The 57,671-nt window shown below is 71.4% G+C and carries 46 protein-coding genes (2 of these 46 cut by a window edge); 25 read left to right on the top strand and 21 right to left on the bottom strand.

Going from position 1 to position 57,671, the window contains the following annotated elements; translation table 11 throughout:
• Together ACFYWX_RS08240 and ACFYWX_RS08235 are read right to left on the bottom strand one after the other, a co-directional pair.
• Window positions 1-697 carry the 5' portion of an Fpg/Nei family DNA glycosylase gene (locus ACFYWX_RS08240; RefSeq protein ID WP_389423164.1) on the bottom strand. The gene continues 107 nt to the left of window position 1, outside the view, so 697 of the gene's 804 nt are visible here — the first part of the coding sequence; the start codon lies at window positions 695-697; its stop codon lies beyond the left edge, outside the window.
• A gap of 67 nt (window positions 698-764) precedes the next feature.
• The gene (locus tag ACFYWX_RS08235; RefSeq protein WP_389423163.1) at window positions 765-1,250 is read right to left on the bottom strand and encodes a ribose-5-phosphate isomerase; all 486 of its coding nucleotides are present in this window, start codon (window positions 1,248-1,250) and stop codon (window positions 765-767) included.
• A 207-nt stretch (window positions 1,251-1,457) separates the two neighbouring features.
• Here ACFYWX_RS08235 and ACFYWX_RS08230 point away from each other — a divergent pair, with 207 nt between their 5' ends.
• Window positions 1,458-2,954, top strand: a complete 1,497-nt coding sequence (locus ACFYWX_RS08230; RefSeq protein WP_389423162.1) for an amino acid permease — start codon at window positions 1,458-1,460, stop codon at window positions 2,952-2,954.
• 103 nt (window positions 2,955-3,057) lie between these two features.
• Here ACFYWX_RS08230 and ACFYWX_RS08225 read toward each other — a convergent pair whose 3' ends face one another.
• Window positions 3,058-6,171, bottom strand: a complete 3,114-nt coding sequence (locus ACFYWX_RS08225; protein ID WP_389423408.1) for a protein kinase — start codon at window positions 6,169-6,171, stop codon at window positions 3,058-3,060.
• A gap of 252 nt (window positions 6,172-6,423) precedes the next feature.
• On the opposite strand from ACFYWX_RS08225, the gene ACFYWX_RS08220 reads away from it, so the two are divergent.
• Window positions 6,424-7,149, top strand: coding sequence for a hypothetical protein (locus tag ACFYWX_RS08220; protein WP_389423407.1), 726 nt, complete (start codon window positions 6,424-6,426; stop codon window positions 7,147-7,149).
• A 71-nt stretch (window positions 7,150-7,220) separates the two neighbouring features.
• Window positions 7,221-8,549, top strand: a complete 1,329-nt coding sequence (locus tag ACFYWX_RS08215) for an FAD-binding oxidoreductase (protein WP_389423161.1) — start codon at window positions 7,221-7,223, stop codon at window positions 8,547-8,549.
• On the opposite strand, the gene ACFYWX_RS08210 is transcribed toward ACFYWX_RS08215, so the two are convergent.
• The gene (locus ACFYWX_RS08210; RefSeq protein WP_389423160.1) at window positions 8,536-9,117 is read right to left on the bottom strand and encodes a biotin transporter BioY; all 582 of its coding nucleotides are present in this window, start codon (window positions 9,115-9,117) and stop codon (window positions 8,536-8,538) included. The genes ACFYWX_RS08215 and ACFYWX_RS08210 overlap by 14 nt on opposite strands.
• Window positions 9,118-9,586: 469 nt before the next feature.
• Between ACFYWX_RS08210 and ACFYWX_RS08205 the strand changes: the two genes are divergently transcribed.
• From ACFYWX_RS08205 to ACFYWX_RS08170, 8 genes are all read left to right on the top strand, one after another.
• Window positions 9,587-10,789, top strand: a complete 1,203-nt coding sequence (locus ACFYWX_RS08205; RefSeq protein WP_389423159.1) for an ROK family protein — start codon at window positions 9,587-9,589, stop codon at window positions 10,787-10,789.
• A gap of 196 nt (window positions 10,790-10,985) precedes the next feature.
• Window positions 10,986-12,053, top strand: a complete 1,068-nt coding sequence (locus ACFYWX_RS08200) for an ABC transporter substrate-binding protein (protein ID WP_389423158.1) — start codon at window positions 10,986-10,988, stop codon at window positions 12,051-12,053.
• Window positions 12,050-12,895 carry an ABC transporter permease gene (locus ACFYWX_RS08195; protein WP_389423157.1) on the top strand — a complete coding sequence of 282 codons (846 nt, stop codon included), beginning with the start codon at window positions 12,050-12,052 and terminating at the stop codon, window positions 12,893-12,895. Before ACFYWX_RS08200 ends, ACFYWX_RS08195 begins: the two co-directional genes overlap by 4 nt.
• A complete protein-coding gene (locus ACFYWX_RS08190; RefSeq protein ID WP_389423156.1) occupies window positions 12,871-13,596 on the top strand; it encodes an ABC transporter ATP-binding protein in 726 nt (241 codons plus the stop codon). Before ACFYWX_RS08195 ends, ACFYWX_RS08190 begins: the two co-directional genes overlap by 25 nt.
• Complete coding sequence (locus ACFYWX_RS08185) at window positions 13,593-14,936, top strand: LLM class flavin-dependent oxidoreductase (protein ID WP_389423155.1); 1,344 nt, start codon at window positions 13,593-13,595, stop codon at window positions 14,934-14,936. Before ACFYWX_RS08190 ends, ACFYWX_RS08185 begins: the two co-directional genes overlap by 4 nt.
• A 12-nt stretch (window positions 14,937-14,948) precedes the next feature.
• A complete protein-coding gene (locus tag ACFYWX_RS08180; RefSeq protein WP_389423154.1) occupies window positions 14,949-15,839 on the top strand; it encodes a TauD/TfdA dioxygenase family protein in 891 nt (296 codons plus the stop codon).
• 140 nt (window positions 15,840-15,979) lie between these two features.
• Window positions 15,980-17,356, top strand: coding sequence for an amino acid permease (locus ACFYWX_RS08175; protein ID WP_389423153.1), 1,377 nt, complete (start codon window positions 15,980-15,982; stop codon window positions 17,354-17,356).
• A 173-nt stretch (window positions 17,357-17,529) separates the two neighbouring features.
• Complete coding sequence (locus ACFYWX_RS08170) at window positions 17,530-17,715, top strand: hypothetical protein (RefSeq protein WP_389423152.1); 186 nt, start codon at window positions 17,530-17,532, stop codon at window positions 17,713-17,715.
• A 26-nt stretch (window positions 17,716-17,741) separates the two neighbouring features.
• Here ACFYWX_RS08170 and ACFYWX_RS08165 read toward each other — a convergent pair whose 3' ends face one another.
• Window positions 17,742-18,404: a DsbA family protein gene (locus ACFYWX_RS08165; RefSeq protein WP_389423151.1), complete on the bottom strand. Its 663-nt coding sequence runs from the start codon at window positions 18,402-18,404 to the stop codon at window positions 17,742-17,744.
• Between the two features lie 138 nt (window positions 18,405-18,542).
• On the opposite strand from ACFYWX_RS08165, the gene pepN (ACFYWX_RS08160) reads away from it, so the two are divergent.
• A complete protein-coding gene (gene pepN, locus ACFYWX_RS08160; protein ID WP_389423150.1) occupies window positions 18,543-21,137 on the top strand; it encodes an aminopeptidase N in 2,595 nt (864 codons plus the stop codon).
• 244 nt (window positions 21,138-21,381) lie between these two features.
• Window positions 21,382-22,455, top strand: a complete 1,074-nt coding sequence (locus ACFYWX_RS08155; RefSeq protein WP_389423149.1) for a hypothetical protein — start codon at window positions 21,382-21,384, stop codon at window positions 22,453-22,455.
• Between the two features lie 117 nt (window positions 22,456-22,572).
• Here ACFYWX_RS08155 and ACFYWX_RS08150 read toward each other — a convergent pair whose 3' ends face one another.
• The gene (locus ACFYWX_RS08150; protein ID WP_389423148.1) at window positions 22,573-24,330 is read right to left on the bottom strand and encodes a TIGR03767 family metallophosphoesterase; all 1,758 of its coding nucleotides are present in this window, start codon (window positions 24,328-24,330) and stop codon (window positions 22,573-22,575) included.
• Between the two features lie 235 nt (window positions 24,331-24,565).
• The gene (locus ACFYWX_RS08145; RefSeq protein WP_389423147.1) at window positions 24,566-25,018 is read right to left on the bottom strand and encodes an NUDIX hydrolase; all 453 of its coding nucleotides are present in this window, start codon (window positions 25,016-25,018) and stop codon (window positions 24,566-24,568) included.
• A 192-nt stretch (window positions 25,019-25,210) separates the two neighbouring features.
• On the opposite strand from ACFYWX_RS08145, the gene ACFYWX_RS08140 reads away from it, so the two are divergent.
• A complete protein-coding gene (locus tag ACFYWX_RS08140) occupies window positions 25,211-28,510 on the top strand; it encodes a S8 family serine peptidase (protein ID WP_389423146.1) in 3,300 nt (1,099 codons plus the stop codon).
• A gap of 202 nt (window positions 28,511-28,712) precedes the next feature.
• Here the strand turns inward: ACFYWX_RS08140 and ACFYWX_RS08135 are convergent, their stop codons facing one another.
• The gene (locus ACFYWX_RS08135) at window positions 28,713-29,225 is read right to left on the bottom strand and encodes a hypothetical protein (RefSeq protein WP_389423145.1); all 513 of its coding nucleotides are present in this window, start codon (window positions 29,223-29,225) and stop codon (window positions 28,713-28,715) included.
• The gene (locus ACFYWX_RS08130) at window positions 29,213-29,926 is read right to left on the bottom strand and encodes a hypothetical protein (RefSeq protein WP_389423144.1); all 714 of its coding nucleotides are present in this window, start codon (window positions 29,924-29,926) and stop codon (window positions 29,213-29,215) included. Before ACFYWX_RS08130 ends, ACFYWX_RS08135 begins: the two co-directional genes overlap by 13 nt.
• A 262-nt stretch (window positions 29,927-30,188) precedes the next feature.
• On the opposite strand from ACFYWX_RS08130, the gene ACFYWX_RS08125 reads away from it, so the two are divergent.
• The 3 genes from ACFYWX_RS08125 to ACFYWX_RS08115 all read left to right on the top strand — a co-directional run bounded on the left by ACFYWX_RS08125 (window position 30,189) and on the right by ACFYWX_RS08115 (window position 32,066).
• Window positions 30,189-31,169: a LuxR C-terminal-related transcriptional regulator gene (locus tag ACFYWX_RS08125; RefSeq protein WP_389423143.1), complete on the top strand. Its 981-nt coding sequence runs from the start codon at window positions 30,189-30,191 to the stop codon at window positions 31,167-31,169.
• A 105-nt stretch (window positions 31,170-31,274) separates the two neighbouring features.
• On the top strand, window positions 31,275-31,634 hold the full coding sequence (locus tag ACFYWX_RS08120) for a hypothetical protein (RefSeq protein WP_389423142.1): 360 nt from the start codon (window positions 31,275-31,277) through the stop codon (window positions 31,632-31,634).
• A gap of 177 nt (window positions 31,635-31,811) precedes the next feature.
• Complete coding sequence (locus tag ACFYWX_RS08115; RefSeq protein WP_389423141.1) at window positions 31,812-32,066, top strand: hypothetical protein; 255 nt, start codon at window positions 31,812-31,814, stop codon at window positions 32,064-32,066.
• Between the two features lie 70 nt (window positions 32,067-32,136).
• Here ACFYWX_RS08115 and ACFYWX_RS08110 read toward each other — a convergent pair whose 3' ends face one another.
• Window positions 32,137-33,120 carry a hypothetical protein gene (locus ACFYWX_RS08110; RefSeq protein WP_389423140.1) on the bottom strand — a complete coding sequence of 328 codons (984 nt, stop codon included), beginning with the start codon at window positions 33,118-33,120 and terminating at the stop codon, window positions 32,137-32,139.
• Window position 33,121: 1 nt separating this feature from the next.
• Window positions 33,122-33,658, bottom strand: coding sequence for a sigma-70 family RNA polymerase sigma factor (locus ACFYWX_RS08105; protein WP_389423139.1), 537 nt, complete (start codon window positions 33,656-33,658; stop codon window positions 33,122-33,124).
• 329 nt (window positions 33,659-33,987) lie between these two features.
• On the opposite strand from ACFYWX_RS08105, the gene ACFYWX_RS08100 reads away from it, so the two are divergent.
• Together ACFYWX_RS08100 and ACFYWX_RS08095 are read left to right on the top strand one after the other, a co-directional pair.
• On the top strand, window positions 33,988-35,004 hold the full coding sequence (locus ACFYWX_RS08100; protein ID WP_389423138.1) for an aspartate-semialdehyde dehydrogenase: 1,017 nt from the start codon (window positions 33,988-33,990) through the stop codon (window positions 35,002-35,004).
• A gap of 111 nt (window positions 35,005-35,115) precedes the next feature.
• Window positions 35,116-36,318, top strand: coding sequence for a TerD family protein (locus tag ACFYWX_RS08095; RefSeq protein WP_389423137.1), 1,203 nt, complete (start codon window positions 35,116-35,118; stop codon window positions 36,316-36,318).
• 188 nt (window positions 36,319-36,506) lie between these two features.
• On the opposite strand, the gene ACFYWX_RS08090 is transcribed toward ACFYWX_RS08095, so the two are convergent.
• Window positions 36,507-37,031: a DUF1203 domain-containing protein gene (locus ACFYWX_RS08090; protein WP_389423136.1), complete on the bottom strand. Its 525-nt coding sequence runs from the start codon at window positions 37,029-37,031 to the stop codon at window positions 36,507-36,509.
• 169 nt (window positions 37,032-37,200) lie between these two features.
• Here ACFYWX_RS08090 and pepN (ACFYWX_RS08085) point away from each other — a divergent pair, with 169 nt between their 5' ends.
• Entirely contained in the window at window positions 37,201-39,768 is a 2,568-nt protein-coding gene (gene pepN / locus ACFYWX_RS08085; RefSeq protein WP_389423135.1) for an aminopeptidase N, read from the top strand.
• A 51-nt stretch (window positions 39,769-39,819) separates the two neighbouring features.
• Here pepN (ACFYWX_RS08085) and ACFYWX_RS08080 read toward each other — a convergent pair whose 3' ends face one another.
• Both ACFYWX_RS08080 and ACFYWX_RS08075 read right to left on the bottom strand, forming a co-directional pair.
• A complete protein-coding gene (locus ACFYWX_RS08080) occupies window positions 39,820-40,743 on the bottom strand; it encodes an EamA family transporter (protein ID WP_389423134.1) in 924 nt (307 codons plus the stop codon).
• Window positions 40,744-40,777: 34 nt separating this feature from the next.
• Window positions 40,778-42,073: an MFS transporter gene (locus tag ACFYWX_RS08075; RefSeq protein WP_389423133.1), complete on the bottom strand. Its 1,296-nt coding sequence runs from the start codon at window positions 42,071-42,073 to the stop codon at window positions 40,778-40,780.
• A 103-nt stretch (window positions 42,074-42,176) separates the two neighbouring features.
• On the opposite strand from ACFYWX_RS08075, the gene ACFYWX_RS08070 reads away from it, so the two are divergent.
• Complete coding sequence (locus ACFYWX_RS08070; RefSeq protein WP_389423132.1) at window positions 42,177-42,725, top strand: MarR family winged helix-turn-helix transcriptional regulator; 549 nt, start codon at window positions 42,177-42,179, stop codon at window positions 42,723-42,725.
• Window positions 42,726-42,728: 3 nt separating this feature from the next.
• Here the strand turns inward: ACFYWX_RS08070 and ACFYWX_RS08065 are convergent, their stop codons facing one another.
• The 4 genes from ACFYWX_RS08065 to ACFYWX_RS08050 all read right to left on the bottom strand — a co-directional run bounded on the left by ACFYWX_RS08065 (window position 42,729) and on the right by ACFYWX_RS08050 (window position 47,275).
• Window positions 42,729-44,156, bottom strand: a complete 1,428-nt coding sequence (locus ACFYWX_RS08065) for an FAD-dependent monooxygenase (protein WP_389423131.1) — start codon at window positions 44,154-44,156, stop codon at window positions 42,729-42,731.
• 33 nt (window positions 44,157-44,189) lie between these two features.
• Window positions 44,190-44,459, bottom strand: a complete 270-nt coding sequence (locus tag ACFYWX_RS08060; protein ID WP_389423130.1) for a hypothetical protein — start codon at window positions 44,457-44,459, stop codon at window positions 44,190-44,192.
• 431 nt (window positions 44,460-44,890) lie between these two features.
• Window positions 44,891-47,017 carry a 4-alpha-glucanotransferase gene (malQ, locus tag ACFYWX_RS08055; RefSeq protein WP_389423129.1) on the bottom strand — a complete coding sequence of 709 codons (2,127 nt, stop codon included), beginning with the start codon at window positions 47,015-47,017 and terminating at the stop codon, window positions 44,891-44,893.
• Window positions 47,018-47,275 carry a hypothetical protein gene (locus tag ACFYWX_RS08050; protein WP_389423128.1) on the bottom strand — a complete coding sequence of 86 codons (258 nt, stop codon included), beginning with the start codon at window positions 47,273-47,275 and terminating at the stop codon, window positions 47,018-47,020. It lies immediately after the preceding gene.
• A 188-nt stretch (window positions 47,276-47,463) separates the two neighbouring features.
• Here ACFYWX_RS08050 and ACFYWX_RS08045 point away from each other — a divergent pair, with 188 nt between their 5' ends.
• Genes ACFYWX_RS08045 through ACFYWX_RS08035 form a run of 3 tightly spaced genes read left to right on the top strand, consistent with a single transcriptional unit; the run spans window position 47,464 to window position 50,089 of the window.
• Window positions 47,464-47,997 carry a PadR family transcriptional regulator gene (locus ACFYWX_RS08045; protein ID WP_389423127.1) on the top strand — a complete coding sequence of 178 codons (534 nt, stop codon included), beginning with the start codon at window positions 47,464-47,466 and terminating at the stop codon, window positions 47,995-47,997.
• Complete coding sequence (locus ACFYWX_RS08040) at window positions 47,994-48,692, top strand: ABC transporter ATP-binding protein (protein ID WP_389423126.1); 699 nt, start codon at window positions 47,994-47,996, stop codon at window positions 48,690-48,692. The genes ACFYWX_RS08045 and ACFYWX_RS08040 overlap by 4 nt, the downstream gene beginning before the upstream one ends.
• Window positions 48,689-50,089, top strand: a complete 1,401-nt coding sequence (locus ACFYWX_RS08035; RefSeq protein ID WP_389423125.1) for an FtsX-like permease family protein — start codon at window positions 48,689-48,691, stop codon at window positions 50,087-50,089. The genes ACFYWX_RS08040 and ACFYWX_RS08035 overlap by 4 nt, the downstream gene beginning before the upstream one ends.
• Window positions 50,090-50,230: 141 nt before the next feature.
• Here ACFYWX_RS08035 and ACFYWX_RS08030 read toward each other — a convergent pair whose 3' ends face one another.
• Window positions 50,231-50,767, bottom strand: coding sequence for an HNH endonuclease (locus tag ACFYWX_RS08030; protein WP_133926226.1), 537 nt, complete (start codon window positions 50,765-50,767; stop codon window positions 50,231-50,233).
• A gap of 315 nt (window positions 50,768-51,082) precedes the next feature.
• Between ACFYWX_RS08030 and ACFYWX_RS08025 the strand changes: the two genes are divergently transcribed.
• Window positions 51,083-52,186: a mechanosensitive ion channel family protein gene (locus ACFYWX_RS08025; protein WP_389423124.1), complete on the top strand. Its 1,104-nt coding sequence runs from the start codon at window positions 51,083-51,085 to the stop codon at window positions 52,184-52,186.
• A 189-nt stretch (window positions 52,187-52,375) separates the two neighbouring features.
• Here the strand turns inward: ACFYWX_RS08025 and ACFYWX_RS08020 are convergent, their stop codons facing one another.
• Both ACFYWX_RS08020 and ACFYWX_RS08015 read right to left on the bottom strand, forming a co-directional pair.
• Window positions 52,376-53,047 carry a DUF6193 family natural product biosynthesis protein gene (locus ACFYWX_RS08020; RefSeq protein ID WP_389423123.1) on the bottom strand — a complete coding sequence of 224 codons (672 nt, stop codon included), beginning with the start codon at window positions 53,045-53,047 and terminating at the stop codon, window positions 52,376-52,378.
• 28 nt (window positions 53,048-53,075) lie between these two features.
• A protein-coding gene (locus ACFYWX_RS08015) for an RHS repeat-associated core domain-containing protein (RefSeq protein ID WP_389423122.1) crosses the window boundary here: on the bottom strand, window positions 53,076-57,671 show its 3' portion. It continues 2,439 nt past the right edge of the window; only the last 4,596 of its 7,035 coding nucleotides appear in the window; its start codon lies off the right edge, out of view; it ends in the stop codon at window positions 53,076-53,078.

Genomic DNA, 57,671 nt, shown 5'->3' with positions numbered 1-57,671 from the left:
CGTAGACCTCGCCGCCGTGGTCGTCGACGCGCGGCGGGCGGCCCATCGCCTCCGGGGTGTGTTCCGGGCGAACGGTGTCGATGCGGTTGTTGCGCACGCCCTCGCGCATGAGCGCGACGAGGTCGGCCCACAGGGCGTCCCACTCGGCCGGGGTGATGTCCTTGCCTGCCCGGTAGGGGTCGATGCGGTGCCGGAAGAGGACCTCGGCGCGGTAGACGTTGCCGACGCCGGCGACGACCTTCTGGTCCATCAGCAGGGCGGCGATCGTCGTACGGCTGCGGGAGATCCTGCGGTACGCGGCACGCGGGTCGGAGTCCGGGCGGAGGGGGTCGGGGCCGAGGCGGTCGTGTATCGCCTGCTTCTCGCCGGTCGTGATCAGGGCGCAGGTGGTGGGGCCGCGCAGGTCGACGTACGCGGTGTCGTCGGCGAGGCGGAGGCGGACGGTGTCCGTGGGCGGGGGCGCCGGGGCGTCGCCGAAGGTGACCTTGCCGAAGAGGCCGAGGTGGATGTGGATCCAGGACTCGGCGAAGCCCAGGAAGAGGTGTTTGCCGTGGGCGTCGGCGGTGTGCAGGCGACTGCCGTCGAGGAGGGCGGCGGAGTCGGAGAACTTGCCCTGTGGGCTGCTCACTCCGACCACGCCTGTGAAGCGGGTCGCGTAGTCCTGCGCGAGTCGGTGGATCGTGTGCCCCTCTGGCACGTGGCGTTGTCCTTTCCCACCCACCCGCCCGTCTCGTTCCGTCGACGGGCGGGCCTCGACATGACGGCTACGGCTGCGGGTGGTGCGCCGGGATCGGCGGGAGGTCGCCCTTCGTCTCGTACTCCGCCAGCATGTCGATGCGGCGGATGTGACGCTCGTCACCGGAGAACGGGGTGTTGAGGAAGGTCTCGACGAACTTCGTCGCCTCGTCCTGCGTGTGCATGCGCGCGCCGACGGCGACGACGTTGGCGTTGTTGTGCTGCCGGCCGAGGGAGGCGGTCTCCTCGCTCCAGGCGAGGGCCGCCCGGACGCCCTTCACCTTGTTCGCGGCGATCTGCTCGCCGTTGCCGGAGCCGCCGATCACGATGCCGAGGGCGTCGGGGTCCGCGGCCGTCCGCTCCGCGGCGCGGAGGCAGAAGGGCGGGTAGTCGTCCTGGGCGTCGTAGATGTGGGGCCCGCAGTCGACGGGCTCATGGCCCGCTTCTTTGAGCCACTCCACGAGGTGGTTCTTGAGTTCGAAGCCGGCATGGTCGGAACCGAGATACACGCGCATGGTCCGAGTGTGACATGCGTGTCACGGGGCAGCAGCCCAGGGTTGTGTATCTCGAAATTGTGGGCCACGACAAGAAACCTCAGGAAAACCTCAAATAACGATCCGGAATCAAAGGTTCAAGAATTCGTTGACCTCCGTTTCACTGGACCGACTCGTACACCGCTCGTACGGGGAGACAGATCACCCGGCGCAAAGGAAATCCGCCCCATGACTTCGCAGCCGACCCTGACGAAGGCCGGAAACGGCCCTGAAGGACCCGGAGGATCCGGCGACCCCGGATCCGGACTCCAGGCAGGGCTCAAGAACCGACATCTGTCGATGATCGCCATCGGTGGCGTCATCGGCGCCGGCCTCTTCGTCGGCTCCAGCTCCGGCATCGCGACGGCGGGCCCCGGCATCCTCCTGTCGTACGCCCTGGTCGGCACCCTCGTGGTGCTGGTCATGCGCATGCTGGGCGAGATGTCGGCCGCGAACCCGACGTCCGGTTCCTTCTCGGCGCACGCCGACCGCGCACTCGGGCGCTGGGCCGGCTTCTCCATCGGCTGGCTGTACTGGTTCTTCTGGGTCGTCGTGCTCGCGGTCGAGGCGACCGCCGGCGCCAAGATCCTCGAGGGGTGGATCCCCGCCGTACCGCAGTGGGGCTGGGCGCTCATCGTGATGGTGGTCCTGACCGCCACGAACCTGGTCTCCGTCGGTTCCTACGGCGAGTTCGAGTTCTGGTTCGCCGGGATCAAGGTCGTGGCGATCGGCGCGTTCATCGTGATCGGTGGGCTCGCGGTGTTCGGCGTGCTGCCCGGTGTCGACAGCGACAAGGCAGGGCTGGGCAACCTCACCGACCACGGCGGCTTCCTGCCCCACGGGCCCGGCGCCATCCTCACCGGTGTCCTGCTCGTGGTCTTCTCCTTCATGGGCAGCGAGATCGCGACCCTGGCGGCCGGTGAGTCCGAGGACCCGCAGCGGGCCGTGACCAAGTCGACCAACAGCATCATCTGGCGTATCGGCGTCTTCTACCTCGGGTCGATCTTCATCGTCGTCACCCTGCTGCCGTGGGACGACAAGTCGATCGCCGACCAGGGCTCGTACGTCGCCGCGCTGGACTCCCTGGGGATCGCGCACGCCGGTCAGATCATGAACTTCATCGTGCTGACGTCGGTGCTGTCCTGTCTGAACTCCGGCCTCTACACGGCCTCGCGCATGGCCTTCTCGCTCGGTGCGCGGGGTGACGCGCCGAAGGCGTTCGCGCGGACCACGTCCCGCGGTGTGCCGCTGGCGGCGATCGTGTCGTCGGTCGTGTTCGGGTTCGTGGCCGTGTTCTTCAACTACAAGTTCCCGGACTCGGTCTTCCTGTTCCTGGTGAACTCCAGTGGAGCGGTCGCCTTGTTCGTCTGGCTGGTGATCTGCTTCTCGCAGCTGCGGATGCGGAAGATCATTCAGGCCGAGGCGCCGGAGAAGCTGGTCGTGAAGATGTGGCTGTACCCGTACCTGACCTGGGCGACGGCCGCGCTGATCGTCTTCGTCCTCGGCTACATGCTCACGGACACGGAGCACGACGGGCGGGAGACCGTGCTGTTGTCGCTGCTCGTCGCGGGGATCGTGCTCGCCATCGCCTTCGCCAAGGAGAAGCTCACGAAGGGCGAGGCCGTCGCGGGCGGCCCGGAACAGACGGGGGCCGCGGCGGCTGCCCCGGTCGAGGCGCGCGACTAGAAGGAACGGTTCGGCGGGGCCCTGCGGTGTGCGACACCGTGGGGCCCTTCGTCGTTGGGGGCTTCAGAGGGTTGTCGGGGGTTTCAGAGGGTGGTTGGGGGTTTCAGATGAGGGTGAAGCTGTCCTTGACCCGGTCGTAGGTCCTGAGGGCCTCGGGTTCGACGGTCGGCTGGTACCAGGTGTTGATCTGGTACGACTTCCCGTTCGCGTTGAAGCCGAGCAGTCGGGCGTGCCAGGGGGTGCCCTGGAGGGTGAACGTGTACTCCCAGACGACCGCCGGGTGGCCTTGGAACGTCGTTTCCTCCAGGCGGATCTTGCGGTACGCCTGGCCCTGGTGGGCGTTCTCCTCCGAGGTCTTCCAGGTCTCCATCAGGTCGCCGCGGGCGAGGGAGGACTTGGCGACGAGCTCCTGTTTGCCGTCGGGTGAGGTGTAGTGCACCTCCGCTCCCGTCTTCACGTCCCGTCGCCACCCCTTCGGCGTGACCCACGCGTACCCACCGGCCTCCGGATGCGCACCCGGCGGCAGGATCGGGGGCCTGGAGGTGCCTTCGACGGTGGACGAGGGGGTGGTGGTGCTCGGGGTGGAGCTCAGGGGGCTGTCGGGGCCTGAGGAGACGACGGACGGTGCGGTGCTCTGCGTAGGGCCCGCCCTGGTCCCGTCCGGCGTCCCCGACGCCGACGCGAGCACCACGGCGACGACCGCACCGGCGGTGAGGACGCCGGCGGCGGCGAACAGGGCGGTACGGCGGCGGTTGCGGGCGGGGGTGGGGGTGAGGGCGGTGGGGCCGACGGGCACGGCGGGGCCGGGAAGCTCCTCGACTGGCACGGCGGGACCGGGAAGCTCCCCGACGGGCACCCCCGCCGTCGCCGCGGCGCCGTGGGGACGAGGAGTCGGCCGTGGCGTTGAAGTGCGGCGGATCTCAAGAGTGGGGCGCGGACCGGGAGTCGGCCGCTCCTCGGTCACCGCCTGAGCCCGCGAGAGCGACACACCGGGCGAGCGGCGGGGCGGCGGTGGCGGTTGGGCGGAGGCGGTCGGCGCATCTGCCCGGACAGCGCTGCGGGGGTCGGGGGCGCCCGGTGAGTCACCGGCCCGGGGCTCCGAACGGGGCTCGGACACGCCTCCGGCAGAGCTATCGGCGAGGGGCTCCGAACGAACCTCCGACGCTCCCCCGGCAGAGCTACCAGAGAGGGGCTCCGAGCGAACCTCGGGCAAGACTGCGGCAGAGCTGCCGACCGGGGCATCCGAACGGGGCGCGGGCGCGGGCGCGGCGAAGGTGCCGGGAAGGGTTTCCGAGCGGGCCTCGGGCGCGGCTTTGGCGAAGCCATCGGCCGGGGTGCCCGAACGGGGCTCGGGCACGACTGTGGCACCACCGGCCGAAGCATCCGGACAGGCCTCGGGCACGGCTGTGGCGCCACCGGCTGCAGCATCCGAACAGGCCTCGGGCGCGGCTGTGGTGAAGCCACCGGCCGGGGGCTCCGAGGCGAACTCCGACCGGGCCTCGGAAGCAGCTTCGGTGGAGGCGCTTGCGACTGCTTCGGTCGAGACACTGGCGGCGAGGCCGTTGGAGGAGCCGGAGGCGGGCTCCGGGTCGGCCGCCTGGGCGACAGCCGCTGTGTGCTCCCCGACTGCGGAGTAGTGGGTGGGCGCCGCCCGTTCGGCGGCCTGGGCGCCACGCTCCTGGACGGCCGCTTGGCCCACGGCCTCCCCGACCGTGCCTTGGCCCACGGGCTCTTGGTGGATGGCGCGGGCCGCGGGATTCCAGTCGACGATCTGGCCAGCGCGCTCTCCGTCGGCATCGTGGGCCACGGACCCGGCATCGGCAGCGCGGGCCGAGGGACTCCAGTCGCCGACCTGGCCAGCGCGCTCTCCGCCAACGCCCTGGTCCGTCGGCCTCTCGCCGGCAGCGCGGGCCACGGGCTCCCGGCCGGCAGCGCGGCCCGTGGGCGTCTTCGCTTCGTCGGGCGTGGAACGTGGCGGTGGGACCGCGTCCTGTAGCGGCTCGGGCGACTGAGCGGGCTCGGACGCGTCCGCCGCTCCTGGCTCCCCGGCCGAGCTTGGCTGCACTGCCGCCGCCGCTTCCGGCACCGCGTCCTGCGGGGGCTCAGGCTCTGCTACCGACTCGGCCGGCTCCGCAGCAACCGTGCCCGACTCCCCAGCCACCGCCCCCGGCTCCGCAGCCGCAACGCCCAGCTCCCCAGCCACCGCCCCCGGCTCCCCACCAGCCCCTCCCACCCCCGCAGCCGCAACGCCCAGCTCCCCAACCGCCGCTCCTGACCCGGCAGCAGCCACGCCCGACTCTCCCGGCCCCCCGGTCACCGGCCCCGGCCCCGGCCCCGGCCCCTCGACAGCTGCCGCCCCCGGCCCCCCAGCCTCGCCCTCGTTCCCCCGGACGCCGCCCGAACCCGCACCCCCACCCCCTCCCGTGACCTCGGCCCCGTCCACCACCAACGTGGGAGTGGGCGTGGGAAACGCCACGGAGCGCAGGGCTGACTCCAGGTCGGCCAAGGCTGGTCGGGACGAGGGTGTCTTCTTCAGGAGGGTGGTGAGGAGGGGGCGTAAAGGGCCTGCCGTTTCCGGCAGTTCGGGCTCTTCGTAGAGGACCGCGTGGAGTGTGGCCAGGGTGGTGTCGCGGGAGAACGGGGAGTGGCCGGCCAGGGCCGCGCAGAGGGTCGCGCCGAGGGACCAGAGGTCGGACGGGGGGCCCTGGGGGCGGCCGGAGACGCGTTCGGGGGCCATGTAGTCGGGGGAGCCGACGAGCATGCCGACCATGGTGAGCGCCGTCGTGTCCTCGATCGCGGCGATGCCGAAGTCGGTGAGGACGACCCGCCGGCGGCCGGCGCTCTCGACGAGGACGTTGCCCGGTTTGATGTCCCGGTGCAGTACGCCTCCGGCGTGCACCTCGCGCAGCGCCGCGACCAGTTCCAGACCGATCCGCGCCGTCTCCGGCGGGCCCAGCGGGCCCTCCTCGGCCATGATGCGCTCCAGGGAGCGTCCGTGGACCAGCTCCATGACGATCCACAGGCGTTCGCCCTCGTCCACGACGTCGTAGACCCGTACGACGTTGGGGTGGTCGATGCGCGCCGTGGCCCGCGCCTCGCGCAGGGCGCGTTCGCGGCGGGTGCGGGTGTCCTCCGCGTCCAGGCCGTCGATACGCATTTCCTTGACGGCGACCAGACGATCGAGTATTTCGTCGACCGCTCGCCACACCCGCCCCATTCCCCCCTGGCCGATGCTTTCGACCAGCCGGTAGCGGCCGGTCACCAGTAGCCCCGGAACCCCGCCGCCCCTCGTATTCCCCGTTTCTCCCGGCAATGCGCTGCACCCCCTCTACGACACTTTGAACAGACCTCATCGGCACACAATGGTCACACTTCTCGGCGTATCAGCATAGTGCCGGGAAATCTTGTGGTAGCTCTTCAAGTACTGCGAATTCAGGCGCAGTCAGGGGGAAGCAAGGGGGAAGTGAACATGAGTTCTCGTCGCACCACGGCCATCGCGGGTTCGCTGGTCGCAGCATCCTTTTCGGCGGTGCTGATCCTTTCCGGCACCGCCGGGGCCGACGACCCGGAGCCCGGAAGCAGCCAGGGGGGAAAGCCCGTTGACGCGGCTCCCGGGGGCGTGAAGCTGACCACGCTGCTGCCCAGGAAGATCTCGGTCGACAACAAGTCCCAGGAGACGGCGATTACCGCCACGGTGAAGAATGAAGGGACCAAGGACAGCGGCAAGATCAGGCTTTTGGTCGTTGGTTTCGACGGCCTGACGGTCAAAAACGTTCAGGGATGCTCGCCGATCGAAGAAAAGAATCTCCCCGAGGGCTCGAACAGCGCTTTCGTCTGCTCCATCGACAATCTGGCGGCCGGTCGGTCGAAGGCGTACACCGTCGACGCCACCTTCGATCTGGGCAAGACCGGAAAGATCTGTCTGCCCGTGCAGACGGCCGACGGGAAGAAGACGTTCTGGCAGCAGGGTCCGGTGCCGTTCGGTACGACGAACCCGTCGCCCAACGCCCCGGCCACCCCGCTGCTCCTCGGCACCGACAACAAGCCCGTGGCCCCCGGTGGTGACGAACTCGCCGAGACCGGTGCCAGGCAGGACGTCCTGCCGCTCGGCGCGGCCGGCGCCGCCCTCGTCGCGGCCGGGGCCGCCGGACTGTGGTGGTCCCAGCGGCGGCGGCCGCACGGACAGGAGGGCTGAGCCGGCAGATCAAGGACACCCGCCGCATAACCTGACCGTTCCTGTCAGGTTATGCGGCCACCATGGCCCGTATGAACTCCCTGACCGACACCGCAGACCTGCTCGTCCTCCGCCCCGGGGAGCCCGGGTACGACGAGGAACTCGCCGGGTTCCAGACCGGGTTCACCCAGCGGCCCGCCCTCGTGGTCGCCGCCGCCTCCCCCGCCGACGTGGCCGCCGCCGTGCGGTACGCGGCCGAGCGGAACCTTCCGGTCGGCGTCCACGCCACCGGGCACGGCCTGCCCGGCGCATCGGAGGGCGGCGTCCTCGTCAGCACGCGGCGCATGGACCGGGTGACCGTCGATCCCGACGCCCGCACCGTCCGCGTCCAGGCGGGCGTGCGCTGGGGTCAGGTCGTGGCGGCCGCCGAGCCGTACGGGCTGGCGCCGCTCAACGGCTCGGCCCCGTCGGTCGGCGCCGTGTCGTACACCCTGGGCGGCGGACTCGGCATCCTCGCCCGCGAGTTCGGCTACGCCGCCGACCATGTGCGCTCGCTCGACGTCGTCACCGCGGACGGCACACCACGCCACGTCAGCCGCGCGTCCGACCCCGACCTCTACTGGGCCCTCCTCGGCGGCGGCCACACCCTGGGCATCGTCACGGAGCTGGAGATCGGCCTCGTACCCGTGCGGCGGCTCTACGGCGGCTCACTCGCGTTCGACGGACGGCAGGTCGATCCGGCGGCCGTACTGCGGGCGTACGAGGCGTGGACGCGGACCCTGCCCGACGAGCTGACCTCGTCCTTCGCCGCCGTACCGTACCCGGACATCCCGGCGCTGCCGCCGCACCTGCGCGGGCGTCACGTCGTCTCCGTGCGGGTCGCGTACACCGGTGCCGACGGCGAGCGGCTGGTCGCGCCCCTGCGGGAGATCGGGCCGGTGCTCTCCGACTCCCTGCGCGAGATGCCGTACGCAGACAGCCACACCATCCACAGCGACCCCGACTTCCCGCACGCCTACTACGGGGACAGCGCGGTGCTGCGCGAGTTGAACGTCGACAGGGCCGCCGAGCTGCTCGCGAGGACCGGGCCGGACGCCGACGCCATGTGTGTCGTCCAGGTCAATCACCTGGGCGGGGCGCTGGCGCGGAGCGCGCCGAACGCGGTGCCGTACCGCGACGGGCGGTTCCTGGTGCGGGTGCTGGCCGTCGGGGACCGGGACACGGCCCGGGCGATCCTCGATCCGGCCTTCGCACCGCTCGCGCCGGACACGCTCGGGCGGGCGCTCAACTTCGCCTTCGGGGCCGGTGACCGGGGTGAGGGGCTGTACGACGCGGAGACGGCGAAGAGGCTCGCCGCAGTGAAGTCGCAGTACGACCCGGCGAACCTCTTCCGCAGGAACTACAAGATCACCGCTCTATGAGCTTCCAGGCGGTGGGCAGCAGGCCCATCGCCAGGGCGGCCTTCAGGGCGTCGCCGATCAGGAACGGGGTGAGTCCGGCCGCGATGGCCGCGGAGGCGGAGATGTCGGCGGCGTAGGCCAGGTACGGGACACCGACGGCGTAGATGATCGCCTCGCCCACGAGCATCGCGCCCGCCGTGCGCCACACGTTGCGGTCGGCGCCGCGGCGGGCCAGGGCGCCCACGACCGTGGACGCGAGGATCATGCCCAGGACGTAGCCGAAGGAGACGCCGCTCGCGCCGGAGGTGCCGCTCGCGAACCACGGCACGCCCGCCACACCCGCCAGCGCGTACAGGGCGAGCGCCAGGAAACCACGGCCGGCGCCGAGCGTCGTGCCCACGAGCAGCGCGGCGAAGGTCTGGCCGGTCACCGGCACCGGGGAGCCGGGCACGGGGACCGAGATCTGGGCCGCGAGGCCAGTGAGCGCGGCGCCGCCGACGACCAGGGCGACATCCCGGACCCGGGAGGCCGGGAGCAGGTCGGCGAGGACCTGTCCGGGGCGAATCGACGGGGCGGCGGCGGTGCTCATGGGGACTCCGCGAGGGTGAGGGCAGTTGGGGACACGATGACGCTATCCCGGCGCCCTCGAGCCGATCACCGTCAGCGCTCGACAAAGGGTGGAACGGCCGGTTGGTTGGCTCCATACAAAGAGTGCCGGTTACACGCGGTACGGCGTGATGCCGGTCACTGAGGTGGCGACGCCCACGTCACAAGGGAGTTGGCGGCCCGGACTGTGGGGTTTCGCCAATCACGCCTCGGCCCCCGTCTCGCCCGTCGGACGCCGTCTGGGCAGCGGCGGGCCCCTTTCGCTACCTTCGTGTGCATGGTTGCCCAGGCCCGGAATTTCTCGTCGCGTCGACACGTCGACCTGCGACGCGTGAGCGCGGCCGCCTGTTGCCCTCCGCGAGCCCTCAAGGACGTGTGAGGCGGGCGGAGTCGATCCGGTGCGCCCACCTCTCACGGCGCAGTGATCGGACCGGCTCCCGAGGAAGATTCCCATGCCCCGTACCGCGGCACCCACCACTCTGATGTCCCCCGTCCCCCGCGTCGCCGACCCCGACCGGCGTCGCACCAGCGCCAGTGTCGTCCTGCGCTCCGTTCTTGAGCACGGGCCGGTCGCGCGCAGCACCATCGCCCGGGTGACCGGGTTGTCCCCGGCCTCGGTGACCGACCACTGTGCCCGGCTCACCCAGCTCGGCCTCGTCCGGGAGTCCGCCGTGCCCCGCCGCTCGGGCGGGGTGGGCCGGCCGCACGTGCCGGTCGAGTTGGACGACTCGCGGTTCGTGGTGGGCGGGGTGCACGTGGCGGTGCCGTACACCACGGTCGCGCTGCTCGACGTGCGGGGCCGGGTGCTCGCCGAGCGGCGGCTGAAGCACGGGCGCACCGATCCCTTCGAGGTGCTGGCGCGGGCCGCCGACGGGCTGGGCGCGCTGCTCGCCGAGGCGCCCGGCAGCCGGCCGCTGGGCGTGGGCGTGGCCGCGGGCGGCTGGGTGGACCGGGACTCCGGGACCGTCGTGGAGCATCCGCTGCTGGGCTGGCGGGACGTGGCGGTGCGGGAGGTGCTCGGCGCCCGCACCGGCCTGCCGGTCCATGTGGACGGGCACGCACGGGCCCTGGTCAACGCCGAGCGGCTGTTCGGGCGGGCGCGGGGCAGCCGCAGTGTGCTGCACCTGTTCGTCGGCAACATGGTCGACGCGGCGTTCGCCACCCACGACGAGGTGCATCACGGGCCCCGCTCGCAGGCGGGCTCCATCGCCCATCTGCCGCTCGGCGGCGGCACGGAGCCGTGCGTGTGCGGGCGGGTCGGCTGCCTGCAGGTCGAGCTCAGCGAGCGGACGCTGTGCCGGCGGGCCCGGGAGGCGGGCGTCGTCGACGGGGTGAACCCGATGCACGTGGTCGCCGCGGCGGCGGCCGGCGACCCGGTGGCCACCGGGCTGCTCGTGGAGCGGGCGCGCATGGTGGGGCGGGCGGTGGGGCTGTTGCTCGACGTGCTCAACCCGGAGACCGTCGTCGTCAGCGAGGTCGGGGTCCTGCACCGGGAGGACTGCCTGGCCGCGCTGCGGGAGGCGGTCGGGCCGGAGCGGGCGGCATCGGTCGCGCCGACGAGTTTCCCGGAATCCGTACTGGCCGTGGCCGGCGGATCGGTGGTCCTGGACGTGCTCTACCGGGACCCCCTGGCCTCCTCGCCCAAGCTGAATTAATTCAGAAACTCCGAATGTTGACAGGCGTTACCCGAAGGCAGGAGCATCATTCTCATGAGCTGTCGCACCCTTTGTTGCTGACGCGTTGACGCGCCCCTGAGCGCTCACCTCTTCCCTGCGCGAATTCCCCTTCTCGGCCCTCCCCTGCCCGGAATTCGGCATGCTTTCCTGCCCCATGAACTCACGGAGTCCTCCCATGCCTTCTTCGCCCATGTCCGGTCTCGACCGGCGCCTCTTCCTCACCTCGCTGCTCGGCGCCGGTGCCGCCGCCGTCGGCCTGAGCGGCTGCGCGGAGAGCAGCGCCGCCACCGGCGGCGAGGGGGCCTCGGCCGCTCCGCTGGCCGACAAGGTCCCCGCGGGCACGAAGCTGAAGATCAGCTCGTACCAAGGGGTCCAGCAACTCCAGTTCAAGCTCGCGAAACTTCCCAAGCTGCCGTTCACGGTGTCGAATTGGCTGAACATCGGTGCCGGTCCCGATGTCATCAACGCATTCCGCGCCGAGTCCCTGGACCTCGCCAACAACGCGGGAATTCCGCCGATCCAGGCGCACTACCAGGGATTCGACGCGAAGATCGTGGCGATCAACATCACCCGCAAACCGAACTACCTCTTCGCCACCAAGCCCGGCAGCGACATCGGCTCGGTCGAGGAGTTCAAGGGCAAGAAGCTCGCCTTCTCGCAGGGCCAGGCGCAGGGCGTCGTCCTGCTGCGGGCACTGAAGAAGGCCGGGCTGAAGTACGACGATGTGGAGCTCGTCCCGCTGACCAGCAACCAGTTCCTCACCGCCCTGCAGTCGGGCCAGGTCGACATCGCCCCGCTCGGCAACACCCAGGCCCCGGCGTACCTGAAGCAGTACGGGTCCAAGGGCGCCCACACCATCACCACCGACGTCGTCGACCTGCTCAACCTGCTGTGGGCGCCGACGTCCGTGCTGAACGACTCCGCGAAGGCCGCCGCGGTCGCCGCCTACATCCCGCAGTGGGCCAAGGGCGCGGTGTGGCAGTACGAGCACCCCGACGCCTGGAACGAGGAGTTCTACGTCAAGACGCAGAACCTGACCCTCGACCAGGCCAAGGGCATCACTGCGCTCGCCAACAAACCGCTGTTCCCGCCGAGTTGGGACGAGGCCATCAAGTGGGAGCAGGAGACCGCGGACCTGCTCGCGGAGGGCGGCTTCGTGAAGGAGTTCAAGGTCGACTCGCTCTTCGACCACCGCTTCGAGTCCATCGCCGCCAAGGCCGTACCCGAGGAGTACCAGAGGTGACCGCCGTGACCACGACCGCAGCCGTACCCGAGACCGTCGCCGAGGAGCGCCCCCAGGTCCGACGGCGCCGCCGGCTCTCCCCCGGCAGGCGCCTGCCCGCCACCCGGCTCGCGGGACCGCTCCTCGTTCTCGCCCTGTGGGCCGCCGCCTCCGCTGCCGGACAGCTCGACACCGGCGCGATCCCGGCGCCCTGGACGGTCCTCGAGACCGGCGGCCGTCTGTGGAGCGCGGGCACGCTCCCCAACGACATCCTGACCTCGCTCCAGCGGGCCGGCACCGGCTTCGCGATCGGCCTGACCGCCGGCATCGTGCTGGCGCTCGCCGCCGGCCTGAGCCGGGTCGGGGAGGCGCTGATCGACGGGACGGTGCAGCTGAACCGGGCGATTCCGACCCTGGGTCTGATCCCGCTGTTCATCCTCTGGCTGGGCATCGGCGAGACCTTCAAGATCGCGATCATCGCCATCGTCGTCTACATCCCGATCTACCTCAACACGCATTCCGCGCTGTCCGGCATCGACCACCGCTTCGTCGAACTCGCCGAGGTGCAGGGCCTGTCGAGGTTCCAGTTCGTCCGGCAGGTCGTCATCCCCGGCGCCCTGCCCGGCTTCTTCGTCGGGCTGCGGCTCGGCGTGACCGGATCCTGGCTCGGCCTGGTCGTCCTGGAGCAGATCAACGCCACCAGCGGCCTCGGCTACATGATGTTCCAGGCCCAGAACTACGGCCAGTCGGACGTCATCCTCGTCGGCCTCCTCATCTACGGCGTCTTCGGTCTGATCTCCGACAGCGCGGTCCGTCTCATCGAACGGAGGGTGCTGTCATGGCGCCGCACACTCAGCAGCTGACCCGTCCCGCCGTCCAGCTCCGGGGACTGACCCGCTCGTTCGACGAACGCACGGTCCTCGACGGCATCGACCTCGACATCCCGTCCGGCCAGTTCGTGGCCCTCCTCGGGCACAGCGGCTCCGGCAAGAGCACCCTGCTGCGTGCCGTCGCGGGCCTCGACCACGAGGTCGCCGGAAGCGGGCAGCTCACCGCACCTGAGCGGGTGTCCGTGGTGTTCCAGGACTCCCGGCTGCTGCCCTGGCGGCGCGTGCTGGACAACGTGCTGCTGGGAACCGACGGGGTCGAGAAGGGACGGGCCGCCCTCGCCGAGGTCGGGCTGGCCGGCCGCGAACGCGCCTGGCCGAGCGAGCTGTCCGGCGGCGAGGCACAGCGCGCCGCGCTGGCCCGCTCCCTGGTCCGCGAGCCCGAACTCCTCCTCGCCGACGAGCCGTTCGGCGCCCTGGACGCCCTCACCCGCATCAAGATGCACACCCTGCTGCGCGAGCTGTGGGAGCGCCACCGGCCGTCCGTGCTGCTGGTCACCCACGACGTGGACGAGGCGATCGTGCTCGCCGACCGCGTCCTCGTCCTCGAGCGGGGCCGCATCGGCCTCGACCTGACCATCGACCGCCCGCACCCGCGCTCGTACCGCGACCCGCTGCTGGGCGAGTACCGAGAGCGGCTGCTCGCCGCCCTGGGCGTGACGGAGGACCACCAGTGACATCCAGACAGCTCCACCTCAACGCGTTCCTGATGAACACCGGCCACCACGAGGCGTCCTGGCGGCTTCCCGAGAGCGACCCGTACGCCCACGTCGAGCTCGACCACTACGTGCGGCTGGCGAGGACCGCCGAGCGCGGTACCTTCGACTCCCTCTTCCTCGCCGACGGCCCGCAGCTGTGGGGCACCATCGCCCAGCGCCCGGCCGGCGCCCTGGAACCCCTCACCCTGCTCACCGCCCTGGCCACGGCCACCGAGCACATCGGCCTGATCGCCACGGCCTCCACCTCCTACAACTCCCCCTACAACCTGGCCCGCAAGTTCGCCTCCCTGGACATCATCAGCGGCGGCCGGGCGGGCTGGAACATCGTCACCACGGCGGGGGCGGAGGCGGCCCGCAACTTCGGTCTCCTGGAAGAACCCGCGCACGCCGACCGCTACGCCCGCGCCGCCGAGTTCCTGGACGTCGCCCTGAAGCTGTGGGACAGCTGGGAGGACGACGCGATCGTCGCCGACAAGGCGGCCGGCGTCTGGGGCGACGACACGAAGATCCACCCGCCCCGGCACCAGGGGACGTACTTCAGTGTCGAGGGCGCCCTCAACGTCCCCCGCACACCGCAGGGGTACCCGCTGCTGGTGCAGGCCGGCTCCTCGGAGGACGGCAAGGCGTTCGCGGCCCGGTACGCGGAGGCGGTGTTCACCGCCCAGCAGACGCTGAAGGACGCGCAGGACTTCTACGCCGACCTGAAGTCCCGTACGGCCGCGGCCGGCCGCGACCCCGACCACATCAAGGTACTGCCGGGCATCGTCCCCGTCATCGGCTCCACGGAGGCCGAGGCGCGGGCGGGCGAGCAGGTCCTCGAGGACCACATCGTGCACACGCACGGCCTGGACCGCCTGGAGAGGCTGCTGCAGCTGGAGCCCGGCACGCTGGAGCTGGACGCCCTGCTGCCCTCCGACCTGCCCCCGGAGAGCGCCATCGAGGGCGCCAAGAGCCGTTACACGCTCATCGTCGAACTGGCCCGGCGCGAGCGGCTCACCGTGCGGCAGCTGATCGGCCGGCTGGGCGGCGGGCGCGGTCACCTCACCTTCGCCGGGACGCCCGAGCAGGTCGCCGACGCGATCGAGGAGTGGTTCACGCTCGGCGCCGCCGACGGCTTCAACATCATGCCCGCCGTGCTGCCGTCCGGCCTCGACGCGTTCGTCGACCACGTCGTCCCGATCCTGCGCGCCCGTGGCCTGCTCCGCACGGAGTACGGCCCCCGCGGCACCCTCCGGGAGCGCTACGGCCTTCCGCGCCCCGCCAACCAGCACGTCAGCCCCGAGCTCGCCACCGTCTGAGAGGACCTCCCCATGTCCATCGAGATCCGCAAGGTCACCGCGAACATCGGCGCCCAGGTGTCCGGCGTCGACATCTCCAAGCCCCTCGACGAGGAGACCGCCGCCGCGGTCCGCGAGGCCCTCAACGTCCACAAGGCTCTCGTCTTCGACGACGTGAACCTCGACGACGAGGGCCAGCAGGCCTTCGTCCGCCACCTCGGCGAGATCACCACCGCGCACCCGACGGTGTCCTCCGTCGACGGCGTCCCGAACGTCCTCCCCGTCGACAGCGAACGCGGCCGGGCCGCCAACCACTGGCACACCGACGTCACGTTCGTCCTCAACCCACCACAGGCCAGCACCCTGCGCAGCATCACGATCCCGCCGTACGGCGGCGAGACCCTGATCGCCAGCTCGGCGGCCGCCTACCGCCAGCTGCCGGAGCCGCTCAGGAAGCTCGCCGACACGCTGTGGGCCGAGCACACCAACGACTACGACTACGCGGTGCCGACGGAGGCGATCGACGAGGAGCAGGCCGCCGCGCGCGCCCAGTTCACGTCGATCAAGTACCGCACGGTCCACCCGGTGGTCCGCGTCCACCCGCTCACCGGTGAGCGCGGCCTGTTCATCGGCGGGTTCGCGCAGCGCATCGTGGGCCTGTCACCGGCCGAGTCCCGCAAGATCCTCGACCTGCTCCAGGCGTACGTGACCCGGCCGGAGAACATCCTGCGCCACCGCTGGTCGGAGAACCAGCTGGTCCTCTTCGACAACCGCATCACCCAGCACTACGCCATCGACAACTACGACGGCCGGCCGCGCCGCCTGCACCGGGTGACCGTCGCCGGTGACATCCCGGCCGGCATCGAGGGCAAGGAGTCCTACTCGATCGAGGGGGACGCCTCGCACTACACGCCGGTCGCGTAACACGCCGGTCACCGGGTAAACGGAAGATCACCGACCGTGTCGCCGGTGTCCGCATACTGGGCGGCCTCACCCTGTGAGGGGGGAGGCTGCCCAGACTGTGGGCGTTTTTGCCCATCTCACGCATTGGACGAGCCGCGCCCATGCAGCACAGCACCACTACGGAGACGCCCCCGCAAGGCGCCCCCCTCTCCCACGGCCTGAAGCAGCGCCACCTGTCGATGATCGCCCTCGGCGGGGTGATCGGCGCCGGTCTGTTCGTCGGCTCCGGCGCGGGCATCGCCGCCGCCGGTCCCTCGATCGTCCTCGCCTACACCCTCTCCGGCCTCCTCGTGATGCTGGTGATGCGGATGCTGGGCGAGATGTCGGCCGCGTATCCGTCGTCGGGCTCGTTCTCGGCGCACGCCGAGCGGGCGATCGGGCCGTGGGCGGGCTTCACCGCGGGCTGGTCGTTCTGGGTGCTGCTGTGCACGGCAGTCGGCCTGGAGGGCATCGGCGCGGCGAAGATCGTCACCGGGTGGCTGCCGGGCACGCCGGAGTGGGCCTGGGTGGCGCTGTTCATGCTGGTCTTCTGCGGCGCGAACCTCGCCGCGGTGAAGAACTTCGGCGAGTTCGAGTTCTGGTTCGCGGCCCTGAAGGTCGCCGCGATCACCCTGTTCCTGGTCCTCGGCGTGCTGGCGATCGCCGGCGTCCTGCCGGGCACGGACTCCCCCGGCACCTCGAACCTCACGGACTTCCTGCCCAACGGCGGCGAGGGCCTGGTCATCGGCCTGCTCGCCTCGGTCTTCGCGTACGGCGGCCTGGAGACGGTCACCATCGCGGCGGCCGAGTCGGAGGACCCGGTCAGGGGCGTCGCGAGCGCGGTCCGTACGGCGATGTGGCGCATCGCGCTGTTCTACGTCGGCTCGATGGCGGTCATCGTCACCCTCGTCCCCTGGGACGCGAAGGAGGTCGTCGAGAAGGGCCCGTACGTCGCCGCCCTCGACCACCTGGGCATCCCGGGCGCGGGTCAGCTGATGAACGTGGTCGTGCTGGTGGCGCTGCTGAGTGCGATGAACGCCAACATCTACGGCTCCTCCCGCATCGCCTACTCGCTGGTGGAGCGGGGCCAGGGCCCGAAGGCGCTGGGCAGGGTCTTCGGCGGGGTCCCGCGGATCGCCGTGCTCGCCTCCTCGGTCTTCGGCTTCGTCTGCGTGGTGCTGAGCTACTGGCGGCCCGACGACGTCTTCCCCTGGCTGCTGAACATGATCGGCGCGGTGATCCTGGTCGTCTGGATCTTCATCGCCGTCTCGCAACTGCGGCTGCGCGGACGGCTGGAGCGGGAGGCGCCGGAGCGGCTGACCGTGCGGATGTGGGCGTTCCCGGTGCTGACGTGGGTCGCGCTGGCCGGCATGGCGACGATCTTCGTCCTCATGGCCCGGGAGCCGGACACGCGCGTGCAGTTGTACTCGACGGGCGGGATGACCCTGGTCCTGGCGGCCGTCGGGTACGCGTGGCAGCGGGCACGCGCCCGGAACTGACGCCCGGTCCGTTCAAGGGTGATTTCGGGCGGATCAGTCTGTTTTGTACTGCGGTGGCCGGGATGGGGTGTCTAGACTCGGCGCACCGCGTCAGTCGGCCCGGGTGCGGCCGCCGCGGGCAGGAGGCGGCCATGGCGTTCGTGCGGTGCCCGAGTCCGACCTGTCATGACAGGTTGACCGAGTTCCGGGATCTGCGGGGCGACGAGGAGATCACGGCGGCCGGGGTGGTGCTGCTCCCGCTGCTCGATGGCGACCACTTCGTCGCCAAGGCCTTCCACCGTTGCGGGGCCGACGGCTGCCGCAGGATCCAGCGGAAGGACAACTGGCGCGTGGGCGCCTTCCTGCCGACGGGCTTCTGACACCCGCCGGCAGGCCGCCCCGACAGTTACAGGTTGCTGAAGTCCGGGCCCTTGGTCCGGGTCCGCTTGATCTCGTAGAAGCCCGGCACCGAGGCGACCGCGAGGGTGCCGTCCCAGAGGCGGGCGGCCTCCTCGCCCTTCGGGGCGGGGGTGACGACCGGGCCGAAGAAGGCGATCTGCTCACCGTCGGAGCCGGGGACGGCGATGACCGGGGTGCCCACCTCCTGGCCGACCTTCTCGATGCCCTCCTTGTGGGAGGCGCGCAGCTCGGCGTCGAACTCGAAGTCCTTCTGCTCGGCGTACTCGATCAGGTCGGCGGGCAGACCGACGTCGGCGAGCGCGCCCGCGATGGCCTCCAGGGTCGGGCCCTCGCCGTTGTTGTGGATACGGGTGCCGAGCGCGGTGTAGAGCGGGCCGAGGACGTCGGCACCGTGCTTCTGCCAGGCGGCCGTCACCACCCGCACCGGCTTCCACGCCTTGCTCTCCAGCAGCTCGCGATACTGCTCGGGCAGCTCGTCCAGCTTGTCCTCGTTCAGCACTCCCAGGCTCATGATGTGCCAGCGGACCTCGATGTCGCGGACCTTCTCCACCTCCAGCACCCACCGGGACGTCATCCACGCCCACGGGCACAGCGGATCGAACCAGAAGTCTACGGGGGTCTTGCCGGAAGCGGTCACGGACTCGGACATGGCTCTCCCTCGGAACACGGTCGTTTGAACGGGGAACATCGACCGTGCCCCGTGGCATTCCCGGCTGCCCCGAGTCAGGAGCACATGGCAGGATCGGCCCTGTTCACATGCCGAACACCAGCCGAGGGAGTACCGCCCGTGCCCGGTGAGAACCTGACCCGCGACGAGGCCCGGGAGCGGGCCGCCCTGCTGTCCGTCGACGGGTACGACGTGTCCCTCGACGTGCGCTCCGCCGTCTTCGGCGAGGGGGACGTCGAAGACGGGGCGCCGCGCACCTTCCGCTCGGTCACCACGATCCGCTTCCGCTGCGCCGAGCCCGGCGCGACCAGCTTCGCGGACCTGGTCGCGCCGAGCGTCACCGCCGTCTCCCTCAACGGCCACGACCTCGACCCCGGCGAGGTCTTCGACGGCACCCGGATCGTCCTGGAGGACCTGGCCGCCGACAACGAGCTGGTCGTCGACGCCCAGTGCGCCTACTCCCGCACCGGCGAGGGCCTGCACCGCTTCGTCGACCCCGAGGACGGCGAGGTGTACCTCTACACGCAGTACGAGCCGGCCGACTCCCGCCGCGTCTTCGCCAACTTCGAGCAGCCCGACCTCAAGGCGCCCTTCCGCTTCGAGGTGCGGGCGCCCGAGGGGTGGACGGTGTGGAGCAACGGCGTGGGCGAGCGGCACGACGGGGTGTGGCGGTTCGCCGAGACCAAGCCGATCTCGACGTACATCACGTGCGTGGTGGCGGGCCCGTACCACTACGTCACGGACTCCTACACGCGTGACCTGGGTGACGGTACGACGCTGGAGATCCCCCTCGGCGCCCTGTGCCGCAAGGGCCTGGCGCCCCACTTCGACGCCGACGACGTGTTCCTGGTGACCAAGCAGGGCCTGGACTTCTTCCACGACCACTTCGACTACCCGTACCCCTTCGGGAAGTACGACCAGGCGTTCGTGCCCGAGTACAACCTCGGTGCGATGGAGAACCCGGGCCTGGTGACCTTCCGGGAGGAGTTCATCTTCCGGGGCAGGGTGACGCGGGCGTCGTACGAGAGCCGCGCGAACGTGGTGCTGCACGAGATGGCGCACATGTGGTTCGGCGACCTCGTCACCATGGAGTGGTGGGACGACCTGTGGCTGAAGGAGTCCTTCGCCGACTTCATGGGCGCCTTCGCCCTGGTCGGCGCGACCCGCTTCGAGAACGGCTGGATCACCTTCGCCAACCGCCGCAAGGCATGGGCCTACCGCGCGGACCAGCTGCCCTCCACCCACCCGGTCACGGCCGACATCCGCGACCTCCAGGACGCCAAGCTGAACTTCGACGGCATCACCTACGCCAAGGGCGCGTCGGTGCTGAAGCAGCTGGTCGCCTACGTCGGCCAGGACGCGTTCCTCGAGGGCGCCCGCCGCTACTTCAAGCGGCACGCGTACGGCAACACACGTCTCGGCGACCTGCTGTCGGTCCTGGAGGAGACCAGCGGCCGCGACATGGGCGTGTGGGCGCGGTCCTGGCTGCAGACCGCCGGGGTGAACTCGCTGACCCCGCAGGTCCTGCTGGGCGCGGACGGCCGGATCGACGAACTCGCGGTGCTCCAGGAGGCCCCGGAGTCCCACCCCGAGCTGCGCCCGCACCGGGTGGCGATCGGGCTCTACCGGCTCACGCCGGGCGGGACGCTGGAGCGGTACACCCGCGCCGAGGTCGACGTCGACGGCGCGCGTACGGTCGTACCGGAGCTGGTGGGCGAGGAGACGCCGGAGCTCGTCCTCGTCAACGACGACGACCTGACGTACTGCAAGACCCGCTTCGACGAGACGTCCCTGGAGACGCTGCGCGGGCACCTGGGGGACCTCACCGACCCGCTGGCGCGCGCCCTGTGCTGGTCGGCCCTGTGGAACATGACGCGGGACGCGCTGCTGCCGGCGCGGGAGTTCGTGGGCCTGGTGCTGCGGTTCGCGGGGCGTGAGTCCGACATCGGCGTGCTCCAGATGCTGCACACGTGGGCGAACTCGTCCCTCGTCCACTACGTCGTCCCCGACTGGCGGGAGACCGGTGGACGGCTGCTCGCGGAGGGCGCGCTGCGGGAGCTGCGGCAGGCCGCGCCGGGCAGCGAGCACCAGCTGGCGTGGGCGCGGTTCTTCACGACGGTGGCGTCGGACGAGGCCGACCTGGCGTTGCTGCGGGACCTGCTGGACGGTACGTCGACCATCGAGGGGCTGGATGTCGACCAGGAGCTGCGGTGGGCGTTCCTGGAGCAGCTGACCGTGCGCGGTGTCGCCGACGAGAAGGATCTGGCCGCCGAGCTGGCCCGCGACGACACCGCCTCCGGCAAGCGCCACCAGGTCCGCTGCCTCGCCGCCCGCCCCTCGGCGGCGGTGAAGGCGCAGGCGTGGGCGCAGGTCGTGGAGTCGGAGGCGCTGTCGAACGCGTTGGGCGAGGCGACGATCGGGGGCTGGGTCCAGTCCTCCCAGCGGGAGTTGCTCGCGCCGTACGCGGAGAAGTACTTCACGGTGATCGAGCGGGTGTGGGAGCAGCGGTCGATCCAGATCGGGATGGACGTGGTGCGGGGCCTGTTCCCGTCCCTGGCGGACTCCGAGGAGACGCTGGAGGCGACGGACGCGTGGCTGGCTGCGCACGAGTCGGCGGCTCCTGCGCTGCGCAGGCTGGTCCTTGAAGCGCGGGACGACCTGGCGCGGACGCTGCGGGGGCAGGCGCGGGACGCGGAGGCGGCGGGGGCCGTGTGATGGGGTGATCCGACGATCCGTTGATGCGGCAATGTGGTGATCCAGGTTGACCTTTGGCCTTGGATTCGGCGCGTGGTGATCGTTACGGAATTCAGGCAATAAGGCCGTAACCCCTGGTCCACCCCTGAACGGACCAGGGGTTTCGGCATCCGAACACCCGTCCTTTAGGGCGATCTTGTCCGCATTTGTCGACGAGCGTGTAACAGGGGTTCAGAGCGGCTCCTGGTCCGGGAACCTCCCGGTCATGAACCACAACACGCCGCTCCCCCCGGCTTCCCCCCACTCCCCGTGCCACCTCTCCGAGCGCCCGCGCCGGGTGATGACGACGGCACAGTTGAAGGCCCACGGCGTCCCGTCGGCGGAGACGAACGAGCAGTGCCGCCCCGGCGGCGCCTGGCAGCAGATCCTCCCCGGCGTGGTCCTGCTCCACCCCGGCCCGCCGACCAGCGAGGAGCGGCTGCACGCGGTACTGATGTACGCGGCACGGGATGTGTCGACGACGGGGCCGGCGGGGGTGCCGGCTCAGCCTGGCGCGGACACCCCGCACCGCACGGGGACGTACGCGGAGGCGATGATCACGGGTCTGGCGGCCCTGACCCTCCACGGCTTCTCCTGCGCCCCTCCCCTGCTCTCCCTGGAGAAGATCGACGTCCTGGTCCCACGCCTGCGCCGCCTGCGCTCGACGGGCTGCGCACGCGTCGTCCGTACGTCGGCCCTGCCCGCCCCGCAGCAGGTCACGGGCCTCCCGGTCGCCCCGGTGCCGCGCGCCCTGGCCGACGCGGTGGCGGACCTGACGGACGCGGGCGCGGTACGCCGCCTGCTGATGGAGGCGGTGCGGTCCGGCCACTGCGAACCCTCCTCCGTCGTCCGGGAGTTGAACCAGGCGAAGCTGCTGAGCCGTCCGTACGTGGTGGACGCGGTGGACTCGCTGGTGGCGGAGGCGCGCGCGATCGCGGAGGCCCGCCTGTACCGCATGGTGCGGGAGTACGGGCTGCCGGACCCGGCGTGGAACGTCGACCTGCGCCTGCCGGGCGGCCCCTACCTGGGCGGGCTCGACGCGTACTGGCCGGAGCAGGCGGTGGCGGTCGAACTCGACACCCGCGCGCCCCGCCAAGGCCATCGGCAGGAGGACGACGCCCTGTGGTCCGAGTACGCCCGCAAGCGCGAGCACCTGGAGCGGCTCGGCATCACGGTCGTCCACCTCACCCCCAAGAAGCTCCACGAATCCATGGAACAGCAGGCCACGGTCGTCCGCACGGCCCTGATGGCGTCGGGCGACCGCGACCCGGCGGCGTATGTGGTGGTGCTGCCGCGGTAGTGAGGGTGAGGGATGGATCAGGTCTGTCCGCGGCGCCGCCCCGCATGGCCTCCTCGTCGGTCTCCGCGCAGTGCACGAACGTGAAGTGTTGAGGCCGGCACGGCAGTTGAGCCGGAATCAGCCCTTCTTCAGCACCAGCTCCGTGTTGCGGTCGTCCGCGTCACCGCCGAGCAGCGTGGTGTTGGCGCCCGGCGCGTTGAAGGACAGTTCGCGGTAGAGGGCGGCGAGGCCGGTCTGGGAGAGGTCGCTGAAGTCGGTGCGGTGAGGGGCCGCGGACTCGATGAGGGTGGTGAAGAGGGAGAGGGTGCCGTCCTTGTTGTCGACCAGCTCGATGACTCGGGCGAGCTGCGGGAAGTCGACGTGGGAGGCGGTGGAGATCTCCCAGAAGGAGCCGCCGGCGGGGGCGGAGTGCGCGGTGATGCGGTTCTGGTGGATGTGGCCGTTGACCCAGGCGAGGACGTTGGTGTGGCGACCGAGGAGGGACAGCACGTCGGCGCCGGTGTGGCGGCGCTCCGACGGGTGGGCCGGGTCGGGGCGGGAGTTCGACATCGTCGTACTCGTGTGGTGGCTGAAGACGATGACGTACGCGTCCTTGTTCTCGCGCAGTGTCCGCTCCAGCCATTTCAGCTGGGCCGCGCCGATCGAGCCGTTGTAGTGGCCGCCGGGGTCGGTGGTGTCGAGGCTGATGCCGATGACGTCGTCGGCGATGCGGAAGGAGTAGTACTGCGTGCCCGCGTCGACGTTGGCCGACGAGTAGCCGTGGCCGACCGGGCCGACGCCCGCGTAGGCCGGGTCGAGGTGGGCCTTGAGGTAGTCGGCCGGGGTGTAGGGGGCGCGCCGCTCGTCCGGGGTGACCGGGCGCATGGCGCGGGTGTGGGCCTTGAGGAGGTCGCGGAAGACGACGCCCATGGGGTCCTTGGCGTTCTTGATGGTGTCCTGGAGCTTCCTGGCCTCGGCGGCGGGCAGGCTCATCAGCTTGCGGCCGCCGATGGCGTACTCGGCGAGGTAGGGGTCGCCGTGTCCGTAGCAGCCGAGGGGCAGGCTGTCGTGGTTGCCGACGGTGGAGTACCAGGGCAGGTTGAGGCCGGGGCTGCGCAGCTCGCGGGTGGCGGCGGCGAGGAAGCCCTCCAGGTGCGGGAAGCCGAGCTGCTTGTCGGCGTCGCGCACGGCGGTGTCGGGCTGCCAGTACTGCTTCAGGCCGCTGTTCTGGACGCCCTCGTAGCGGCGCGGGTCACCGGAGTTGGGGGTGATGCGGCCGCCGCTCATCACCTTCAGGAACCACTCCAGCTCGGTGTGGGCGTTGTTGTCGGTGTTGTCGCCCGTGGCCATCGCGAAGTGCAGCGGTGAGCCGGTGACAGGGGCTCCTCGCAGCGCGTTGATCCGCTCGACCAGCGAGACCGCGCCCTGCACGGTGAGCGCCTCGTGCGGGCGCCAGGCCTTGATGTCCGAGGAGCGGAGGTACTCCAGGCGCATCGGGTGCTGGCTGTCGATCAGGTGCAGGTCGGTGAGCTGCACGAACGCGGCGAGCGCGGTACGGCGGCCGGTGCGGCCCGACTTGGGCACGGCGAGTTCGTCGCGTACGACACGCTGCCAGCCGGGGCCGTCGCCGAGGCGGCGGTATCCGGAACCGGTGCGGGGGGCGGCGACGGTGGCGAGGGTGGTGCCCCGGGTGTAGGGGGCGAGCGGGGTGGCGGGGGCCCGGCGGGAGGAGGCGACAGGCGCCTCGGCCTCCGTGTGGGCGGGCGCGGCCTCGCTTTCGGTGGGCCGCAACCCGTAGCCGACGCCCGCGGAGACGGACACGGCCGCGGTGGCGGCGAGGACGGTACGGCGGTTGACCCCCAGCGTGGAGCTGGCGACAGAGCGTATGCGCGACATGGCGCGGTCTCCCCGGGTGCGAACGCGTCGGCAGTGGTCGCGGGGGCTCGCCGAAGCGAACTTCCCGCTCGTACTGGATGCTTGGCACCGGGAATGACCTGCGTGTGAACGAGACGGCAACGGGCAGCGCCGATCACCGTACGTGGATCTTGGGACACCCTGGGTGTCCCCGGCCGCTCGGCGGACGGCCCGGAAGCGGTCACTCCGTGTTCATTTTCCGGGGAACGCGGGGGTACTACCGCTGGACGCGTCCCTCCGCCGGACGCTCCCTCCACAGCCGCAGCCCCGCGTCGACCAACCTGATGCGCCGCAGCCCGGCGAGCGCGTCCAGGTCCTGCCAGGCGGCCATGTCGGTCGATCCGTTGACCTCGTTGCGCAGGTCGCCTCCGATGATCCGGCCCTCGTAGAGGAGGCGGACGCCGTGGTGGTCGGCGGGGCGGCGCAGGAGGCGGCCCGGGAAGGTGCGGCGGGAGGAGTCCACGCCGAGGAGAGCCGTGACCTCGATCCGGTAGCCGGTCTCCTCCTCGACCTCGCGGACGACGGTGTCGTGGGGGTGTTCGCCGTGCTCCATGCCGCCGCCGGGCAGGACCCACTCGGGGGTGCCGTCGTCGGCGGGTGAGCGGGCGAGCAGGATGTGGCCGTCACGGACGCAGATGGCGTAGGCCGCGACCCTCAAGTTCTTGCGCACTCCAGGACGTTAACGTGCCGGCCCGGCACCACGGAATGGATATATCGGCCATTCAGGACCCAAGCCGCAAAGCTCATAGGGGGTTTTCCCCATAGATCCATATCGATTCGGTCAACACTCCCCAAATATCTGTCTCTTGAGTAAAGCTTTGCGGTCATTCGACGCACTTTCCTTTACCGACAAAGGATGCCGATGAGCCTCACCCCCCAGAGCGATCCGAGAACGGGCGCGAGACGCGTGGCCCGCATAGCCGTGGCCGCGGGTCTGGTCGCCGCGCTCTCCGCAGCCGGGCCGATACCCCTGGCCTTCTCCGCGGACGAGACGCCGGCCACGGCCGACCCCGGCGTCAAGTCGGCCCACGACAAGCTGGGCTCGGACGACGCCGGCCTGCTCGCCGAGGCCAAGGCCGACGGCGACAAGACCATCACGCTGATGGTCGCGACCGCCCCCGGACAGACCGAGAAGGTCGCCGAGGAGCTGGACTCCGTCGACGGCGGGCTGGTCGGCAAGCGGGACGACAAGCTCGGCTACGTCCGGGCCACCGTTCCCACCGCGAAGGCGGACAAGACCCTCGCGGCGGCACTGAAGCTCTCCTCCGTCCAGGCGATCGACCTCAAGCAGGAGATCAAGCTGGACGACCCGGCCCCGGACGGCACGGCCTCCCAGGGCTCGTCGGCCTCGGGTGCCGGATACGCGGCGCCGGACAAGAAGACGCCGGCCGTGAACCCGTACAACCCGTCCTTCGAGACCGGCGCGGTCTCCTTCGTGCAGGACCACCCGACGTACGACGGCCGTGGGGTGACCATCGGCATCCTGGACTCGGGTGTCGACATCGCCCACCCGGCGCTGCAGAAGACCACCACCGGCGAGCGCAAGATCGTCGACTGGGTGACGGCCACCGACCCGGTGGCCGACAGCGACGGCACCTGGCTGCGGATGAACGCCCCGGTGACCGGCCCGGTGTTCACCGCGGGCGGCAAGACCTGGCAGGCGCCCGCGGGCGACTTCAAGTTCCGCACCTTCGCCGAGTCCGCCACCCTCGGTGGCGACATGGCCGGTGACCTCAACCGGGACGGCGACACCACCGACGTGTGGGGCGTGCTGTACGACGCGGCCGCCGGCACGGTCCGGGTGGACCTCGACGGCGACGCCGACTTCACCGACGAGAAGGCGCTGAAGCCGTACAAGGACGGCTTCCAGATCGGCTACTTCGGCACGGACAACCCGGCCACGCCGATCGCCGAACGCATCCCCTTCGTGGTCGAGACCCGCAAGGACGTCGTCTACAACGCGGCCGGCGACAAGTCCGACTTCGTCAACATCGGTGTCATCGAAAGCCGGCACGGCACGCACGTCGCGGGCATCACCGCCGCCAACAGCCTCTTCGGCGGCAAGATGAACGGTGCGGCGCCCGGCGCCAAGCTGGTCTCCTCGCGCGCCTGCACCTGGACCGGCGGCTGCACCAACATCGCGCTCACCGAGGGCATGATCGACCTCGTCACCAAGCGCGGCGTCGACATCGTCAACATGTCGATCGGCGGTCTGCCGCCGCTGAACGACGGCAACAACGCCCGGGCCCAGCTCTACACGCGGCTCATCGACACCTACGGCGTCCAGCTGGTGATCTCCGCGGGCAACGAGGGCCCCGGCACCAACACCATCGGCGACCCCGGCCTCGCCGACAAGGTGCTCTCCGTCGGCGCCTCCGTCTCCAAGGAGACCTGGGCCGCCAACTACGGCTCGGTCGTGAAGACGAAGTACGCCATGTTCCCCTTCTCCTCGCGCGGCCCGCGTGAGGACGGCGGCTTCACCCCGACCATCACCGCCCCCGGCGCGGCGATCAACACCATCCAGACCTGGGCGCCCGGCGCGCCCGTCGCCGAGTCCGGCTACGACCTGCCGCCCGGCTACGGCATGCTCCAGGGCACCTCGATGTCCTCCCCGCAGGCCGCGGGCGCGAGCGCGCTGCTGCTGTCCGCCGCCAAGCAGCGCAAGATCGAGCTGTCGCCGCTCACCCTGCGCACCGCGCTGACCAGCACCGCGCGCCAGATCAAGGGCGTGCAGGCGCACGAGCAGGGCGCCGGCCTGATGCGTATCGTGCAGGCCTGGGACGCCATCAAGGACGGCGCGACCGCCCACGACTACACCGTGAAGGCCCCGGTCGACACCGCGATCGACCAGCTCCTGGCGACCCCCGGCTTCGGCACCGGCCTCTACGACCGCGAGGGCGGCCTGAAGGCCAAGCAGAAGAAGACGTACGACGTCACCATCACCCGCACGTCCGGCCCCGACCGTCCGGTCCGGCACGAGCTGGAGTGGAAGAACAACGACGGTACGTTCCGTCTTCTCGGCGACGACGACATCGTGCTGCCGCTGAACAAGCCGGTCACCGTCAAGGTCCAGGCGCAGGCGAGGACCGCGGGCGTGCACAGCGCCATCCTGGAGGCCGACGACGAGCGCACCGAGGGCGTGGACAAGCAGATCCTCGCCACGGTCGTCGTCTCGCAGCCGCTGGCGAAGCCGTCGTACGCCCTGTCCGCCTCCTCCTCCGTGCAGCGCAACAGCTCCACGTCGTACTTCGTGACGGTGCCGGAGGGTGCGAAGACCCTGGAGGTGGCGCTCGGCGGGCTGAAGGAGAAGAGCCAGACGCGCTTCATCTCCATCCACCCGCACGGCGTCGCCGTCGAGGACAGCGCGACGATCTACTGCTACCCGGACTACTCGCTGCCCTCGGACCCCAACACCTGCCGTCCCGACCTGCGGACCTACGTCGACCCGCAGCCGGGCGTCTGGGAGATCGAGGTCGAGTCGCGGCGCACCTCGCCGTACCTCGACAACCCCTACAAGCTCGACGTGTCGGTGCTCGGCACCTCCTTCGACCCGGCCGTGACCACGATCCCGGAGGCGAAGGTCGGCACCCCGATCGCGGCCGAGTGGACCGTGACCAACGCGTTCGCCGCCATCGAGGGCAAGCTGCAGGGCGGCTCGCTGGGCTCGGCGAAGCTGGAGACGCCGACCATCGCCCACCGTGACGTCCAGACGAAGACGGTCGAGGTCCCCGAGGGTGTCGAGCGCCTCGACATCTCCATCGGTGACGTCTCCGACGCGGCCGCCGACCTCGACCTGGTCGTGCTCAAGGACGGTGTGACGGTCGGTCAGTCCGCGGACGGCGACTCGGAGGAGGCGGTCAGCCTCACCAAGCCCGCCGCCGGTACGTACACGGTCCGGATCGACGGCTACAGCGTGCCGTCCGGCTCGACGACGTACGCCTACAAGGACGTGTACTTCTCGTCCACGCTGGGCTCGGTGAACGTCGACGCCGGCAAGACCGTCTCGCTCGCGAGCGGCGCCTCCGCGAAGGTCTCCGCCGAGGTCCTGGTCCGCTCCGCCGGTGCGGCCGGCCGGCAGTTCTTCGGCGAGGTCCGGCTGGTCAACGGCCGCGGCACCGCTGCCGGTATCGGCACCGTCACCATCGAGAAGGTCACCGGCTGACGGTGATCGCGGAGGTCACCGGCTGCCGGTGATCCCCGAGTGGGCCGCGCTGGTCAGGCGCGGCCCACTCAAGGCACGGTCACGGCACGGGCGCTCCCCTGTGGCGTCCCTACCGCTTCCGTGTTCGCGGGGCGGATGTTCCCTCGGGGCATCCGCCCCCGCCCCGTTCCGCCCGTGGCGGTTCCCCCGCGCCACGGACCCCTCACTGCCCGACGGTCAGCGCCCAGCGCACCCCGGAACCCGCGGTGACCTGGAGCACGGCGTCCTTGCGCGCCTTCTTCAGCGCGATCTGGTTGTACGTGCTGCTGACCTCGCCGTCGACGCACTCCAACGGGAAGCTGAGGCCCACGGGCTTCAGTTCCACCGTCAGCGTCCCCTTGCCCTGGCAGTTCACGGCGATGGACACCGGTCCCGGGCGCACCCCTCCGTCCAGTTCCATGACGCGGTTCCCCCGAACGTTCGCCACGGACTCGATCACCTCGCCGTCGATGATCTGCGGCGCCTCGGTGACGGTCTCGCCGTCGATGTGCTCGCCCCGTGCCGAGCCCTGCGCGGAAGCCGCCGCCGGCCGGGCGGATCCGGTGCTCTTCGAGGGGGTGGCACTGCCCCGCGCGCCGGGGTCGTCCGCCGAGCAGCCGCTGGTCAGCAGGGCCACCAGGCAGGACACCGCGAGGACGGCGCCCCGTGCGGGGCGACGTGTGCTCAGCCCTCCCACAGGTACCAGCCGACCTTCAGCGGCGTGTAGCTGGTGACGGTCTTCTTCGCCGACGTCTGGCAGTTGCTGTAGATGATGTAGCTGGTGCCGGTGTTCTTCAGCCGGTAGACCCCGTACTTGGCGTTGGTCGTCTTCCGCGACGGGGTGTCCACGCTGATGCTGTTGCCGAGCTTGGCGGTCATCGAGGCGGACAGGTTGACGTCGTACTTCGCCTCGATCTTGGCGATCATCACGTCGACGCCGACCGAGAGGCCGCCCGAGACGCTGACGCCGACGGTGCCGGACACCTCGGAGGTGAACGTCGACTTCGCGGTGCGCGAGGTGTTGTTGGTGTTGGAGAGGGTCGCGCCGACGCCCTTGTGGTACTTCGCGCCCTTGGTCTTCGGCGTGTAGACGTTGGCCCGGTCGCAGTACTCGGCGTCAGTTCCGTCGGTGGGCTTCGGCTTGGTGGGGATCGGCAGCTGGATGTCGCCCGGGTCGGTGGCCGGGGGCTGGGTGACCTCGGCCTCGGGCACGTCGGTGACGTCCTCCTCGGGCTCCGCCGGGGGCGCCGTGCCGACGACGACGTCGTCCGTGGCCGGATCCGTGCCGTCCGCGTGAGCAGCGGCCGGGGCGGCCGCGGCCAGCGCGGTGACCGCGGCGACGGTCAGGGCGGCACGGGCGGCGGTGCGCCAGGCGGAGCTGGGTCTGTTCGCGGACATGCGTGAACTCCCTTACGGAGATGGTGGGTTGAGTGATCTCAAGTGACCGGGGTGGAGGCCGGAATCCGTCCTCCGCTTCCCGGTGCACCCGACACTAGGGCCGCGCAACCCCCGGTGGTGTGCATGTCGGCTGGCACCCGGCGGCCATGGCCGGGGGATGCCAATGAACAACTTCCGACGCCTCGAACGGAGGATCGGATACCGTCAGCCCACGCGACCTGACCAGTCAGTCACCACCAGTCACCGTCCTTGTGGGGGAACCATGCTGGAGACCATCGGCATCGACAGACCGACCCACGACGTCTACCGATCCCTTCTGCTGCACCCCTCCTGGACGTTGGAGGACATCGAGCGGGAGACCGGTCTCACCACCGCCGAGGTCCGCGCCGCACTCGACCGGCTCACCCAGCTGTCCCTGCTGCACGAGGCCGCCGACCACCAGTTCGTGCCCGTCAGTCCCGACATCAGCCTCTCCCCGCTGCTCCTGCGCAAGGAGGCCGAACTCGACGAGCAGCGGGCCCGGTTGTCCCAGGAGCGGGCCGCGCTGGCCGCGCTCACCTCCGAGTACGCGTCGCTCGCCGCCCACCGGAGCGACAGCGGGGTGGAGCGGCTGGAGGGCGTCCACGCCGTGCGGGTACGGCTGATGGAGCTGGCCCACCAGGCCACCAGCGAGGTGCGCACCTTCGTACCCGGCGGGGCGCTCAGCGCGGCGGCACTCGAGGCGGGCCGTCCACTGGACGAGCAGAACCTCGCGCGCGGGGTGCGGATGCGGACCGTCTACCTGGACAGCGTCCGCAACGACCCCGCGACCGTCTCCTACGCCACCTGGCTCGCCTCCGTCGGCGGTGAGACGCGTACGGTCCCCACCCTGCCCATGCGGATGATCCTCTGCGACCACACTTCGGCCGTGATCCCGATCGACGCCGAGGACAGCAGGCAGGGAGCGCTGCTGATCCGCTACCCCAGCATGGTGCAGGCGCTGGAGGAGCTGTTCGACCTGGTGTGGGAGAACGCGGTGCCGCTCGGCACGGCACCGCAGGGCGTCGCCGAGGACGCGCCGAGCGACCGGGAGACGGCCCTGCTCAAAATGCTCGCGGCGGGTCTGACCGACGAGGGGATCGCCCGCAAGATGGGGGTCTCGCTGCGCACGGTCCGCCGCAACACGGCCGACCTGCAGAAGCGTCTGGGGGTACTGAGCCGCTTCCAGGCGGGCGCCGAGGCGGTCCGGCGCGGCTGGCTGTGACGGTTCCCGCGGCGCCTTTCGGAGGCTGGCCGCTCCCTGCCATGACCAGGGGCTGACACGTCCACGCAGGAGGTACGGACCTGTCTCGTGCCTAGGGTCGGTCGGGTGTACGCAGTCAAGGTCGTTCTCCTGCCCTTACCGGCCCCCGGCTTCCCCGACGGCCCAGGACCGCCGGCCGCCGTGCCCGGTGACCAGCGGCTCGACGCGATCTCCCGGTGCATCCGGGCCGCCCCGCAGCCGGGCATCGCGCACGTCACGCTGGCCCCTTGGGGCGGGCGCCTGGTGGGCATGACCTTCGTCGAGGCCGCGAGCCTGGACGAGGCGGTGGTCAGGGCCCGGTACGGATGGCGGCAGTGGCTGGACATCCCGGGCCTGCTGCCGGACTGGATGCTCAGCGACTGCAGGCCCGACCGCTATCTGAGCGCCCACGCACACACCCCGGCGACGGGCAGATGGCTGGCATGACGATGCCATGTCCGCCTGAGGCCACCGGGAACTGCTGACAGGGACATGGGCACCCCGGATGATCGATCCCAGATCGACGCAGGACGCACGATGCAGGACGTACGACGCACGACGCACGACGCACGACGCACCACGCATGACGACCGGCACCGAGAATCGCAGAGGCAGAGGCAGAGAATGAGACACGTCACCGGGCGAGCCGTCCGAATCGCCGTCGGCACCGCGGCAGCCGTCGCGACGCTGGCGCTTCCGCTGGCCCTCGGCATCCTGCACACCACGCCGTCGGACAGCGCTCCCTCCGTACGGGCCGCGCAGGCACCGCCCGCGGACTCCGACCCGGGGGACCCCGGCGACCTTCCTCTCCCCAAGCCGTCCAAGCCGACGGGGCCGCCGGAGGACACCGGCAGCTGGGTGTGGGACAAGTTCAACTAGGACCGGCATCGGTCGAGGGGCGGGCGTCCGTAAGGGCGCCCGCCCCTCTGCTGTCGGTGCGGGGTGCCGGTCACTCGCAGGGCGTGCCGCGCGACTCCGGCAACGCCCGCACCACGGCGTCCCGTTCACGGGCGATCTCCCGGTCGCCGACGATCCACACGTCTGGCGAGGCGGAGCCGTGGGAGATGCCCACGAGGACGTGGTCGCCCTCGCTCAGCAGCGGGTCCGTGCCGGAGTCCAGCACGAAGCCGACCTCGTCCTTGCCCTGCTCGGGCTTGTAGAAGCGGGTCACGTGCAGGGTGACGCTGTCCTCGCCGGTGCCGGAGTCGCGGACCACCTTCGTCACGTCACCCTCCACGACCAGGCGGGCGCAGGCGAGGTAACCGGGGTTGCCGAGGGCGCTGTTCGAAGTCGCCTCCCCCTTCGCCTCCGACTTCGAGTCGGAGGCCGCCGTGGCACCCGAGTCGTCCGCGCCGCCCCCGGCCTGCACGAGCAGCCACCCCAGACCGGTCACCATCGCACCGGCGACCGCCACACCGACGGCCCCGAGAGCGACGGGCAGCAGCCGGCGCCGGGGGCGGGGCAGGGGCCGGGAGGGCCGTACCCGTCGGGCTTCCCGGGGTGCGGAAGCGGGCTCGTGTGCAGGTTCGTGTGCGGGACGGCCTGCGGGCTCCGTCAACGCGTCGGCGATGATCCCCAGTTGCTCCCGCAGCAGCGCCACATCGGCCACCGCCGCCCGGTGCCCCGCCATGAACGCGCCGTCCCCGCGCGCCGGCTCGGGCAGGGCGGCGCCGGTGATCGCGACCATCAACGCGTCCATGCCGTCGTAGACCTCGCGGCCGTCGTGGGCCGGGGAGCGGTCATGGCCCGGGGAGCCGCCGCTCGGCGAGTCGCCGTGGGCCGGGGAGCCGCCGTGGCCCGGCGAGCCGTCATGGCGGAGCGAGCCGTCGTCGCCCAGGTTGCCGTCACGGCCCGGCGAGCCGTCGTCGCCGAGCGAGCCCCCGTGGCCCGGCGAACCGTCGCGGCCCGGGGAGTTGTCGTGTTCGGCGGGCATGTCACACCACCTCGTCCTCGTGCAGGCGGGCGCGCAGGGCCCGTACCGCCGTGTGCAGGCGGCTCTTGACCGTGCCCTCCGGGACGCCGAGCTCCTCGGCGATGGAGCGCACCGGCAGGTCGGCGTAGAAGCGCAGGACGAGGACCTGCCGCTGGGCGTCGGGCAGCTCGTCCAGGCCCTGGGCGACGGCGAGGGAGAGCACGCTGGTGTCCTCGCCGGAGGGGTGCTCAAGCTGGCGCAGGGAGGCCAGGCGCTCCCCGACCCGCTCCTGGCGGCGCTTGGCGCGGTGCCAGTCCATGGCCAGGTTGGAGGCGACGACCGCCGCCCACGCCGACACGTCCCGCGGCGCCTCCCGCCCGTCGGCCGCCCGCTCCAGCAACCGCAGGCGGACCTGCTGCACCCCGTCCGGCAGGTCCGCCTGCGGCACCCCGCCCAGTGCGAGCACCGCCCGCACCCGGCGTTCCTGCGCCGCGTCCAGAGGGTCGTCCCGCACCTCGTCCCCCTGGCCGCGGCGAGCCATTCTGCGCAGCACAGCCACCCCTCCCCTCGCCGCGTTTCCCCTATGACGCCGCTGTGGGGGAAAACGTTCGACCGGGTTTCCGGCGCGTGACAGAGGCGTACGTCACATCCCCGTGTGCCCAGGTCGCGGACGGGCAGGCGAGCTTGCGGTCAGGGACCATCTGCGGGCGAATATCTCCAGCTCAGCCGGGGTGGACACCGCAGGTCCGCAACCGGCCGTCGGATCGTCGCGTCCCACTCCTCGGGCGGGCGGCGCAAAGAATTGGCAGGCGGGTCGGGGTCGGCCGCATGATGGAAATGCCTCGGCCGGACAACAGGCACGTGAAGAGACAGACAGAGGGAGTCGCCGTGAGGGTCGGAATCGTCGGAGCCACCGGGCAGGTCGGCACGGTCATGCGCAGGATCCTCAAGGAGCGCGACTTCCCGGTCACCGAGCTGCGCCTGTTCGCCTCGGCCCGTTCCGCGGGGTCCGTCCTGGACGGCGTGACGGTGGAGGACGCGGCGACCGCCGACTACTCCGGCCTGGACATCGTGCTGTTCTCCGCGGGCGGCGCGACGTCGAAGGCGCTGGCCGAGAAGGTCGCCGCGCAGGGCGCCGTCGTGATCGACAACTCCTCGGCGTGGCGCAAGGACCCGGACGTGCCGCTGGTGGTGTCCGAGGTGAACCCGCACGCGGTCGCCGACCGCCCCAAGGGGATCATCGCCAACCCGAACTGCACGACGATGGCCGCGATGCCCGTGCTGAAGCCGCTGCACGAGGAGGCGGGGCTCGAGGCGCTGGTCGTCGCCACCTACCAGGCGGTGTCCGGCTCGGGTCTCGCGGGCGTCGCCGAGCTGCACGGCCAGGCGCAGAAGGTGGTCGCCGACGCCGACAAGCTCACCCACGACGGCGGCGCGGTCGACTTCCCCGAGCCGTCCGTCTACAAGCGTCCGATCGCCTTCAACGTGCTGCCCCTCGCCGGCAACATCGTCGACGACGGCCTGAACGAGACCGACGAGGAGCAGAAGCTCCGCAACGAGTCCCGCAAGATCCTGGAGATCCCCGGGCTGAAGGTCTCCGGCACCTGTGTGCGCGTCCCGGTCTTCGCCGGGCACTCCCTCCAGGTCAACGCCCGCTTCGCCCGTCCGATCAGCCCGGAGCGCGCCCAGGAGCTGCTGGCCGGCGCCCCCGGCGTCGCCCTCTCCGACATCCCGACCCCGCTCCAGGCGGCCGGTCAGGACCCGGCGTACGTCGGCCGCCTCCGCCGCGACGAGACGGTGGAGAACGGCCTCGCGCTGTTCGTCTCCAACGACAACCTCCGCAAGGGCGCGGCGCTGAACGCCGTACAGATCGCGGAGCTGGTGGCGGCGGAACTCAAGGGCTGACGCGCGGGTCTTTCGAGGGGGCGGGTGCCTGGAAGGTGCCCGTCCCCTTCTCCTTTTCCGGACTGGACGAATCCGGCCCGGTGCCCGGCGCATTCGTGTGACGATCAAGCCATGACCCAGATGGCCAAGGGCGGCAATCTGCCCGTTCCCGCGGAAGCGCTCCAGGTGGCGGTGACCTGGCAGCAGGGGCCCGGCGTTCCCGATGTGGACGTCTCCGCTCTGCTGCTCGACGCGGCGGGCCGGGTCCGATCCGACGCCGACCTCGTCTTCTACAACCAGCCCGCCCACCCCTCCGGCACCGTGCGCCACCTGGGCAAGGGGCAGGGCGCAGGGGGCGCGAGCGCCGACTGGCTGTGGCTGGATCTGGCGGCCGTGGAGCCCGGGGTGGACCGGGTCGTGGTGGCCGCCTCGGCCGACGCCGGAACATTTGGACAGATACCCCTGCTGGACGTGCGGGTCGCGCTGCCGGCCGGGCAGCCGGTCGCGTCCTTCGCGATCGACGACGCGAGCACGGAGACGGCGTTCGTCTTCGGCGAGTTCTACCGCAGGAACGGCGCCTGGAAGTTCCGCGCGGTCGGGCAGGGCTACGACTCGGGCCTTGCGGGGCTCGCGACGGACTTCGGCATCACGGTGGAGGACGAGCCGGGCGCCCAGGCGCCGACGCCCCCGACGCCGCCCATGCCGCGGGCACCCGCTCCGGCCCCGGCCCCCCTCACCACCATGGACCCCGACCAGCTGCTGGCGGCCGAACTGGCCGCCTCCTTTCCCGCCTTCGTCCACCAGGGCACCGGCAAGCAGCGCGTCACCTGCCCGCCGAACCTGCCGCCCGGCGGCCGCGTGGTCGTCGAGATCGAGTGCCGGGACAGCATCTCCGTGCACGTGGACAGCTGCGACGCGTACGGCCGCAGCGACCGGGACCTGCTGTCCGCCTACGAGGACGAGGTCCACGGCCGTTCGGTGGCGATGGTCCCGCAGGACCGCCCGCTGTCCCTGCTCGTGCGGGCCGACACGTCCTGGACGCTGCGGGTGCTTCCGCTCGGCCACGCCCGGCGCCTGCACCACAGCCTCAACGGGCGTGGCCCGGACCTGCTGTTGTACGAGGGCGGGGCGGGCGTGCTGTCCTTCGTCCACCAGGGCGAGAGCAACTTCGCCGTCTGGCATCACATCCGCTCCACCCTGCCCGACATGCCCGAGGACGAGGAGGACCTCCTCGTCAACGAGGTCGGCCGCCTCGACGTGCTGGCCCCGGTGCAGCGCCCCGGACTGCTGCGCATCGAGGCGGACGGGCCGTGGCGGGTCGGGGTCGGCGGCTAAGGGGTCCTTGCACTATGAGCGCCCGATCAGGTCGCGTGGTCTGGTGCCGTGCATCGCAAGGCGCCGGAGAGCCCTCGTAGCGGAGTTACTAGGGCTTTTCGGCAACGCGGCGAGGTGCGGTGCCAGGCCGCGCGACCCGGGCGGGCATAGTGCAAGGACCCCTAAGCCCCGCGCCCCACGCTCCCGCCTCAGCCGCGGCGCACCTCGTACAGGAAGCAGCCGTACTCGACGGCCCTGACGTGGACGAGCGCGACCTCGGGGTCGGCGAACGCCTCGGCGAAGGCCGTGTCGAACCCGTCGGGGTCCTCGACGAGCCGTCCGCCCAGGATGTGCCCGTCGGCGGAGTAGCGGCGGACGGTGCGGTGGGAGCCGGTGAACGGCCATCCGTCCCCGGCCGGGCCCTCGCACGCGCGCGCGTGGATGAAGACGGGGCCCTGCTCGTCGTACGGGCCGGGCTGGGCGCCGGTCTCGGCCGCCCAGCGGCGCAGGGGCGCGTAGGAGACGAGGGCGATCCGCTCACCGGGCTCGCTGTGGCGCAGGCAGCAGCGCAGGGGTGAGCCGCCCTCCTCGTCGATCACGGGGAGGGTCGGGCGGCCCGCGTCGTCGGCGGAGCGCAGCTCGGCGAGGGCGTCCGCCGGGATGGGCCGTGCGGTGTGGGCTTCTGGGCGGGTTTCTGTGCGGGCTTCTGAGCGGGTTTCCGTGTGAGTCGTCATGCGTCGAGCCTCCCGCTCACCGCCCCGGCCCACCGGCGGAATCCGGACGTCACGTTCCGCCGGGCCACAGCGGCCCAACGGGTCGGGCGCCTCGGGCACGTGGTCGTCGCCCCCGGCGTCGATCCCGTGGAAGGATGACGCAACCGACACATAACGAGGAGATGACCGCGTGCCTGGCACAAACCTGACTCGCGAAGAGGCGCAGCAGCGGGCGAAGCTGCTCACCGTTGACTCGTACGAGATCGATCTCGACCTCTCCGGAGCGCAGGAGGGCGGTACCTACCGGTCCGTGACCACGGTGCGCTTCGACGTCGCTGAGAACGGCGCGGAGTCCTTCATCGACCTGGTGGCTCCGACCGTCCACGAGGTGACGATCAACGGGGACGCGCTCGACCCCGCCGAGGTGTTCAAGGACTCCCGGATCGCCCTGCCTGGGCTGCTCGAGGGCCGCAACGTGCTCCGCGTGTCCGCCGACTGCGCGTACACCAACACCGGCGAGGGCCTGCACCGGTTCGTCGACCCGGTGGACCAGCAGGCCTACCTGTACACCCAGTTCGAGGTGCCCGACGCCCGTCGGGTCTTCGCGAGCTTCGAGCAGCCGGACCTGAAGGCCACCTTCCAGTTCACGGTGAAGGCGCCCGACGGCTGGACGGTCGTCTCCAACTCACCGACGCCCGAACCCAAGGACAACGTCTGGGAGTTCGCGCCGACGCCGCGCATCTCGACGTACATCACCGCGCTGATCGTCGGCCCGTACCACAGCGTCCACAGTGTGTACGAGAAGGACGGGCAGTCCGTCCCGCTCGGCATCTACTGCCGTCCCTCCCTCGCCGAGTTCCTCGACTCGGACGCCATCTTCGAGGTGACCCGGCAGGGCTTCGAGTGGTTCCAGGAGAAGTTCGACTACGCGTACCCGTTCGAGAAGTACGACCAGCTGTTCGTGCCGGAGTTCAACGCGGGCGCGATGGAGAACGCGGGTGCGGTGACCATCCGCGACCAGTACGTCTTCCGGTCCAAGGTGACGGACGCGGCGTACGAGGTGCGCGCGGAGACGATTCTGCACGAGCTGGCCCACATGTGGTTCGGCGACCTGGTCACCATGGAGTGGTGGAACGACCTGTGGCTGAACGAGTCGTTCGCCACGTACACGTCGATCGCGTGCCAGGCGGCCCACCCCGAGTCGCGCTGGCCGCACTCCTGGACCACCTTCGCCAACTCCATGAAGACGTGGGCGTACCGCCAGGACCAGCTGCCGTCGACGCACCCGATCATGGCCGAGATCAACGACCTGGACGACGTGCTCGTCAACTTCGACGGCATCACGTACGCCAAGGGCGCGAGCGTGCTGAAGCAGCTGGTCGCGTACGTCGGTGAGGACGAGTTCTTCCGGGGCGTGCAGGCGTATTTCAAGGCGCACGCGTTCGGCAACACGCGCCTGTCCGACCTGCTGGGCGCCCTGGAGGAGACCTCGGGCCGCGACCTGAAGACCTGGTCGAAGAAGTGGCTGGAGACGGCCGGCATCAACATCCTGCGCCCGGAGATCGAGACCGACGAGAACGGCGTGGTCACCTCCTTCGCGATCCGCCAGGAGGCCCCCGCCCTGCCCGCCGGCGCCAAGGGTGAGCCGACCCTGCGCCCGCACCGCATCGCGGTCGGTCTGTACGACCTCGACGACGACAGCGGCAAGCTGGTGCGCGACGAGCGCATCGAGCTGGACGTCGACGGCGAGCTGACGGCCGTACCGCAGCTGGTCGGCAAGCGTCGCCCGGATGTCGTCCTGCTCAACGACGACGACCTGTCGTACGCCAAGGTCCGGATGGACGAGAAGTCCCTGGCGTTCGTCACGGAGCACCTCGGCGACTTCGAGTCGTCCCTGCCGCGTGCCCTGTCCTGGGCGTCGGCGTGGGACATGACGCGGGACGCGGAACTGCCGACCCGTGACTACCTCTCCCTCGTGCTGTCGGGTATCGGCAAGGAGTCCGACATCGGCGTGGTGCAGTCGCTGCACCGCCAGGTGAAGCTGGCGATCGACCTGTACGCCGACCCGACCGCCCGCGAGGCCCTGCTGACCCGCTGGACGGACGCCACCCTGGCCCACCTGCGCGCGGCGGCGCCGGGCAGCGACCACCAGCTGGCGTGGGCGCGCGCCTTCGCGGCGACGGCCCGTACGCCGGAGCAGCTGGACCTGCTGGACGCCCTGCTCGAGGGCACCCAGACGATCGAGGGCCTGGTCGTCGACACCGAGCTGCGCTGGGCGTTCGTGGAGCGTCTGGCGGCCGTGGGCCGGTTCGACGAGACGGAGATCGCGGGCGAGTACGAGCGTGACAAGACGGCGGCCGGCGAGCGCCACGCGGCGACCGCCCGCGCCGCCCGCCCGACGCCGGAGGCCAAGGCCGAGGCGTGGGCGTCGGTCATCGAGTCCGACAAGCTCCCGAACGCCGTGCAGGAGGCGGTCATCGGGGGCTTCGTCCAGACCGACCAGCGCGAGCTGCTCGCCCCGTACGCCGACAAGTACTTCGAGGTGGTCAAGGGCATCTGGGAGTCCCGCTCCCACGAGATGGCGCAGCAGATCGCCATCGGCCTCTACCCGTCCCTCCAGGTCTCCGAGGAGACCCTGGGCAAGACGGGCACCTGGCTGGCCGCTGCCGAGCACAGCGCGGCCCTGCGCCGCCTGATCTCGGAGAACCGGGCGGGTGTGGAGCGCGCCCTGAGGGCCCAGGCGGCGGACGCGCAGTAGTCGTCGCTCCGTGGATGAGGGGCGCCCGGTGTCGCACCGGACGCCCCTTCCCTATCGGTGCGACGCCGTCTTCAAGGGGCTGCTCCCCGAGGAGGCAACCGGTGCGGGCCCCGTAGCCCGATGGCCTCCTCCCCTCAGCTGCCCCACCACCGTCGCGCCGAACGCCAGGGCCATGCCCGCCAGTTGGAGCGGTGTCAGCGCCTGGCCGAGGGCGGCCCAGCCGACCACGGCGGCGGTCAGCGGGGAGAGCGGGCCGAGGAAGGTGACCTGGGTGGCGGAGAGGCGGCCGATGCCGCGGAACCAGAGCCAGTAGGCGACCGCCGTGTTGGCCAGCGCGAGGTAGAGGTAGCCCCCGATCGCCCGGCCGTCCAGCGCGGGCGGGGCGCCCTCGACCAGCAACGCGACGGGGGCGATGAGCAGACCGCCCGCGGTGAGCTGCCAGCCCGTGAGCGCGAGCGGGCCCACTCCGTCCGGCCGGCCCCACTTCTTGGTCAGCACGGTGCCGGCGGACATGGACGCGGTGGAGGCGAGGGCCGCCGCCACGCCGAGCGCGTCCAGCGCCCCGGCCGCCTTCAGCACGACCAGGCTGACGCCGAACGCGGCCATGACACCGGTGAGTACGGTCCGTACGGTCGGCCGCTGCCCCAGCAGCAGCGCCGAGAGTCCGACGACGAACAGCGGCCCCACCGAGCCGACGACGGCCGCCATGCCACCGGGCAGCCGGTACGCGGAGAGGAACAGCAGCGGGAAGAAGGCGCCGATGTTCAGTGCGCCGAGCACCGCCGCCTTCCACCACCAGGCGCCGCGCGGCAGCACCCGGGCGAGGGCGAGCAGCAGCAGCCCGGCGGGCAGGGCGCGCATCAGGCCGGTGAACAGGGGGCGGTCGGGCGGGAGGAACTCGGTGGTGACGGCGTAGGTGGTGCCCCAGGAGACGGGGGCGAGGGCGGTCAGCAGGGGGGTCGCGAACCGTCGCATGGCCGGGTCCCTTCGGAGAGTAGAGGTTGATGGCTCAGGCGGTGACGGACGAGGTGGCCGCGGTCGACGCGCCGGTTCCGTGCGCGACGGCGACCGGCACGGGCCGTACCGCTTCCGCCGGCAGGTGGCGCTCCACTCGGATCAACAGGCCCGCGGCCACCGCCGAGGTGACGATCAGGACGGCCCACGGCACCCGGCCGTCGACGGCGAGCAGGGCCGTGAACATCGACGGCGCCACCGTCTTCGCCAGCGACCAGGACATCTGGTAGGCCGCCATGTACCGGCCGCGCAGCTCCTCGGGCGCCGCGGCCACGGCGAGCACCTCGGCGGCGGGGCTGTGGACCAGTTCGCCGAACGTGTGGACGAGGACCACGGCGGCCAGGGCCGTGCCGAGGACCGCGGCGGAGCCGGGACGCAGGGTGCCGAGCACGATCTGCGCGGCGAACCCGACGGCGAACAGTCCACCGCCGAGAGCGGCCGCCCGGGTGCGCCGGGCCCCGGTCCGCCGCACCCGGGCGCCCACGTACACCCCGGCCACCGCGCACACCACCGTGTTGAGGGTGAAGGCGGCCCCGGAGAGCGCCGCGGGCCCACGCAGCCACTCCACGACGAACAGCGGGACGAGCACCGACAGGGCCGAGTAGTTCAGCGCGTTGAGGAAGTTGGCGCCGGTGACGACGAGGAAGGGCCGGTCGGCAAGGACGAGCCGGTACCCGGCGCCCGTACGCCCGTCCCCCGCCCCCTCGCTCGCCCGCACCGGCCTGAGCGGGCGCAGCAGCAGTGCGGCGAGGGCGAAGCAGAGCGCGTTGCCCCAGGCGGTCCAGGTGTAGCCGGTGCCGCCCGCGAAGGCGATGACCAGCGTGGCGGTCAGCGCCCCGGCCCCGTACCCGGCGTTCTGCAGCGCCCGGGTGGCAGCCTGGAGCCGGTCCAGTTCGGCCCCGCGCGCCACCTCACCGATCAGGGTCTGCTGTACGGCGGGAAAGCCGCGGTCGGCGGCCGCGGTGACCAGGGCGACGGCCGCGAAGGCGGCGAGGGAGTGGGCGAAGGGATAGAGAGCGAACCCCACCACCCGCACGCCGTACAACGCGTACTGCACGCGCTTGGCGCCGTACCGGTCGACGGCCGCCCCGACGAGCGGGAGGAGGGTGAGGCCCACGAGTCCGGTCGCGGTGAGCACGGCGCCGACGACGGTGAAGGACAGGCCGGTGACGTGGTGGAAGAACACCAGCGTGAACGGGACGTACATGCCGGTCGCGACGCCGTTGACGGCGGCGGTGACCGGCAGAACCCACCGGCCCGGCAGGGACGCGGTGCTGACCTTCGCCGTCATGGCAAGGACCCCCTTGAGTTAGCTCGCAATTAGCTTAGCGCTAAGCAACTTACCGTCAAGCCACTTTCTTGCGGTCGAGCGAAAGTGCCCGGATACTCGCCCCATGACGCAGAGCCACCCCCCACAGAGCCCCCGGCCGGGGGCCTCCGCCCCCCACGATCCGGTCGACGCGATCATCGAGCAGTGGGCCGCCGTCCGGCCCGACCTCGACACCCGGGCGATGGAGGTCTTCGGCCGCGTCTACCGGCTCTCGCGCACGATGGGCGACCGCGTGGAGCAGGCGTACGCCCGGTTCGGGATCGCGCGCGGCGAGTTCGACGTCCTCGCCACCCTGCGCCGCGCCGGCGAGCCGTACACCCTCTCCCCCCGCCAGCTCTCGGCGACCCTCATGCTCACCACCGGCGGCATGACCGGCCGCCTCGACAAGCTGGAACGCGCCGGCCTGCTGCGCCGCTCCCCCGACCCGCACGACCGCCGCGCTCTGCACGTTACGCTCACGGACCAGGGCCTGGCCCTGGTCGACGAGGCGGTCGGCGCGGGCCTCGCCGTCCAGACGGAGGCCCTGGCCAACGCCCTGAACGAGGAACAGGCCGACCAACTGGCCGACCTGCTGCGGGAGTTGCTAGCGGGAACGCAGGGCCCCACCCACTAGGGCCTATCCGACATACGCGGCGAGGGCCGCCTCGATCGCCGCCCGCTCGGCACGGTCGGCCGCCCAGGCCACATACCCGTCGGGCCGCACCAGCAGAGCCGTACACCGATCACTCGCCCAACGAGCCACGCTCAGCCGGTCCTCCCTCTCCCCCCGATCCTCGTACGCCTCCGGGGTGATCAGCACGAAGCGCCCACCACGCAGGGCCTCATGCAGACGACCGCCACCGGCGAGACGGACATCCGGAACGCGGACCCCGGTCAACCGATGGGAGCCCCGGGGGGCGCGGTACCTGTACCCGATCCCGGTGACCTGGGCCAGGGCCCTGCGCCGCACGGGACCGGCGAAGTCCGCGGATGCCGCGAGAAAGCCCCGCAGCGCCCGAGTCCAGGGACGCCTGGCCAGGGCCAGCCGGACGATGCCGCCGCTGCTGAGGAGCACCGCCCTCCCGACCGGATGCCGTTCGGCCTGGTAGGTGTCGAGAAGCTCCGGGGAGGCGTGCCCCTTGACGACGTGGGCCAGCTTCCAGCTCAGGTTGGCCGCGTCCTGAAGGCCGGTGTTCAGCCCCTGGCCACCGGCCGGCGTGTGCACGTGCGCGGCGTCGCCGGCCAGGAAGACACGGCCCACGCGGTAGGCGGGCGCCTGGCGTTCGTCGCTGTGGAAGCGGGACATCCAGCGGGCGTCGTGCATCCCGAAATCACGCCCCAGGGCGAGGCGGACGATCTCCTTGACCTCGTCGAGGTCGACGGGCCGGCCCTCGGGAACGTCACGGCCACGGTGCCACCCGATGACCCGGTGATAGCCGTCGCCGAAGGGCGCGAGGAACGCGAAGGCGTCACCGGCGGCGTCGACCGTGAGCAGGGTCTCGGGCGGCTCGGCGAGGCGGACGTCGGCGAGGACGACGGACCGGATGACCGACCGGCCGGGAAACGGCAGACCGATCGCATCCCGCACCACGCTGCGCATGCCGTCGGCGCCGACGGCGTAGGCGGCGCGGAACATCACCGGCCTCTCGCCCGCACCGCGCGCTTCGACGACGACCCCGTCCCCGTCCTGGGCCAGTCCGGTCACCTCGGTCTCGTACCGGAAGTCGACACCGGCCTGGACGGCGCGCCGCTGCAGAACCCTCTCCACCTCGTACTGGGGAATCACAAGAAGGTGGTTGAAGCGGGACGGAAGCGTGTCGAGGCGGATGTCGAGGCGACCGTAAAGACGAAGCCGGTCGAGCCGGCGCCCCACGGCTTCCAACTCGTCGGCCAGGGCACGCGCGTCGAGCTGTTCGAGGGTGCGGGCGTGCAGGACGAAGGCGCGCGAGAGGTTGCCGATCCCGCGCGGGCGCTTTTCGAGGAGGGTGACGGAGACGCCGGCGGTGGCGAGGTCACCGGCGAGGAGCAGGCCGGTGGGTCCGGAGCCGACGACGATGACGTTCACGGGGCCTCCTCAGCAACGCCGAGGGCGCCCGCGTCAGGCGCCGGCGTTCGCCTTCGCCTTGCCCTTCGTCTTCGGCTCGCGGTCCGTCGACCCGTCCAGGACCATCACCAGACCGGTGATGACCGCGAAGATCACGAGCGGGGCCAGGACATAGAGGCCCAGCGTCTCGATGACGCTCAGGCCCTGACCGGGGTCGTCGCCGTCGTCGCGGGTCAGCGCGAGCGCAGGGGACGACATGAGCAGCATCATCAGCGTCGTACCGGCAGCCAGGGCGCCGGCGCGCAGGGCGTTCTTCTTGTCCACCCTGCAAAAGTAGCGAACGCCGCGAGGGGCTGCGCGCCCGGGGTGCCGTATGAGAGGCACAGGGGCCGGGCCGCGACCGTCGCGCGCCACCGTGGCGGGGAGGCCGCCAGACGGCGGGAGTGGGGTGTGAGGGTATGGCGCGACCCGTCGCGCGCCACCGTGATGGGCAGGCCGCCAGACGGCGGGAGTGGGGTGTGGGGGCATGGCGCAGCCCGTCGCGCGCCACCGTGGCGGGCAGGCCGCCAGACGGCGGGCGTGGGGTGTGGGGGTGTGGCGCAGCCCGTCGCGTAGCTGGTCCCGACGCCGGTGCACTGTGGCAGCGGGACAGAGGGGCCCGACAGGCGACGGGCTCGCCGCACCCCCACACCCCCGACCCACCCACCGGCCGCACGCGCCCCAGCCACCCACCCGACGCCCAACGCCCAACCGCCCTACCCCTCCCTCAACACCTCCACCAACGCCCGCACCCGCGGAGAAGCCGCCAGCTCCTCCAGTGTCACCGGGCGGCCCTCCGCGTCGGCGATCGGCAGGCGCCAGTTCGGGTACTGGTCCCAGGTCCCGGGAAGGTTCTGGGGCCGGCGGTCGCCAACAGCGTCGGGGAGCCAGATGCCGAGCATGTGCGCGGGCGTCCGGCGGAGAAAGCGGTGGACGGCCTGGATCTCGGCCTCCTCCGAGGGCGCCCCCACCCCCCCGGACCCACCCTCCAGCAGACCGAGCTCGGCGAGCAGCGCCAGCCACTCCCCCGTGTCGGCGGCCGCCTCCGCCCGCTCCGTCTCGACGTCCCCCGTCAACAGCCCCAGGCTGTCCCGGAGTTCGACATGCTCCCCGGCGAGCCGAGCCGCGGTGGGCGGCAGGTCGTGCGTCGTGGCGGTGCCAAGGCAGTCGGCCCGCCAGTCCTCGGGCCGCAGCGGCCGACCGTCACCCTCCCAGTCCCGCTCGAACCACAACACCGACGTCCCGAGCACCCCCCGCTCCCGCAACGCCTCCCGCACCCCCGGCTCCACCGTCCCCAGGTCCTCCCCGATCACCACCGCCCCGGCCCGCGACGCCTCCAGCACCAGGATCGCAAGCATGGCCTCGGCGTCGTAACGAACGTACGTACCCTCCGTAGGCGCCTCCCCCTGCGGCACCCACCACAGCCGGAACAGCCCCATCACGTGATCGATCCGCAGCGCACCCGCGTACCGGAAGAGGCCGCGCAGAAGGTCGCGGTACGGCGCGTAGCCCGACGCGGCCAGCCGGTCCGGCCGCCAGGGCGGCAGCCCCCAGTCCTGCCCGCGCGCGTTGAACGCGTCCGGCGGCGCCCCCACCGACATCCCCGCCGCGAAGTACTCCTGCTGCGCCCACGCGTCGGACCCCTCAGGGTGCACACCGACCGCCAGGTCGTGCACGAGACCGATCGGCATCCCCGCCTCCCGGGCCGCACGCTGCGCACCGGTGAGCTGCGTGTCGGTGAGCCAGGCGAGCCGGCAGTGGAAGTCGACCCGGTCCATCAGCTCGGCCCGCGCACGCGCGGTCTCCGCCGAGCGGGGGTCCCGCAGCCCCACCGGCCACCGGCTCCAGTCCGACCCGTGCACCTCCGCGAGCGCACACCAGGTCGCATGGTCCTCGAGGGCCTGCCCCTGCTCGGCGAGGAAGTCGCAGTAGGCGGCCCGCCGCCCGGGCCCGAGCGGCACCTCACCCACGGCTTCGAGCGCCTCCCGCTTGAGCCCCCACACGGCGTCGCGGTCGATCAGCGCGCCCTTCTCCAGCACCGCGTCCCGCAACTGCCCGGCCCGCCCCGACGCCCCCCGCACTCGCTCGCCGCCCTCTCCGACGACGTACGCGTACTCGGGAACATCCTCGACCCGCAGATGCACCGGATCAGGGAACCGCCGTGAGGACGGTCGATAGGGCGACGGATCGGTCGGAGCCCCCGGAACGGCCGCGTGCAACGGATTGACCTGCACGAACCCGGCCCCCAACGCCCGCCCCGCCCACCCGGCCAGCTCTCCCAGGTCACCGAGGTCACCCATCCCCCAGGACCGCCGGGACAGCAGCGAGTAGAGCTGGACGAGAAGCCCGTAGGACCGAGTGGTGGGCGTGGGCAGCCGGGGCGGTGCGACAACGAGGTGGGCACGGGCCGTGCGCCCGTCGGGCGCGGTGGCCGTCAGCAGATGAACCCCCGGCGGAAGGTCTTCGACATCGGCGCGGCTCTCACCCTGCTCGGTCTCGACACGCAGAAGGGTCCCCTCCGGCAGCGCGGCAAGCACAGCGGGCCCGGCAGGTACGACAGGCACGCCAAGCCCGGCAGGCGCGGCAGGCGCGGCGGCACCGCTCCAGCGGACCACGGTCGGCGGCAGCAGCCGCTCGCTCAGTTCCCGCTCCCGGTCGGCGAGCGCGGCGCGGGTGGCCTCCGGGGTGCCGGCGTCCACGCCGAGGGCGGCCAGGGCCCGGACGACGGCCGCGGCGGAGGCCGTGACCGTGCGGTCCGGGGAGGGGCGGTAGGAGGCGGCGACGCCGTGCAGCTCGGCGAGCCGGGACAGGTCCTCGGTGAGGACCGGCCGGGGTGGGGTCATCTACGGCCTCGTGGTGCCGGAGTCCAGGGCGGCGTCGGACTCACTGGTCAGGGGTGCCGCGTCGGAGAGCGGCGGCTCGCTGGTGAGCGGCTCGGCGTCGGGAAGGGGCGGTTCGCTGGTCAGGGGTGCCTCGGCATGGGCTGCCTCGGCGCTGAATATGCACAGGCGGTCGTCGTCGGGCTCGGCGGAGTGCTCCACGTAGGGCTCCGCCTCAGGTTTGGAGCGGGCGAAAAGCAGGGGGTGCACCGGTGTGGCCACGAGGGCCTCCTTCGTCGAGTACGGAGTCGTAATCGTCGTAACGGGTTATCGCAGCCCTACCCACCAGGCGCGAGGGCAGACGTGTGAACCCCGAACAAGACACATGTTCCAACTCACTCCTCCTTTCTCCTCCCCTCTCTCCTCCCTGCTATTCACTCAGTACATATATCGAGTGCATAATGATCCCCATGAGCACCCGTCACATCCTGCTGGGGCTGCTCGCGACGGGGCCGAGCCATGGCTACGACCTGAAGCGACGCCACGACGAACGCTTCCCCCAGGCCCGTCCACTGGCCTACGGGCAGGTGTACACGACCCTTCAGCGCCTGGTCCGCGACGGCCTGGCTGAGGTCGAGGGCACCGACTCGGACGGCGGCCCGGAGCGGACCGTGTACCGCTCGACGCACGAGGGCTCGCGTGAGCTGACGCGGTGGGCCGGGGAGATCGCCCCGCCCGCGCCGTTCATCACGAACGAGATCTTCGCCAAGGTCGTCGTCTCGATCCTCTCGGGTGGCGACCCGGCCGCCTACCTACGGACTCAGCGCGCCGCCCACATGGAGCGGATGCGTGAGCTGACCGCGGTGAAGACCACCAAGGACGCGGATCTCGCGACCGTGCTCTCGGCGGACTACGCCCTCAACCACCTCGACGCCGACCTCCGCTGGATGACCACGACGGCGGCCCGGCTGATCACTCTGACCGCGGAGGTCGACGCAGCATGAGCAACAACGGGGGTACGTCGGTACCGCTCCTCGCGGGCCGTGACCTCGCCAAGACACACGGCAGGTCGCAGGCCCTGCGCGGCGCCTCGCTCGAACTGCACGCCGGCGAGATCCTCGCCGTCACCGGGACCAGCGGCAGCGGCAAGTCCACGCTGCTGCACTGCCTGGCGGGCATCGTCCGCCCGGACGAGGGCTCGGTGGTGTACGCCGGGGAGCGGCTCGACCAGCTGCCCGAGAAGCGGCTGAGCGTGCTGCGCCGTACGGACTTCGGGGTGGTCTTCCAGTTCGGTCAGCTCATTCCGGAGCTGACGGCCGTGGACAACGTGGCGCTGCCGTTGATGCTGGCCGGGGCCGCCCGCGCCGAGGCGCACGCCCAGGCGGGCGAGTGGCTGGAGCGGTTCGGGGTGCGCGGGCAGGAGGGGCTGCGGCCGGGCGAGATGAGCGGCGGCCAGGCCCAGCGGGTCGCGCTGGCCCGGGCCCTGGTCACCGGCCCGAAGGTGGTCTTCGCGGACGAGCCGACGGGCGCACTGGACTCGCTGGCGACCGAGCAGGTGATGACGGCGCTGGTGCACACGGCCCGCGAGTCCGGGACATCGGTGCTGCTGATCACGCACGACGCCCAGGTGGCGGCGTACGCCGACCGCGAGGTCCGGCTGATCGACGGCGGCGTGGCACCGGTGGGGGTGACGGCATGAGCACCGAGGCAGGCACAGAGCGACGCCCCGGGATCACGACCGACGTCCGCCTCGCCTGGCAGCTCACCCGAGGCTCCGACCGCAGGGAGTGGTGGCGGGTCGGGCTGACGGCGGCCGGGGCCGCGCTGGCGACGGGGTTCGCCCTCGCCGCCACCGCGCTGGCCTCGCTGCGGGGGCAATACAGCGTGCCCGTCGGCAACGGTCTGCTGAACCAGCCGGGCGAGCGGTCCGGGGTGATCGTGAGCCTGCTGCTCCTGCTGGTTCCGGTGCTCGGCTTCCTCGGGCAGTGCGCCCGGGTCGGCGCCGTGCACCGCGACCGGCGGCTGGCGGGCCTGCGCCTGGCGGGCGCCACTCCGGCGCAGGTGCGTCGGATCGCCGCGCTGGAGACGGGGCTGGCCTGCCTGCTGGGCTCGGCGCTCGCCACGGCCACCGCGCTCACGGTGCTGCTGAGCCGGTGGGACCACCCCGTGGCCCTCGCCTGGGCCGGGTTCGTCCTCGTCGCGTTGGGCGTGCCGGTGCTGGGCGCGGCGGCGGGGGCGCTGGCGCTGCGCCGGGTGGTGACCTCGCCGCTCGGCTGGGTGCGCCGGGTGCGGCCGAACTCGGGTCGGGGTCCGGGGCTGCTGTTCCTGGGGGCGGTGCTGCTGGTGGTGCTGCTGGCGCTTCTCGCCGTCGCGGGCACCTCGGGCAACCAGCCGGGCCGCAGCCACGGGCAGGTGCCGCTGCTGATGTTCGGCCTGGTCCTCGCGGTCGGCGCGGGCACGGTGTGGCTGGCGGGGGCCGCGGCCAAGGTCACCGGGCGGCTGCTGGCCGCCCGGGCCCGGACGGCGGCGACGCTGATCGCGGCGGAGCGGCTGCGCGACGACCCGTGGGCGGCGGCCCGCACGCACGCGGCGGTGCTGCTGGTGACGGTCGTCGGCACGGCATTCGTGGGGATCCGGCAGACGCTCCTGACCGAGCTGAACGGCATGCAGGACCGGGGCGAGCTCGGCATGCCCATGTCCTACTACTCGACGGGCCTGAACCTCACCGCCGCGGCGATCGCGGTCGCCCTCGCCATCACCCTGTCCGGACTGGCCGTCGGCACCGCGGAGTCCCTGGCCAACCGCCGCCGGGGCCTGGCCGCGCAGGCCGCCGCCGGGGTGCCGCGTGCGGTACTCGGCCGGGCGCTGCTCCTGGAGACGGCGCTGCCGCTGGCGCCCGCCGTGACCGTCGCGGGTGTCGGGGGCATGGCGATCGGCGTCTGGTACGCGTCGCTGCCCATGGACGCCCCCACGAGCGTGCCGTACGTCGCGCTGCTTGTCCCGGTGGCCGTTTACGCGTGCTGTCTGCTGGCGGCGGCCACCTCGCTGCCCCTGCTGCGCCGCTCGGTGCACCCGGCGGAGCTCCGCTACGTGTGAGACGCGCGGAAGCGCACTCAGGGACAATGCACGTGAAACGCTCCGAGGCAAGGCACCTGAAAACGCGCCGGAGCGCACCACAACGGCCCGCCCCGGGGGCACGGGGGACCCCCGGGGCGGGCAATGCGAAGGCCCGGATCGTCAGGCGGAGATGCCGTCGATCCGGGCCAGGGCGTCATCAGCGCCGTAGGGCTGCAAGTACGGCATCCAGCGCGGGTCCCGATGGCCGGTGCCGATGATGCGCCAGGCCAGTCCGCTCGGCGGGGCGGGTTTGTGGCGCAGCCGCCAGCCGATCTCGACGAGATGTCGGTCGGCCTTCACGTGGTTGCAGCGGCGGCAGGACGCCACCACGTTGTCCCAGACGTGCTTGCCCCCGCGGCTGCGCGGGATGACGTGGTCGACGCTGGTTGCGACGCCACCGCAGTACATGCACCGGCCCCCGTCGCGGGCGAAGAGCGCCCTGCGGGTGAGAGGAACGGGCCCCCGATAGGGAACCCGGACGAATCGCTTGAGCCGGACCACGCTGGGTGCGGGGACAGTGACGGTTGCGCTGTGCATGAAGGCGCCGGACTCTTCCAGAGAGACTGCCTTGTTCTCCAGTACGAGGACGAGCGCGCGGCGGAGCGGTACGACGCCGAGCGGCTCGTACGACGCGTTGAGGACCAGGACATGCGGCACGGAGGCCTCCTTGGGCGTCGGCGGCGCGTGGCTCGCGCCGGGACGATGTGCAGTCAGTCTCTCCTCATGCCTGGTGGAAGCGCCACCATGTCCCGGTAACGGGCTGGGAGTGTTTTCGACCACATCTGATTCATCCCCCGGATCATGACCGGTTCAAGCCCAGGTGAGCACGGTCTCTCCTTCACACATCGGGCCGCCCCCCACACAATGCCCCGTTAGTGTGGTGGTTCTGCCCGTCCGGTGACCTTTCCGTGATCTGGACGACCTGACCGCCGTACCGGAACGGGTGGACCGTTGTACCTGGAGGTACCTGCCGTGTCCTTGTCCGCCGTCCTACTGGCCGCCGGTTCGTCGCCATCCCCGTCCCCGTCCCCCTCGGGGACGACGGTCCCGGCGGTGCCCACGCTCCAGGACGCCCAGGAGAGCGCGACGAACGCCGCAAGCTGGGTCGAGGAGAACTGGTCGACGTGGCTCGCGATCGGGCTCAGGGTCCTGCTGATCCTGGTGATAGCGGTGATCCTCAGAGTGGCGGTGCGGCGGGCGATCACCAAGCTCATAGACCGCATGAGCCGCACAGGGCAGGCGGTGGACGGCACGGCGCTGGGCGGTCTGCTCGTGAACGCCGAGCGGCGCCGGCAGCGCTCGCAGGCGATCGGCTCGGTACTGCGCTCGGTGGCGTCCTTCCTGATCATGGGCACGGCCGCGCTGATGGTGCTGGCCACGTTCCAGATCAACCTGGCCCCGCTGCTGGCGTCCGCCGGTGTCGCGGGTGTGGCGATCGGCTTCGGCGCCCGCAACCTGGTGACGGACTTCCTCTCCGGCGTGTTCATGATCCTGGAGGACCAGTACGGCGTCGGCGACACGATCGACGCGGGCGTGGCCGCCGGCGAGGTCATCGAGGTCGGGCTGCGCGTGACCAAGCTGCGCGGCGACAACGGTGAGATCTGGTACGTCCGCAACGGCGAGGTCAAGCGCATCGGCAACCTGTCCCAGGGCTGGGCGACGGCGGGCGTCGACGTGACCGTGAAGGCGTCCGAGGACCTGGACCGGGTGAAGGCCACCCTCGACGAGGTCGCCGAGAAGATGAGCAAGGAAGAGCCCTGGAACGAGCTCCTGTGGGGCCCGATCGAGGTCCTCGGCCTGGACAGCGTGCTCCTCGACTCGATGGTCGTCCACCTCTCGGCCAAGACGATGCCCGGCAAGTCCCTCACCGTCGCCCGCGAGTTGCGCTGGCGCGTCAAGCGGGCCTTCGACGCGGCGGACATCCGCATCGTCGGCGGCGCGACGGCCCTCCCCGAGGAGGAGGCGGTCCTCGACCCGACGGCGGCGGTCGCGGCCCCGTCGGTGTACGCCAACACGGAGTCGCCCCAGTCGGCGGTGGCCTCCCCGATCGCCCAGCCGAGGCCGGCGGCGAAGTAGGCAGCCCAGTGATGGGGGGGGGGGGGGGGGGGGGGGGGGGGGGGGGGGGGGGGGGGGGGGGCCCGCGCGCCCGCCGGGGGGCGGGGGGGCGGGGGCGCGCCCCGCCCCGGGCGCGGGCCCGCCCCCCCCCCCGCCCCGCCCGCCCCCCCCCCCCCCCCCCCCCCCCCCCCCCCCCCCGCCTCTCTCGCATCAGAGTCCGAGGTGCTCGGCGGCCACGTCCAGCGCCTCCGCGAGGGAGGCGACGTACCGGCGCGAACCCTCCGTCCCCGTGTCCTCGACCCGGTAACGCCCCGCGTCGACCGGGAGGATGTGGATCTCCCGCGCGCCCTGCACCCCGCCGCCGGTGCTGAGCCTCAGCGTGCCGTGGCTGAGGTTCGGGTACAGGCGGCGGAACCTGCCGTCGGCGTGCACGGCGTCCACGAAGGGGCGCTCGTCGGCGAGGTACGGGGATGTCCGCAGATGCTCCCACTGCGCCGCCACCGGATCACCCGACTCCTGGGCCTCGGCGAGGCGCCCCGCGGTCATGAACGGGTACGCCGCGACGAACTCGGCGATCCGGGTCCCGCCCCGCCACGCCGCCACGGCCCGTACCAGCGCCGTGAGGTCGTCGGTCACGCCGGTGGCCCACTGGAAGCCCCGGTGCGTCCCGCCCAGTGTCAGGTAGAACGCCCGCCTGGCGCCGAGTTCCACGGAGATCCTTCCGCGGTCCGTGTCCACTTCCGCGGTGTGTGGCCCGAGGATCTCCCGGTTGTACACCCGCCCCAGGTCCACGCCCTCGCGTCGCGCGACGGCCTCCAGCGCCGGGACCAGTCCGCCCGCCTCGACGACGTCCGGGTGGCCGGCCGGTTCGATCCCGTCCATGTCCGAAGGTTCTCCTCGTTGATCGCTGCTAGCACGTGCACGACGGACTCGCGTCCGTGATGAACCTGCGGATTCCGGCCATCTGTGACCAGTCGGGTTCGGGTCCGGTCGGCAGGGCCGTCAGCTCGTTCCCCTCGCGTTTGTAGAACGTGATGCTCTTCCACGACCGTTCACCGGAGTAGACGGCCCGGGCGATGAGTCCCATCTCGATGTCCGTGGCGAACGGGTGCCCCGGGGTGAGCCCGTCGGTGGCGGCGTCCATGAAGTTGCCGACGCCCTCCAGGTTGACGTGGAGCTTGACCTTCGGGTCGCGGATCGCGTCCTGCACCGGCCCCATCCAGTTCTCCCCCGCCTTCTGGAAGTGCTTGAACTCCTTCTTCTCCGCCCAGGCGTAGGTGCCCTCGTCCTTCTGTCCCAGGGCCACATCGCAGTTGTGGACCAGCAGCGGGGTCTCGCCGGCCGCCACATAGTAGGTGTGGATGCCGGTGACGGTGAGGTCGTGGGTGCGCTGGCGGCGCTCGAAGTGGCGGACGTCCTCGACGGTGGCCGTGGTGCCGCTCGCCGTGCGCAGGGTCATGCCCGGGCGCAGGTCCCCGGCCTGGACCCAGCGGTTCTCGGAGACCACCCAGAACGGGTGGGTGACCGTGGCGACCAGGGAGGCCGCCCCGACCGTGAGGTCGACGAACTGCTTGTCGTCCTCGGTGACGATCGTGCCCGCGACCTCACGGACGACCGTGCGGCCGGTCTCCGGGTCGGTGACCGTGATCCGGTCGCCGGGCCTGATGTCCTTGATCTTCTTGCGTTTGCCGTCGGCGAGCAGGACCTCGGCGTCCGGCAGGAAGCTGTGGCACTTGCCGGCCTTGCCGCCCCCACCGACCGAGCTCTTGATCCGGTCGACGGCGGCGAGCGCCTTCTCCCTCGCCTTCGCCAGCGCCGCCCGGGCGCTGTTGAGGCGCTCGGACGCCTTCGACATGGCCTTCAGGCCGCCGAAGATGTCCTTCAGCAGACCGGTGACGCGTTTGGCGAGCTTGATGCCCTTGCCGATGTTCCAGGGCATGCCGTACTTCGCCAGGAGTTTTCCGGCGATGCCGCCCGCGAAGCTGCCCGCGATGTTCAGCAGCGTCTCGCCGCAGGCCCCGATGTCACCGCTGGAGATGCAGTCCATCGCGGCGTTGATGCCGAGGATGTCCTTGACGATGTGGACGATCGCCTTGACCGACGACTTGACCTGCTGCTGGGCCCGGGACTGCTGGGCCTCCGCGCCGGCGACCTCCTGCGCCGCCTGACCGACCTCGGCACTGCCACTCGGGCAGTACGGGTCGATGGCGCTCGGGCACCAGGCGCCGTCACCGCGGGCGTTGCCGTGCTGGTCGCAGTTCATGGAGCGGCCGTTGCGGCACTCGAACAGGCCGGTCGGGTCGGACAGGGTGACCGGGGTGTTGCTCGCGTACGCGTATCCGTTCATCTGCTGGGGCCGCGTGAAGTCGAGCAGCGGGTCCGGCGAGACGAACTTGCCCAGGTCGGCGTCGTATTGGCGGGCGCCGATGTTGACCAGGCCGGTGGAGGCGTCGATCGTGCCCCCGACGAAGCCCTTCTGGCCGGGCCAGGTGCCGGTCTCCGGCGACAGCTTGCCTCGGGCGGCGCCGTAGGGGTCGCTGCGCCGCTGGGTGACGGCGCCGCTCACGGCGTCGACGGCGAGTTCCCCGGTGCCGTGGTGGTCGGCGGAGAGGAAGGAGACCTTGTTGTCGGAGGTGCGGATCGCGACGGTCTGGCCGGCGTACGTGTAGTAGCGGGTCGCGGTGGCCGTCGTGGAACCGGTCTTCAGCTCCAGTTCCAGGCCGGGCAGGTAGACCGTGGTCTCGTCGGCCGTCGTGCGCTTGAGCCGGTTGCCGCCCGCGTCGTACAGGAACGACGTCGCGGCGCCGTCGGCCTCGACGGCCTTGGTGAGCTTGCCGGTGGCGTCCCAGTCGAGGGTCTGGGTGTCGCCGCCGATCGTGCGCTTCCAGGTGTTGCCCGACACGTCGTAGGCGTACGTCTGCTGCCGGTCGCCGGTCGGGGTCTTCTCGGCGATCTTGGTCACCTGGTGGGGTCCGCCGTCGCCGGCCTCGCCCGGGGTGCCGTCCTGGTCGCCGTCCTGGTAGGCGAAGGTGCGCGTGGTGTTCTTGGCCGCGTTCAGGGACGGGTCGTGGCGGATCTCCTGGGTGCGGTTGCCGATGTCGTCGACCGACCAGCTCGTCCAGTACGCCGCCGGTCCGCCGAGCGGGTTGGCACCCGCTGCCGCGTCACAGGCGGTGGGCTTCTTGCCGGCGTAGTCGGGGGTGCCCCCGATGGTGCCCTCGCCCTGGGCGGTGGCGGCAGTGGCCGCCGGGGTCCAGGCGTCGACGAGGCGGGCCTGGCCGTCGTAGGCGAAGCACTGCACGTCCAGGCTCGCGGCGCTCGCCGGGTTGGCGGTGTCGGCGACGGAGAGGACGTTGCCGGACTGGTCGTAGGAGTAGTGCTGGTCCTTGGCGACGGTGGCGGTGGAGCCGACCTTCACCGTGGAGCGGGTGAGGCGGTCGGTGCCCTTCTCGTAGTAGAAGTTCTCCTCGGTGCGCGCACCGCCGGTGCTGAGGGAGAGCTGCAGCAGCTGGCTGGTGTTGGACCAGACGGTGCCGGTGACGTACGTCGACGTGGCGCTGCTCATGGTGAGCGGGCGCTGCAGGTCGTCGTAGGTGAACTTGAGGCTCTCCGTGGGCAGTCCGCCGGCCGCCGGAACGCCGTTGCTGGCGACGGTGCCGTCGCGGTTGTAGGCGGTGGTGAAGGGATAGGTGCCCGCGAGCTTCCCCTCGGAGGGCGGGACCGTGTAGTTGGTGGTCGTCGGCCGGTAGAAGGAGTCGAAGGCGCCCACGACGGTCGAGTACGCCTCGCCGTTCGTCAGGTAGCGGTAGGTGGCGTAGGAGTAGCCGAGCGAACCGGAGCGGTCGTACTTGGTCTCGGTCAGCTTGGTGCCCGAGTCGACCGCGCCCTCCCAGGTCGACATGGGGCGGCCCAGGCTGTCGTACTCGGTGGAGACGATCCGGTGCCGGGCGTCCTCCGTGGACTTCAGGCGGTCCGCGTCGTCGTAGGTGAACTTGGTCTCGCCGGTGTCCGGGTCGGTCTTGCGGACCAGGCGGCCGCGCTGGTCGTACTCCTGGCGCCAGACGTTGCCCTTGGAGTCCGTGACGGTGGCGAGTTCACCGGCGGGGGTGTGGGTGTACTTGGTGACCGTGCGCTCGGTGCCGGGCCCCGTCGGGACGGGCGTGTCGCCCTTGTAGTGCCACAGCTCCTTGATCTTGCCCTCGGCGTCCGTGACCGTCGTGGTCGCCACTCCGCCGGGCGGCGGGTCGCTGTGGGTCATGTTGCCGTCGTACGCCGTCGTGGAGCGCCACTGCTCGTACCCGGCGATGGTGAAGATCTCGGCGGTGGAGCGGCCCAGGCCGTCGTACTCGTACCGCATCTGGTTGGCGACGTCGCCGTTGGTGACCTTGAGCAGCTGGTCCGAGGCCGCGCCGGCCGCGTAGTACGTCTCGTTGGCGCGCTTCACGGAGCCGGTGGCGTCGTAGAAGGTGTCGGCGACCATACGGCCGCCGTTCGGACCCTCGGTCTGCTGCTGACGCGGGCGGAGCAGGCCGTCGTAGAGCTGCCACTCGGTGCCGTAACTGCCGTCCTGCTCGATCTTCTCGGTCTTGACGGCGACCGGGTCGTTCTGGCGGACGAGGTAGCTGTACTTGATGCTCGGCGTCTGGTTGCTGCGCCGGTCCGGCAGCCACACCGAGGTGAGCCGGCCGAGCGCGTCGTGGGCCAGGTCGGTGCGCTTGCCGTTGGGGTCGGTCTGTCCGGTGGACTGGCCGCGCAGCCGGTCGAAGGACGTGATGGTGTTGTGGCCGAGGTCGTTGGTGACCTTGGTCTCCGAGATCAGTCCGTTGACATCGGTGTAGAAGGTCCTGGTCAGCGCCCCGGCCGTGTCCTCCTGGGTGCTGGGACGGCCGAAGTCGTCGTAGCTGGTGATACCGGTGGTCTGGTACGTGCCCTTGGTGCCGTCGTGGGTGACCAGACGCTGGGTGGAGGTGGCCAGCCCCTTGGTGGGCGCGGCGCCGTAGGCGCCGTTGTCGTACAGGGTGCGCTGGTCGGTGACGACGTCGCCGGGGGTCTTGCCGTCGGTCTTGCGGTTCGGGGTGACGTCGCAGGCGACCGAGACGGTCTCGATCTGCTTGGGCAGCGAGTGGATGTGCTTGGCCGCGTTGTCGGCGTACGACGTGCGCGTGCAGGTGTTGTCCGAGGCTGTCGAGGTGTCGCCGCGGTTGTCGATCTCCAGGACGCGCCCGTTCTCGGGGTCGTACTCCGTCCTCGACTCCGTCTCGATCCAGCCGCCGGAGGACTTGACGGTGTAGCCGCGCACCTGGGTCGTCTGGACGAGGGTCGCCTTGGTGGTGCCCCAGCTGCGGGTCTGGGTGGCCGTGTCGTGCTTCCACGGCGTGCTGACGGTCTTGGAGACGACCTTGCCCTTGTCGTAGGCGGCCTTCTCCACCTCGAAGCCGGTGAACTCCTTGTGGCCGGTGTACTCGGTGCCGTTGGAGGCGGTGACCTTCTCGGTGCGGGTGCCGCC

The sequence above is a fragment of the Streptomyces sp. NPDC002888 genome (genome assembly GCF_042888465.1).
Classification (GTDB): Bacteria; Actinomycetota; Actinomycetes; order Streptomycetales; family Streptomycetaceae; genus Streptomyces.
Note: the sequence above shows the minus strand (reverse complement) of the source record. Positions and strands in the feature narration are given on the sequence as shown.

Bases quoted from the DNA above. Each gene is read 5' to 3' on its own strand.
- ACFYWX_RS08235 (WP_389423163.1), bottom strand. From the start codon at position 1,250: ATGCGCGTGTATCTCGGTTCCGACCATGCCGGCTTCGAACTCAAGAAC.
- ACFYWX_RS08230 (WP_389423162.1), top strand. From the start codon at position 1,458: ATGACTTCGCAGCCGACCCTGACGAAGGCCGGAAACGGCCCTGAAGGA.
- ACFYWX_RS08225 (WP_389423408.1), bottom strand. From the start codon at position 6,171: ATGGGGCGGGTGTGGCGAGCGGTCGACGAAATACTCGATCGTCTGGTC.
- ACFYWX_RS08220 (WP_389423407.1), top strand. From the start codon at position 6,424: ATGAGTTCTCGTCGCACCACGGCCATCGCGGGTTCGCTGGTCGCAGCA.
- ACFYWX_RS08215 (WP_389423161.1), top strand. From the start codon at position 7,221: ATGAACTCCCTGACCGACACCGCAGACCTGCTCGTCCTCCGCCCCGGG.
- ACFYWX_RS08210 (WP_389423160.1), bottom strand. From the start codon at position 9,117: ATGAGCACCGCCGCCGCCCCGTCGATTCGCCCCGGACAGGTCCTCGCC.
- ACFYWX_RS08205 (WP_389423159.1), top strand. From the start codon at position 9,587: ATGCCCCGTACCGCGGCACCCACCACTCTGATGTCCCCCGTCCCCCGC.
- ACFYWX_RS08200 (WP_389423158.1), top strand. From the start codon at position 10,986: ATGCCTTCTTCGCCCATGTCCGGTCTCGACCGGCGCCTCTTCCTCACC.
- ACFYWX_RS08190 (WP_389423156.1), top strand. From the start codon at position 12,871: ATGGCGCCGCACACTCAGCAGCTGACCCGTCCCGCCGTCCAGCTCCGG.
- ACFYWX_RS08180 (WP_389423154.1), top strand. From the start codon at position 14,949: ATGTCCATCGAGATCCGCAAGGTCACCGCGAACATCGGCGCCCAGGTG.
- ACFYWX_RS08175 (WP_389423153.1), top strand. From the start codon at position 15,980: ATGCAGCACAGCACCACTACGGAGACGCCCCCGCAAGGCGCCCCCCTC.
- ACFYWX_RS08165 (WP_389423151.1), bottom strand. From the start codon at position 18,404: ATGTCCGAGTCCGTGACCGCTTCCGGCAAGACCCCCGTAGACTTCTGG.
- ACFYWX_RS08155 (WP_389423149.1), top strand. From the start codon at position 21,382: ATGAACCACAACACGCCGCTCCCCCCGGCTTCCCCCCACTCCCCGTGC.
- ACFYWX_RS08150 (WP_389423148.1), bottom strand. From the start codon at position 24,330: ATGTCGCGCATACGCTCTGTCGCCAGCTCCACGCTGGGGGTCAACCGC.
- ACFYWX_RS08140 (WP_389423146.1), top strand. From the start codon at position 25,211: ATGAGCCTCACCCCCCAGAGCGATCCGAGAACGGGCGCGAGACGCGTG.
- ACFYWX_RS08130 (WP_389423144.1), bottom strand. From the start codon at position 29,926: ATGTCCGCGAACAGACCCAGCTCCGCCTGGCGCACCGCCGCCCGTGCC.
- ACFYWX_RS08125 (WP_389423143.1), top strand. From the start codon at position 30,189: ATGCTGGAGACCATCGGCATCGACAGACCGACCCACGACGTCTACCGA.
- ACFYWX_RS08115 (WP_389423141.1), top strand. From the start codon at position 31,812: ATGAGACACGTCACCGGGCGAGCCGTCCGAATCGCCGTCGGCACCGCG.
- ACFYWX_RS08110 (WP_389423140.1), bottom strand. From the start codon at position 33,120: ATGCCCGCCGAACACGACAACTCCCCGGGCCGCGACGGTTCGCCGGGC.
- ACFYWX_RS08095 (WP_389423137.1), top strand. From the start codon at position 35,116: ATGACCCAGATGGCCAAGGGCGGCAATCTGCCCGTTCCCGCGGAAGCG.
- ACFYWX_RS08090 (WP_389423136.1), bottom strand. From the start codon at position 37,031: ATGACGACTCACACGGAAACCCGCTCAGAAGCCCGCACAGAAACCCGC.
- ACFYWX_RS08080 (WP_389423134.1), bottom strand. From the start codon at position 40,743: ATGCGACGGTTCGCGACCCCCCTGCTGACCGCCCTCGCCCCCGTCTCC.
- ACFYWX_RS08075 (WP_389423133.1), bottom strand. From the start codon at position 42,073: ATGACGGCGAAGGTCAGCACCGCGTCCCTGCCGGGCCGGTGGGTTCTG.
- ACFYWX_RS08070 (WP_389423132.1), top strand. From the start codon at position 42,177: ATGACGCAGAGCCACCCCCCACAGAGCCCCCGGCCGGGGGCCTCCGCC.
- malQ (WP_389423129.1), bottom strand. From the start codon at position 47,017: ATGACCCCACCCCGGCCGGTCCTCACCGAGGACCTGTCCCGGCTCGCC.
- ACFYWX_RS08045 (WP_389423127.1), top strand. From the start codon at position 47,464: ATGAGCACCCGTCACATCCTGCTGGGGCTGCTCGCGACGGGGCCGAGC.
- ACFYWX_RS08040 (WP_389423126.1), top strand. From the start codon at position 47,994: ATGAGCAACAACGGGGGTACGTCGGTACCGCTCCTCGCGGGCCGTGAC.
- ACFYWX_RS08035 (WP_389423125.1), top strand. From the start codon at position 48,689: ATGAGCACCGAGGCAGGCACAGAGCGACGCCCCGGGATCACGACCGAC.
- ACFYWX_RS08020 (WP_389423123.1), bottom strand. From the start codon at position 53,047: ATGGACGGGATCGAACCGGCCGGCCACCCGGACGTCGTCGAGGCGGGC.